This is a genomic window from Streptomyces sp. NPDC005820 (genome assembly GCF_040630255.1).
Classification (GTDB): Bacteria; Actinomycetota; Actinomycetes; order Streptomycetales; family Streptomycetaceae; genus Streptomyces.
Map to the genome: position 1 here is coordinate 1 of NZ_JBEXXE010000050.1, position 57,671 is coordinate 57,671.

A 57,671-nucleotide genomic window follows, 5' to 3' on the forward strand; every position below is an offset into this window, starting at 1 on the left:
CGCCGGGCCAGGAGTGCCAGGAGGCTGCGGGCGACCTGGGTGGCCCCGTGCACCGGCTTGACCAGCGCCCTGACCTTCCCGCCCCCGTCGAAGAAGGCGGTGGCGTCGGGTGCCAGCAGGGATGCCAGCCGCTCGGCGTCCTCGGCCACGCAGGCCCGCAGTACCGCGCGGGCCACCGCATCGTGCCGACGCGGACTGGTGGGCCGTGAGCGGCGGGTCCGCAGACTCCGGCGGGCGCGGTCGGCCAACTCGGCGCACTCCCGCTCCGGCTGTCCCACGATGTCGGCGACCGCACCCGGCGCCATCCCGAAGACGTCGCCGAGGACGAACGCCGCCCGCTCGGCGGGGGACAACGCATCCAGGGCCGTCAGCAGCACAGCGCTGATCTCCTGCTCCGACTGCTCCGACTGCCCGTACTGCCCGTACTGCCCCGCGGTGCGGGGCTCCCCTCGGTCGGGGACGGCGAGCCGGTCCAGGCAGATACCGCCCGTGGTCCTCGCCAGCCAGGCCCGCGGGTCGGTGATCTGCGCCCGTGCCGCCTCCGGCAGTCGGTACCAGCGCCGGTAGGTCTCGTCGATCACGCTCTCGGCGGCCACGCCGCTGCCGACCATCCAGTACGCGACGTCCAGCAGATGCCGCCGCTCCTCCACCAGGTCCGCGATCGGCACCGCGCCATCGGCATGATCCATACCGCATCCTCCCTCTCCTACGGCACCCCGCACTGCGCCTGGGGGGCCGTCCACCGTCCGCTGTACAGCCCTGACCGGACGGGCGCGGATGGTGTGACATCGCTCCCGGTCTCACCGAGTCGGGATCAGCGTCGCGCCGATCAGGAGCGACACCACGAGCGCCGTACCGGGCACGGGAAACCCCGTCGGCGTGGTGGCGAGGACTGCTGCGGCGGCGACCGGATGGAGCACGTCGAGCACGCGGGGAAGGCGCGCGGTCCGTCGGTGCAGCAGCCACACGCAGGTGAGGAAGAGGGCGACGGGCACCGTGTAGGCCGCCGCTGCCTGGTGATCCGTCAGGGTGCCGTGGCCGGTGGCATGGGAGACGTTGAGGACGAGACCGGCGCCCACGGCCGCCACGGACGCGAACACCACGTAGTGGCCGTAGCCCCACAGCATCGCCGTGGTCAGCCCGGCCAGCCGTTTGGGCACGTCCTGCGCGAAGTACAGCCACCACAGCGCGAACACGGTGACCAGTCCGCCGGAGGCGACCGCGAGGACGGTTCCGAGTGCCGCGCCGGCCTGTAGAGCGGTGCGGACGGCCAGGGTCGCCGCCATGATCGACTCCCCGAGCACGATCAGCGTGAAGAGCCCGTACCGCTCGGCTATGTGGTGCGGATGCCACGCCGTGCCGGGCGCCCGCTCGGCCCACACGGGCACGGCCAGCTCCCCCAGGGCGAGGACGACGAACGTGGCCCCGCCCCCGTCATGAGGCAGCGTCAGACGGGCCAGCCAGCCGGCCTCCAGGACCAGAATGCCCAGGGCGTAGCGCAGGGCGGAGCGGCGGTGCTCCCGGTCCGTGTGCGCGGCACGGAGCCACTGGGCGACCATGGCCAGCCTCATGACGACATAGCCCCAGGTGACGACGGTGAAATCCTGGTGCTCCAGCGCCTTCGCGATACCGGCGGCCATCATGAGCGCTCCGGCGATCTGGACCAGGGTGAACAGCCGGTACGGAACGTCGTCGGTGTCGTAGGCGGACGCGAACCAGGTGAAGTTCATCCAGGCCCACCAGATCGCGAAGAACACGAGCGCGTAGCCCAGCAGGCCATGGCCGAAACGGCCCTCGGCCAGTTCGTGCTCGAACGCCGAGGCGGCTTGCGCGACGGCTGCGACGAAACAGAGATCGAAGAACAGTTCCAGGGCCGTGGCGGTGCGGTGTTCCTCACCGGAGGGGCGGACGCGCATCGGGCGGTACCAGGCACTGGCTGCGTACGGTGACTGACTCATGGGGGTGCGATCCCTCCGGATGCGGCGACGCCGACGGGGTGGGCACGGGGCAGGTCATGACGGCGGGCCGGTACGGCGAGTGCCGTACCGGCCCGGATCCGCGTCGCTAGGCCGGGTTTCCCGGCGGAGGGTCGCCGCCGACGGTGCCGTCGGCCGGGGCAGCGCGACGAGAGGTTCGGTCCAGCGCGTCGGAGACGGACCGGATGCGCCCGTCGAGCTGCGCGAGCTCCTTGCGCAGCGTGGCGGCCCGGGTGGTGAGCGCGGTGGCCTGGGCGGTCAGAGCCCGTACCGTGTCGGCCACGGCGACCAGGGATTCAGGAGCGAACGCCGAGGTCATGTCAGGCGGCTTCCTGATCGGCCCGTACCGCGGAGATGTCGAGGATCAACGTCACCTTGTCGCCGACGAGGACACCGCCGGTCTCCAGCGTCGTGTTCCAGGTGAGCCCCCAGTCGGAACGGTTCAGCGTGGCCCTGCCCTCGAAACCGACCCGGTCGTTGCCGAGGGCGTCCTTGCCGGCTCCGCCCAGCTCGATGTCGAGGCCGACGGGCAGTTCGAGGTCCTTGATCTTGAGCAGGCCCGTCATGCGGAACGTGTCGTCACCGACGGGGAGGATCCCGGTGGAACGGAAGGTCATCAGGGGAAAGGTCGAGGAGTCGAAGAAGTCGGCGCTCCTGAGGTGGGCGTCCCGGTCGGCCATGCCGGTGTCCAGGCTCGCCGTCTGGACGCTCACATACGCCTCGGACCGGGCCGGCTGGGACCCGTCGAGCCGGAGGAGGCCCTCGAAGGAGTCGAACCTGCCGCGCACATGGGAGATCATCGCGTGCCGGACGGAGAAACCGATCATGCTGTGGACCGGGTCGATGGTGTAGACACCGGTGAGCTTCTCGTACGGGCTGTTTCCGGGAACTGTGGTCGGGTGCGGGCTCTGGAGCACGGCGGGACGCTTCCTACGAGTCGGGGACGAGAAGGACGGCCGAGGCGGGGGTGGCCCTTACGGGAGGGCCACCCCCGCGGACTCAGCCCTGCTGCTGCGCGAGCCAGTCGCTGAACCGGGTGCCGCCGATCCGGGCGTCGGGACCCGGAACGAGGGTGTCCTCCTTCAGATCGGCGCCGAAGTAGGGGGCGTGCGGGTCCGTCACCACCGTGCGGGGGTCGTTCTTGGCCGCGAGGCCCTTGCGGATGAGCTCGTCCAGCCGGAACGTGTCGGGACCGGCCACCTCGACCACGCCGTTGACGGGGGTGCCGACCGCCGTGCGGCCCACGGCCGCGGCCACGTCGTCGGAGCAGATGGGCTGGATCTTCACGGGGGCCGGACGGACCGTGTCACCCTCCGTCGCCGCGGCGGCGATGCTCTTCACGAACTCGAAGAACCGGGTGGCGTGGACGATGGAGTACGGGATCCCCGAGTCCTTGATCAGCTCCTCCTGCGCCTGCTTGGCACGGAAGTAGCCGCTCTCCTGGAGCCGCTCGGTGCCGACCACGGAGAGCGCGACATGGTGGGTCACACCGGCCTCCGCCTCCGCCTTGAGGATGTTCGTGGTGGAGGTCCGGAAGAACTCCATGACGTCGTCGTCCGCGAACGAGGGGGAGTTCGAGACGTCGATCACGACCGAGGCACGCTTCGTCACCAACTTCGAACCGATGAGCCCGGTACCACCGATCACTACGACCTTCATGATGGAAATTCCTCTCTCGGCAACGCTCTGCTTCGCCGACCCGCTGCTTCGCCGAGTCATTCGAGCCGGTCGATTTCGCCCGTACCAGGAAGACCGGACGGCCACCGGATCTGTGACAAGGGCGGGGAGACCACGGGAGAAGGCTCCGCCATCGATTCGGCATCCACGCGCGCATGGTGTGTCGGCGAGCGTGCGGTACCCGCAAGGGCGTCAGTGGCCGGAGAGCCAGTCGGTGAGGGTTCGGCGGCCCAGGTGAGCGGTCGTCCGGGGTGATCACCGGCTCGGGCCGGTGACGGCGGACGGCGGCGGCGATGGCGCGGCGCAGGGCGAGGCCGTACTCGATGACACCGTCGCATCCATGTTGTTCCATGCCCGTGATCCACGTCACTCCGGAAGCGGTGGATCAGACGGGTGAGCGGCGGACCGGCGGTCTTCCTCTCCTGGCGGGTGAGTCCACCACTCGGTGGTATCTCGGCCGAGTTCAGCGATGGTTGAGCACGGCGGTCCGCCGGACCGGCGGGGCGGCCGGGGTGAGGAGCGCCTCCAAGGAAGCGACGTCTCCCGTCCGCGCGGCCGAGACGAAGGCGTTCCGCAGCCGTCGGTGCTCCGCCACGTCCACGCTCTCCCGATGCTCGGCCAGGAGATGTCTACGGGCCCGGCTCACGATCTTCCGGACGTTCACCACGCTGAGTCGGAGCGTGTCGGCGATGTCGGGGTAGGCGTAGTCGAATGCCTCCCGCAGGACGTACGCGGCCCGCTCGGTGGGCGTCAGCTTCTGCAGCACGAGGAGCAGCGCCAGGTCCAGGGCCTCGGCCTGCTGGGCGCCCGCTTCGGGATCACCGCCGGTGTCGACGGGTTCGGGCAGCCAGGGGCCGATGTAGGTCTCGCGGCGGACCCGGGCGGACTGGGCCACGTTGATCGCCAGCCGGGTGGTGGCACTCGACAGGAAGGCCGCCGGGCTGATCACCGCCGAACGGTCGGTCCTCTGCCAGCGCAGCCACACCTCCTGGACCACATCCTCGGCCTCGGCCGTGCTTCCCAACAAGCGGTAGGCGATGCCGAAGAGGCGTGGCCGGAGTTCCACGAAGACAGAGACGGCCTCGTCCAGGGTGCCTTCCGTGGGGGACGACTCGGGATGCATGAGCCTGCTGTCTCCGTTCGTGCCGGGATGGATGGGGTGGAGCGGCGCGACCAGGCGGCTGGGACGTGACCGATGAAATCCACGGTGTTCCCGTCGCGTCTGCTTCATTGACCGTGGCCACCGCTGTTCTGTGACACGTTTGGTCGTGTCAGGGGGCGGCGCGCGAGAAGGCATCAACACCGTGTGCCACTATGCTGGCCCCACGGCACGGCCGACCTGGCCGACCCTGATGAAGGGCGGACCTGGCTCATCGACCGGCTGGAGCGGACCGGTGAGCCGGTGGACCTGGTCGGGCACGACTGCCCCGTGGGGTTGTACGGCCGCGATGGCCCCGTTGAGGGCACCCGCCGAGGTTCCGACGGTCATGTCCGGGACGAATCCGTGGCGCTCCAGGGCGTACCCGACACCGATGTGCGCCGCCTCGAGCACGCCACCGGGGCCGACCACCATGGACACGGGACGGGGAAGGGCGTGCAGACCCGCAGCCGTTGGGGTTTCACTGGACTGCTGCGTCAGTGGTGCGTGAGCAGCATGATGGCCGCGCCCATGGCCGTCGTTCCCTGCCAGAAGCGGTCGTAGAGCCTGCCGAGGTCGCGGGAGCCGCCCACACTGCCCGGGGCCCCGCGCAGTGTGGGCATGTCCCGGGTCAGCGACCGGAGAGCGTAGGCCAGCAGACAGAGCGTCAGTACGGCGGTGACGACGTCGGCGGTCCGCGCGTCCGTCACGCCGCCGTGCCGTACGGGCATCCACGCCATGGCTGCCATGCCGACCGCGTGTGGCGCCCTGTGCAGGAGGCCGTCCCGTCGGGGACCACGGGGGCCGAGGATCGCGGTCGACGGGAACCACAGTGCCGCGGCGGCGAAGAAGAACGTCGTCCGCCCCGGTGACGGCCCTTCGCCCATCCCGTACCACGGCATCATCGCCATGGCCGAAGCCATGACGGTGTGCAGCAGACTGTCGCCTCGGCCGCGCCATCCGGAGCCTTGTGTCAGCACGGCCTGCCGGAGCGCGTGGACGGCCGCGGCCGCGAACAGCGCTGTCAGCGTGCCGTGCACGACATCAGTGGCGCTCATGTCCAGGGGAGGGTCAGTCGGTGGGCCGTGGGGCGCGGAGATGGGCCCGCTCGGCCAGTTCCTTCTCCTCGACCAGTTCCACCATGGGCTTGCCCGGCGCGCACAGCATCGTCACGACGAACCGGGTGCGCGCGTCGGGCAGCGCGTTGCCGTCCTGGTAGTGGATCGCGTCGCCGCCCGGCTCCCAGAACGTCCCGCCCGCCCCGATGACGCGCTCGGGCTCACCCTCGAGCTCGAAACGGACGGCGCCCTCGAGGACATAGCCGAACGCCGGTCCCGGGTGGCGGTGAGGCGGGGTTCCCGGGTCTCCGGGCTCCCACTCGACACAGATGGTCATCGCCGACGCGCCCTCGGGGACGGTGAGGGGAGCGGTGTCCTGGAGCATCTTCGCCGCCGTCTTCCATCCTTCCGACGCGGTCCGCACTCCGGTGCCCTGCGCTGAGTCCTTGTCCGACATGCGTCGGCCTCCCTCGGATCTGCCCGGCCATGGCCGTCATGGCCCTCTTCAGTGCTGACCGGGCTGCGGGCAGATCTGTGACACTCGTGACCACGACAGTGTCACAACATTGGTACGAGCCCTGTCCTAGGTGGTGTGAGATCGACAGGAAGGGGCCCGGAATGCGAGCCGTTGTAGCAGGAGCCACCGGTCTGATCGGTTCCAGGACGGTCGCCCGGCTTCGGGATCACGGTGTGGAGGTTGTCCGCGTGTCCCGCCACGAGGCGTCGACGTCACGACCGGGAAGAGTCTCGACGAGGCCGTGCGCGGCGCCGACGTGGTGGTGGACGTCACCGACACGTCCTCCCGGGGGAGTTGGAGAACCTGGAGATCCATCGTGGGGCCGAACCTCCGCGGGCGGGCTGCTTCCGGGCGAAGGGGCTGCAGGAGGAGCAGGCGCGGCGCTCGCCCATGTCGCCGTGGGAGTACCGCTGTTCGGTGTTCCGGAGGTGGCCGGTCCCGAGGAGTACCGTCTCGACGACCTCACCGCGAAACTGCCGGCGGCGCGCGGTTGCCTGCGGGACGTGATCCCGAACACCCACCTGGGGCACGGGGCCTTCTCCGAATGGCTGGCGCGGTGATGACGTCCTCGACCCCCCACCGCCCCTCCGCCCACGCCCCGACGGGAACCAGCCATGAGTGAGCTCGACCAACTACCCGATCAGGACAGCGAGGAGACCGCCGAGTGGCAGGCGTCGCTCGACGCTGTCGTGCGGCACGCGGGGCCGGAACGGGCCGTGTACCTGCTGCGCCGTGTGCACGAGTTCGCGGCCAGGTCCGGTGTGTCCCTGCCCGGGCTCCTGGCCTCCGACTACATCAACACGATCCCGGTGTCGGCGCAGCCGGCCTTTCCCGGTGACCTCGCCATGGAGTCCAGGATCACCGCCCTGAACCGGTGGAACGCGGCGGCGATGGTGACCCGCGGCTCCCGTTTCGGGCTCGGCGGACACATATCGACGTACGCCTCCGCGGCCTGGCTGTACGAGATCGGGTTCCACCACTTCTTCCATGGCAAGGGCGGGACCGGCTCGGGCGATCAGCTGTACTTCCAGGGCCACGCCTCGCCGGGTATCTACGCCCGGGTGTTTCTGGAGGGGCGTCTGAGCGAGGCGCAGTTGGACGCCTTCCGGCGGGAGGCCGACGGCCACGGGCTGCCGTCCTACCCGCACCCCCGACGGCTGCCGTGGCTGTGGGAGTTCCCGACCGTGTCCATGGGCCTCGGCCCGCTGGCCGCCGTCTACCAGGCCCGGTTCAACCGGTATCTGCACGCCCGCGGCATCAAGGACACCTCGGGGTCGCGCGTGTGGGCCTTCCTCGGGGACGGCGAGACGGACGAGCCGGAATCGACGGCGGCGCTGGCGCTCGCCGCCCGTGAGCGCCTCGACAACCTCACCTTCGTCGTCAACTGCAACCTCCAGCGACTGGACGGTCCCGTACGGCCGAACTCCAAGATCGTGCAGGAGCTGGAGGCCAGGTTCCGCGGCGCGGGCTGGAACGTGGTCAAGTCCCTCTGGGGCGAGGCTTGGGACCCCCTCCTGAGCCGGGACACCACCGGCGCCCTGGTCCACCGGCTCGGTGAAGTGCCCGACGCCCAACTGCAGACGTACGCAGCCCGGGACGCCACCTACATCCGCGAACACTTCTTCACGGGCGACGCGCTCTCCGCCCTCGCCGCAGGGCTGAACGACAGCGAACTGACCGAGCTGTTCGAGAACTCCCGGGGCGGGCACGAACCACTCAAGGTCTACGCCGCCTACCGGGCCGCCGTCGAGCACCGGGGCGCACCGACGGTCGTCCTCGCCCAGACGGTGAAGGGGCACACGCTCGGCTCGGCCTTCGAGTCGCGCAACGCCAACCACCAGATGAAGAAGCTGACCATGGCGCAGTTCCGCGAGATGCGTGACCTGCTCGAACTCCCCATTCCTGACAGCGCGTTGAGCGGTGATCTGGTGCCGTACTGGCACCCGGGTGAGAACTCGGACGAGGTGCGCTACCTGCGTGAGCGGCGGGCGGCGCTGGGTGGTCCCGTCCCCGTGCGCCGGGTGGCGGCGAAGCCGCTGAAGCAGCCGTCGGCCCGCCCCTTCGAAGCCCTGGAGAAGGGCTTCGGCAACCAGGAGGTGGCCACCACCATGGCCCTGGTCCGCCTGGTGAAGGACCTCATGCGCGACCAGGAGACCGGACCGCGCTGGGTGCCGATCATCCCGGACGAGGCCCGCACCTTCGGCATGGAGTCGCTCTTCCCGACGGCCGGGATCTACTCCGCGGACGGCCAGACCTACGAACCGGTGGACGCGGACCAGCTGCTCTACTACCGAGAGGCCAGGAACGGCCAGTTGATCGACGAAGGCATCACCGAGGCCGGTTCCATGGCCGAGTTCACGGCCGCGGCGACCTCGTACGCCACTCATGGCGAGCCAATGATCCCGTTCTACATCTTCTACGCCATGTTCGGTTTCCAGCGCACGGGCGATCAGTTCTGGGCGCTCGCCGACCAGATGGGCCGCGGGTTCGTCATCGGTGCCACGGCCGGCCGTACGACCATGACGGGGGAGGGGCTCCAACACGCCGACGGGCACTCCCACTTGCTGGCCTCCACGAATCCCGCCGCCGTGTCCTACGACCCGGCGTTCGCGTACGAGATCGCGGTGATCGTGCGGGAGGGGCTGCGCCGTATGTACGGAGACCGGCCTGAGGACGTCTTCTACTACCTGACCGTCTACAACGAACCCAAGGAACAGCCGGCGATGCCCGCCGGGCCCGGCGTCGAGGAAGGCATCCTGCGGGGCATCTACCGGTACCGGCAGGCTGCCGAGCCCACCGGAACGGAGCCACGGATCCAGCTCCTGGCGTCCGGCACGGCCATCCACTGGGCCTTGAGCGCCCAGCAGTTGCTGCTGTCCCAGTGGGGCGTCCACGCCGACGTCTGGTCGGTGACCTCCTGGACGGAACTGCGCCGCGACGCGCTGGACGCCGACCGGGCGTTGCTGCGGGGTGAGGAACGCGTCCCCTATGTGACGGCGGCACTCGCGAACGCGGCCGGACCGGTGCTGGCGGTCAGCGACTGGATGCGGCAGGTACCCGACCAGATCAGTCAGTGGGTCGGTCACGACTACTCCTCCCTGGGCACGGACGGATTCGGCCTGTCGGACACCCGGGACGCCGTACGGCGCTACTTCCGCGTGGACGCCGAGTCGATCGTCATCGCCGCTCTGGACCGGCTGGCGCGCGTCGGCGTGGTGAGCTCGGAGGCGGTCGGGCAGGCACGCGAATGGTACGGATGGAGCGGGTGAGCGTCGGGAAGACGCCGTCGGCCGGTGCTCCCGGGCGGGACCGTCAGGACACCTATGAGATCAGTGCGGAGTTCTACGACGTTCTGCAGGCGGAGCGGGACGAGAGCCGGGTGCGCTCGCGCCATCGCGACGACGTGCGCAGGGCCTGGGTCGGTGTGCCGGACGCCGGCGCGGGCACCGGGCGGGTCACGCTGATGAGCCTCCTGGAGTCGCGGGTCCCCATGCACCCGCGGTGGGGAATTCATGACGCGGGTGACCGTCCACCGGCAGGCGCTCGACCAAGTGGGCTGCACGGGGTCGCGGACGGACGAGGCAGTGTGTCACAACGTCCTGCACATCTACCTGGTCGTCAGCCGGCCGGGCGTCGCCCCTGGGGTCGCCACCCCGCTGCTGGGTCGGGCCGACGCACTGTGCCCCTACGCGGGGACGGCCTGGCACGGCACGCCGACCACCGTCACGCTTGCCCCCTGACGCCACGGCCGGGGTGTCACAGATGCCGGCACTGCACGGTCGTACTGGATGGAGAGCCCAGTGATCGGAGTGGACCGTGGCTGCCACCGAACAACGTCTTGCCACCATGGTGCTGGTGATCGGCACCGGAGGTGCCGGCCTCCGTGCGGCGATCGAACTGGCCGAGGCCGGGATCGACGTCCTCGCCGTCGGCAAGCGCCCCAAGGAGGACGCCCGTACGGCACTGGCGGCCGGCGGCATCAACGCGGCACTGGCCGCCATGGACCCCCAGGACAGCCGGCAGCAGCACGCCGCCGACACCCTCAAGTGATCGAGAAGAGGATGCAGGACGTCGGGCGTCCACCCGGACATCGCCGACTACCAGGACATCGCGCACGCCTTCGACCTCAAGTCCGCCGCACTGGCGGCTCGGGCCGCCCTCGAATCGGCACTGGAACGCCGCGAAACGCGTGGTCCCCGACGACGGGCGTCACCCGCGAGACCATTCCGGGCGTCCCTGACGAGATTTCCCTCCTGATGGAGGAAGTCACGACCACGGGCAAGCTCGTCGAATAGAAGTCGAAGAGAAGGTGTCACAGAAAGAGTCCATGCCCGGTCTCTCTTGATACAGGCATCAGGGAAACCCGAAAGGAATGCCGTCATGAAGGTCGTAGTGATCGGTGGAACCGGGCTCATCGGCTCGAAGGTGGTCGCCGGGCTCGGCGCCCACGGGCACGAGGCGGTCGCCGCGTCGCCCAATACCGGCGTCAACACGCTGACGGGCGAGGGACTTGCCGAGGTTCTGCAGGGTGCGTCTGTGGTGGTCGACGTGTCGAACTCACCCTCGTTCGAGGACGAGGCCGTCATGGAGTTCTTCCGCACCTCGACGACCAATCTTCTGAAGGCGGAGACTGAGGCGGGCGTGGCGCACCACGTGGCGCTGTCCGTGGTCGGCACCGACCGCCTGCAGGGGAGCGGGTACTTCCGCGCCAAGCAGGTCCAGGAAGACCTGATCAAGGCGTCCGGCAACCCCTACTCCATCGTCCACGCCACCCAGTTCTTCGAGTTCGCGAAAGGGCTCGCCGACGGGGTCACCGAGGGTGACACCGTGCACCTGCCCGACGCCAAGATCCAGCCCATCGTCTCCGACGACGTGGCCGTCGCCGTCGCCCGCACGGCGGTCGGCGATCCTGTGAACGGCGTGGTGGAGGTCGGCGGCCCCGACGTGTTCCAGCTGGAGGAGTTCATCCGCATGGGGCTGACCGCCCTGAACGACCCGCGCAAGATCGTCACGGACCCGCAGGCGACGTACTGGGGTGCCCCCCTGAAGGACGACACGCTCCTGCCCGGCCCGGACGCCCACCGGGCCGAGACCAGGTTCGCCGACTGGCTCGCACAGCAGAGGTAACTTCCGAGGTGGCCCTCACCGAAAGGAGAGGGCCATCCACGCATGCAACGTCATGGAGACACGATGTCCGCATTGAGCGAGGACCGCGTCGACCTCGCTGCCACATTCGTATCGCTGACCGCCGAAGCCGCTGAGCTTCGTACCCGGGTCACGGAACTGCGCCGGGAACTCGCGGACCTCGGCGAGCGTATGAACGTCATCACCATCGCGCTGAACCGGCATGCGGCCTGCCGCTGATCTCCTCGGCCGGCCGACGCCGCCGCACTGTCGAAGGCGGGCGCCCGGGCCGCTCCGACGAGCTGCCGGTCCTGAACCGGACCGAGCCTTGACTCTGATCGGCCTGCCCCGCCCACACCCGCCGCAGCAGTCACCGCCGGTCACCCGTATCGGGTCGACAGCACCCTTTCCAGGTGTCCTAGGTCGCCGGGTACGGGCAGCCGAACCCCTCCCGCAGGACGTACGCGGCGCGTTGCCCAGGAGCCAGGGGGCACAGGACTCCCGGCGCTTCCAGGCGGACTGGACGACGTTGATGGCCGGCCGGACCGTGGTCGGCCTGAGCAGGGCCGACGGGTAGGAGACAGTCGCGCGGTCGGCCCCCTGCCACCGCAGCCACGTCTCCTGGATGACGTCCTCGGCCTCGTGCGCGTTTCCGACGATCTGCCCGGCAAGGCTGAGCAGCCCCGGCCTGGCCTGCACGAACACCCGGGTCGCGGCGTCCGGCGCGATGACGGATGTGACCGCCGCGCCGCGGCTCCGCACGGTTTTGGTCAGATGGGTTTCCATGTCCGGCTCCTCCGCTTCCGCGGGGCAGCAGCTCGAAGGGCGGCCGGCACCGATGTCGCGCCCGACGGCAGCCCCGCGCGCCCTCGGAAGGCCGTGGGGGACTGCGTGGTCGTGCCGTGGCAGGTCCGCGGCCGACCCGTCCGAACCGTCGTCCCGGGTGCCTCTCGATCCACCACGTGTGCTCGAAGCCGGAAGATCTCCGCCGTCGCAGCCGTTTACGATGGTCCCGGCTCGGCTCGGCCGCCCCACGGCCGCAGTGATCCGGCAACACACCGGCCCGCGCCGCCGGGAGGATCTTGACGTGGGAGGCTGCCATGACGAGCCGCGGTTCCGGAGTCGGTCTCGTCGACAGGCAGAGCGAGCGCCTGGCCCTCGACGACCTGCTGGCGGGCGCCAGGGACGGGCGCAGTGGTGTCCTGGTCCTGCGAGGTGAGGCGGGCATCGGGAAGACCGAGCTGCTGAAGTACCTGCTGGGGAGCGCCACCGGATGCCGTACCGTCAGCGCTGTCGGCGTCCAGTCCGAGATGGAGCTCTCCTACGCCGGCCTGCATCAGCTCTGCGCGCCGTTGCTGTCGGGACTCGACAACCTCCCGGAGCCCCAGCGTGACGCACTGCGCACGGCGTTCGGGCTGCACGGCGGGGCCGCGCCCGACCGGTTCCTGGTGGGTCTCGCCACGCTGAGCCTCCTCTCCGACGCCGGCGGCAGAGAGCCGCTGATCTGCGTCATCGACGACGCGCAGTGGCTGGACCGGGTCTCGGCACAGACGCTGGAGTTCGTCGCCCGCAGGCTGCTCGCGGAGTCGGTCGTGCTCGCCGTCGGCGTGCGCGAGCCGACCACCGACAAGATGTTCACCGGACTCCCCGAACTCACCGTGACCGGGCTGATCGAGGACGACTCCCGAAAGCTTCTCGCCTCGGTCGTCACCGGCCCGCTCGACCTCAGGGTGCGTGACCGCATCATCGCGGAGACCCGCGGCAACCCCCTCGCCCTGCTTGAACTGCCGCACATGCTCACCGCGTTGGATCCGGTCGGCCACCTGGGGCGCCTCAGCGCGGGGCCGGTGGCCAACCGGCTGGAGCAGGACTTCCTCCGCCGCGTCCAGGCGCTGCCGGCCCAGACGCAGCGCTTGCTGTGCCTCGCCGCTGCCGAGCCGGTCGGCGACGCGACGCTGCTCAGGCGGGCGGCCGAGCGGCTGGGCATCGCCGTGGACGCGGCCGTGGCGGACGCCGAGGCGTCGGGATTGATCACCCTCGGCGCCTGGGCGCGCTTCCGCCACCCGCTGGTGCGTTCGGCGGCCTATCGCGCGGCGGGCCCGGACGATCTGCGCGAGGTGCACAGAGCCCTGGCCGACATGACCGACGTCGGCCTCGACCCGGACCGTCGGGCGTGGCATCTGGCGCGGGCGACGGTGGGACCCGACGAGGCGGTGGCCGCCGAACTGGAGCGTTCGGCGGAGCGGGCGCAGGCACGTGGCGGAGTCGCCGCGGCGGCGGCCTTCCTCGACCGGTCCGCCCAGCTGACACCCGACCTCACGCGCCGCGGAGCCAGGGCGCTCGCCGCGGCACACGCCAAATACCAGGCCGGCGCATTCGACGCCGCGCGGGAACTGGCGGGCGCGGCCGAGCTGAGCCCCCTCGACGACCTCGGAGCCGCGCGGTCGACACTACTGCGCGGGCGGATCATGAGCGCCTCCAACAGCGCGGGCGCGGGCCTGCCGCTGCTGCTCGAAGCGGCCAGACGCCTGGAGCCCCTCGACGCCGGGCTCGCCCGTGAGACATACCGCGACGCGATCTACGCGGCCCTCACCGCCGGCCGTCTGCCGCACGGCGAGGGAATCCTCGACGTCGCCCAGGCCATTCTCGCGACGCCCACGCCCGCCGAGCCGACCCGCGACGATCTGCTTCTGGACGGTCAGGCATTGCTGACCACTGAGGGTTACGCCGCGGGTACGCCGATGCTGCTCCAGGCGCTGGCCGCGTTCCGAGCCGACGGGATCTCGCCGAAGGAAGGGCTCGGCTGGCTCCCGCTCGCGTGCCGCCTGGCCCACAGCACATGGGACTTCGAGAGCTGGTCCGTGCTCTCGGCACGGCTGGTCGACCTCGCACGCGAGACGGGAGCCCTGTCGGTGCTGCCGTCGGCACTGCTGCTCCGTCTGTCGAACCGGGTCTTCGCCGGTGATCTGGCCGGCGCAGGCTCTCTGGTCGCGGAGGCGACGGCGATCGGAGAGGCGACCGGCAGCAGCTTCTTCGCGCACTACAGCGCGCTGGTCGTCGAGCCCTGGAAGGGCAGGGAGGCTACGACCCGGCAGGCGATCGACGCGGTCACCCAGGACCTCCTGCTGCGTGGGGAAGGCAAGGTGGAGACGGCCACGCAGTGGGCTGCTGCGGTGCTCTACAACGGCCTCGGCAGGTACGCGGAGGCATATGCGGCCGCCTTGCGGGGCTGCGGGAATCCGCAGGAACTCGGTCTCTCCCTCCAGTCCACGGTCGAGCTGATCGAGGCTTCCGTACGACTGGGCAGGCCCGGGGACGCGGCCGCGGCGGTGGACAGGATCAGCGACATGGCACACGCCGCCGGTACCGAGTGGGCCCTCGGCACCGCGGCCGGCGTCCGTGCCCTGGTGAGCGAAGGACCGGTCGCCGATGCCCTGTACCGTGAGGCGATCGAGCGGCTCGGTGCCGCGGGTGTGCGCATGGACCTCGCCCGGAACCACCTGTTGTACGGGGAATGGCTGCGCCGCGAGAACCGCCGGGCCGACGCCCGTGCTCAACTGGGCATGGCGCACGACATGCTCAGCCACATCGGAGCCGGGGCATTCGCCGAACGTGCGCGCCGCGAACTCCAGGCGACGGGTGCGAGGGTCCGCAGACCTTCCGCCGCCACGCAGGCGTCCCTCACCCCACAGGAAGAACAGATCGCCCGCCTGGTCCGGGACGGACTCACGAATCCCGAGATCGGTGCCCAGTTGTTCATCAGCCCCCACACAGTGGAATGGCATCTGCGGAAGGTGTTCTCGAAACTCGGCATCACCTCCCGCAAGGAGATCCGCACCATACGCCTCGCAGGCGAGGCGGCTTCGGCCTGGGCGTGATCGCGGGACCGATCGGTTTGTACTGCTCGTGCTGGGGCAGAACGTGGAGTCGCTCCTGGCTCAGCGGTTCATGCGTCTCGACGAAGAGGCCGATGCGGACCCACCGGTCGGCGGACGCCCAGACGTCCGTCGGCCCAGTCGATCACTCGCATCGCTCAGCATCCGCTTCCCGTCGTTCCGCCCCAGATGCCGTCCACTCGTCCCACCCCGTCACACGATCTTCACCGAAGCCCTCGACGCCGGAGAACCCGCCTCCCACGAATGTGACGGTGAGCAGCTTTCGCCGCTCGGGGCCAGGCAGCAGCGAGGCGGCCCGGTCGAACACGGTCACCAGCCGGTCACGTATCGCCACGGCCTCCTCCACGAGCTTGAGACCGATGGCTGATAGGTCATGTACGGGCGCGGGTCGACGAGGCGGTGTAGAAGCCCGAGTAGCCGCCGCCGACGATCAGAATCTCTCGCATGACTGTCTCTGCTTGTTGTCCGTCACCATGTAGACCGAGCAGGCCGAGCCGATGTGACATGACAGGGAGGCTCAGGTCGTGGGGTTGGGTACCTGCTCGGCGCTCTCACCGTTTTCCGCCTCACCGGCGGCCACAGCGTTCACCGCTTTGTGGATCTCGACGGTGAGCGTGTGGACGAGTTCCGTGAGCTGCGTGTTGTGACGCAGTTCGAGCTCCTGCGCCTCGTAGTCGTGATCTGCCTTCTTGCGGGTGAACTCGGCCTGCCGGTTCTGGCCGATCATCACGAACGTGGACAGGAAGATGGCTTCGAGCGAGACGATCAGCGTGAGCGTCGGCCACGGACTCTTCTCCGCCCAGATCATCCACACCGCGAACACGACTACGTGGAGGTAGACGAACCACATCGATCCGGCGAACCGGGTGATCCAGTCGGCGATCCGCAGCTGGACGTCCTCGGCGCGCTCCTTCTGCACCTCGAGATAGACAGGGTGCCGACTCGGGCGGCCCCTATCGAAGCGACTCACCGGGACCGCCCAGGAGTTGGTGGACGGCTCCGTCCATGTCCAGATGGCACTCCTCGCTGCCGCTGGGCACCACCGCAAGCGTTCGTCGCAGAAAGGTCTCGAGGGCTCGTGCCGGGGCGGTCACGACCACCGCCTTCTGCTTCGGACACGGGCACAGCGCTATGTGCACCCTGTCCGCCCTCGGGGCCCGACAGGGCCAGACCTGGACGTCGCCGACGCCGGTGAGCTTCTCCAGCCCCTCCAGCAGGAGTTCGCGGCCGACCATCCAGCGCACGGTCGTGTCGGTGCACATGTGGAACGTCAGGGAGATCGCGTAGGGATCGGCTCTGTCGTAGGACAGGTCCAGCATCACAGGCCGGTCGACTCCTTCGGCGACGACCAGGCGGACCAGCATCCGGTACATCACCGGAGTGGCGCTCTCGGGTTCTCGCATCACATCACCGCTCGATAAATCGGTGGGATCAGGGGGGAGGATCGAAGGACACACGGTGTGCTGCGTCCTGGTGCCCGTTCGTGTGATTCAGTGACATCACGATTCTGCGAGGTCGCCGTGGGTGCGCACCATCAGTCAAATGACCCGCACGTCGCCGCACAGTCACGTGACTGATGTTTGTCCTCGCGGGCCGGTGCACGGTGAGCCCAGGCCTTCCCACCGTGCCGGGGGAAGGACGGCGCCAACGTACGGAGCACTCATGTCACTCGGCTCGCGCCTCGGACGGTTGCCCCGGACTCCCGCAGCGGACGCCGCTCGCCCTCCTGAGTTGGTGGGGCGTGCACGGCAACTCCGGGAGATCACAGCGCTGCTCGGGCAGAGCCCGGCCGCGGGCCGTGCCCTGTTGCTTGTAGAGGACCAGCCGGTCCACCGGGGCACCGTCACCCGCGCCCAGCGCCACGGTCAGGGCCTCGTGGTGCGCCGGGTCGAGCCCGTCGCACCCGTGCAGCAACGGCTCCAGTACGTGGTGCAGTCCGGCGAAGCTCTGGTCCGCCAGGAACTCGACCCCGTCGGAGCGCAGGACCAGCGCGCCGGCCGCCGTGGCCGCCGTCGCCGCGCCGTCCAGAAGCACCGACTTGCCGACACCCGGCTCCCCGGACAGCACCAGCACCCCACCGTGCCCGAGCACCTGGTCGACGTACGACCGAAGCAGCTCCAGCTCCCGGTCGCGTCCCACCAGCCCCTCGGTCGTGCCGCGCGGCGCCGACCCATGACCGGCCACAGTGGCCCCTTTCCTGAACTGACGTGGCGGACTCTCGCCCCCGGGTCGTGGTTCAGTCGGCGGCAGGCCGCGGGGCGCGCAGGTGGGCCCGCTTCTCCAGTTCCTCCTCCTCGACCAGCGTGAGCATCGGCCGGCCGGGCGCGCACAGCATGATGACGACGTACTTGGCCGGCGTGTCCGGCAGGGCGTTGCCGTTCTGGTAGTGGATCACGTCACCGCCCGGCTCCCAGAACGTCTCACCGGCCTTGATCACCCGCTCGGGCTCGCCCTCGAGTTCCCACCGTACGGCGCCTTCGGTGACGTAGCCGAAACACGGCCCCGAGTGCCGGTGCGGCGGTGTTCCGGGGTGTCCCGGAGGCCACTCGACCACCACTGTCATCGCCGAAGCACCCTCCGGTACGAAGGGCGGCTTGATGTCCGCCAGCATTCTGGGCCCGGTCCCGTCCTGGCCGCCGTGCTCATGGATCCCGCTCATGGATTCGTTGTCCAACACCGTGTCATTCCTCCGGTCGATGCGACTTGGTTCGCCTAGAAGACAGCGCGCGAACCGCATCTGTGACACACCGAGCGGCATTGACCGGACACAGTCGAATGACTCATGCAACCCGCCACCGGATCGCGGAAGCTGAGCCAGAGGTCGCCGGCCGCCTCCGTACACGGAATCACAACGTTAGGAACCACACCATGTCTCACGGTCCTCTCAGTCCGCAGCGCGGTTCGACGGTGTGGGCGGTGCCGCATGAGCGAAAAGAACGGCGGCCTGACCGTCGGCGTCGATCTGGGCGGCACGATGATCGCCGCAGGGGCGGTCGACCCCGGCGGGCAGGTCGTCTCCCGGGTGCGCGTCTCCACCCCGCACGACCCGGAACGGATCGCCGGAGCGATCGCCGAGGCGGTGCGGCAGATGAACCGGGACGACGTCCGGGCGGTCGGCGTCGGAGCCGCCGGATACGTGGACGCGGACCTCTCGACGGTGCGCTTCGCGCCCAACCCGGGCTGGCACGACAAGGAGATCCGGGACATCGTCCAGGAGGCCACCGGGCTTCCGGTGGTCGTCGAGAACGACGCGAACGCCGCCGCATGGGGCGAGTTCATCCACGGGGCCGGTGCCGGACACGACGACATGCTGATGGTCATGGCGGGCACAGGTCTGGGCGGCGGCATCATCAGCAGGGGCCGGCTCTTCCGCGGCCGTTTCGGTATGGCCGGCGAGATCGGCCACTACCGGGCAGTCCCCGACGGCCTTCCCTGTCCCTGCGGCCAGTTCGGTTGCATGGAGCAGTACGCGAGCGGAGCGGCACACACCCGCCGGGCACGTGCGATGGCCGCCGCCGATCCGGCACGTGCCGAGGTGGTGCTCGCGCTCGGCGACGGCACCCTCGACGGCCTCGACGGGCGCCATGTGACGGAGGCCGCTCTCACCGGCGACCCCTTCTCCCTCGAGGTGTTCGCACAGTCGGGCCGCCGGCTGGGCTAGGCACTCGCCGACCTCGCCTCGATCCTCGACCCGTCCGTCCTCGTCATCGGTGGCGGCCTCGGCGACACCGGCGAGCTGATCCGGCGTCCGGCCGAGCTCTCCTACCGTCGCGCTCTCGGCGGCGGCGAGCACCGCGTCCACGCCGAGGTCCGTACCGCCACCGTCGGATCGGACGCCGGCCCCATCGGCGCGGCGAACCTCGCCCGTCTCCACGAACTGCTCTCAGCCCCGGCGGCCCGCGTCTGAGCGGCGGCCCGCCCGCAGACCGGTGCCCGGTCACCAGCGCAGTCGTCCATCCGATCCACGTCCGCTACGACCGCTACGTCCGCCAGGCCGTCAGCTCCCGCCCAGGCCGTCAGCTCCCGCCCAGGCCGGTGCGCACCCGGTCCTGTGAAGGAGTCCTTGTCCATGACCGCGAACGCCTCTTCCGCGGGGCGGGCCCACTCAAGGGCCGCGCTCCGCCCGACCAACCTCCGGCGCGTCACCCACATCTCGGCGGCCGCGTCGATCGGCGGCTTCCTGTTCGGCTACGACAGTGCCGTCATCAACGGCGCCGTCACCGGGATCCGGCATCGGTTCGATGTCACCTCCAGCGAGACGGGCACCATCGTCGCCTCCGCCCTGCTCGGTTCCGCCTTCGGAGCGGCCGTCGCCGGACGTCTCGCCGACCGCGTCGGCCGTCGGCGTGTGATGCACCTCGCCGCGGCCCTCTTCGCGATCAGCGCGCTCGGCTCGTCCATGCCCTTCTCCGTCTGGGACCTGGGCGCATGGCGCATCGTCGGCGGTATGGCGATCGGCCTCGCCTCGCTGATCGGGCCCACCTACATCGCCGAGGTCGCGCCACCCGACCATCGCGGGCGGCTGGCCTCGTTCCAGCAGGCGGCCATGGTGCTCGGCATCACCGCCTCCCAGCTCGTCAACTGGGGCATCCCCCAAGGGGCCGACGGCAAGAGCGAGAATCCGCTGGGTGCCCTGCATGCCTGGCAGTGGATGCTGATGGCCGCGGTCGTACCGGCGCTCACCTACCTGTTCCTCACCCTGCGCATCCCGGAGTCACCGCACTTCCTCGTCGCGAGGGGGCGTGAGGTCCAGGCCCTCGCCGTGGTGCGCGACCTCCAGGGCACTTACGCGGGCTTGCAGAAGAGGATCGCCGAGATCCGGCACGCTCTCAAGACTGATCACAAGCCGCGGGTACGCGATCTGCTCGACGCCCGTTTCGGGCTGCTGCCGATCGTGTGGGTCGGCATCGGGCTGGCCGTCTTCCAGCAGCTCGTCGGCATCAACGTCATCTTCTCCTACTCGTCGCTGCTGTGGCAGTCGGTGGGCATCGACCAGGCCAACTCCCTTCTGATCAGCCTGTCCACGTCGATCGTCAACATCGTCGGAACGGTCGTGGCGGTGCTGCTGATCGACCGGGTCGGCCGCAGGCCGCTCGCGCTGACCGGTTCGGCCGGCATGGCCGTGTCGCTGGCCTTCGCGTCCTGGGCCTTCTCGTACAAGACGGGCACCGGCGGCAGTCTCTCCATCCCGGACGCCCAGGGTGCCGTGGCGCTGGTCGCCGCCCACACCTTCGTGTTCTTCTTCGCGGTCTCCTGGGGTGTGGTGCTCTGGGTGATGGTCGGCGAGATGTTCCCGCTGCGGATCCGCGCCGCCGCGATGTCGGTGGCGACCGCCGCGAACGGGATCGCCAACTGGGCCGTCACCGAGAGCTTCCCCCGGATGTCGGACTGGAACCTGTCGTCCACCTATGCCGTCTACGCGGGTTTCGCCGTGCTCTCGTTCGTCTTCGTCGCCGTCCGGGTGCGCGAGACCAATGGCAGGAAGCTGGAGGAGATGGGATGACAGCGCCACGTGCCGCGGCCTGCCGAGGTGCCGACATCGAGACCTTCTTCCCCGCTCCGGGCGACCTGGTGACCGCCCGGCGGGCGCTCATGATCTGCGGTCGGTGCCCGGTGCGGATCCCGTGTCGCCGGTACGCGCTCGACCACCGGGAGCGCCATGGGATCTGGGGCGGCCTGACCGAGGAGACCCGCGAGACGCTCATCCGCATCGGGCCGCCGCAGGCCCTGGCTGCCGAGTCGGACGAATCCGACGCCGAAGACCTCGTCCTTGGGGTGCAGACGAAGGTTGAGTCGTTCTACTGATGGTGTGATCGCCTCCAAGGTGTAAAGGGCCGCGGCTAGGATGCGGTGCGACGTGACTCCCTGCACGGAGGAAGCCGCACATGCCCAGCTCAGCAGCAGCACACGCGCGATGATCGGCCGGGACGAGGAGCTGCGAATCCTGCGCGGGCTGCTGGCGGAGGCGGCGGACGGACACGGCGGTGCGCTGTTGATCCACGGCACCGCCGGCGTCGGCAAGTCGGCTCTGCTGCGCCTGGTCGGCGCAGAGGGCACCGTGGGCGGCTTCAAGGTGCTGAGCGCGACCGGTGTCGAGACCGAGCTGTGGCTGCCGTTCGCGGCGCTGCAACTGCTGCTGCGACCAGCCGCCGACGGCATCGGGAGGCTGCCGTCCCCGCACCGCACCGCGCTCGTCGACGCCTTCAGCGCCAACCAGACCGAGCCTCATGTCTTCCGGGTCGCGCTCGCCGTGCTCGAACTGCTCGCCGACGAGACCGACCGGCAACCGCTCCTGCTGCTCGTCGACGACCTGCAGTGGATCGATTCCCCGAGCCGGGACGTCCTGAGATTCGTCGCCCGACGCACCCGCGACCTCCCGGTACTGATCGTGGCGGCGTCCCGGGTTCACTCGCCCGACTCCTATGCCCCGAGCGCGCAACCGGACCTCCATCTGCAACCGCTCGGCCGGTCTGCCGCCGCCGAACTGCTCGACGCGGGTGTACCGGACCTGTCGCCGCCACTACGGGCCCTCATCCTGGAGCGCGCCGCGGGCAACCCACTGGCCCTGGTCGAGTTGCCCAAGACGGTGCAGGACATCACGCCGCAGCTGGACGACCTGCCCCTGACCCAACGGCTGGAGGACGCGTTCGCCGCGCGGACGGACACGGCGAGCCCACAGTGCCGAACGCTCCTGCTGGCCCTGGCCGCCGAGCCCAACGCGCCACTGAACCGGCTGCTGGAGGTGTCGAGCCGGCTGACGGACACGACGGTTTCCGTGGAAGCGGTGCAGGAGGCGATCGACGCGGGCCTGGTCAGTCTGGCCGGCCGCAGCCTCGAGTTCCGTCATCCCCTGATGCGCTCGGCGATCTACACCCGCGCCACGGTCGCCGACCGGCTGGCCACCCACCGCGCCGTCGCCGCGGCCATGGCCGACACCCCCGAGCGTCGGCTCCTGCACCTCGCGGCCGCGACGCTCGGCCCGGACGAGGGACTCGCCGCCCGGCTGGAACGCTTCGCCGACGCGGCGCTGGCCCGGGGCAAGGTGGCCTCGGCCATACCGGCCCTGAGCCAGGCGGCCGAGCTCGTCCAGGACGCGCGTCGCAGGACCGAAATCCTGGTCCGGGCGGCAGAGTCGGCCAGCGACATCAACGACCGGGTCCACACCCAGCTGTTGCTGGACCGGGCCGACATGAGCGAACTCGGCCCGCTGGAGCAGGCCCGCCTCATGGTCGTGTCCGACAAGGCGGCGTTCGAACCCGACGAGCCGCAGCGCCGGATCGAGGACATGGTGACCACCGCGGCCGGCGCGTTCGACGCGGGCGGCGTGCAGGTCGCCGAGAACCTGCTGTGGCGGGCGGCCGCCCGGTGCTTCTTCCAGGACGGCGACGCGCGGGTGCGCACGCTGGCCGCGGCCGAGCTGGACCGGTGGAATCCCGATCCGGACGCTCCCGTCGTGCTGACGGTACGGGCGTACACCGAACCGTTCCGGTCCGGCGCCGGGGTGATCGCACGCCTCGCCGGCCTTCGGCCGGACCGTGAGGACGGCCGGATCATGCACTTCCTCGGCAGCGGCGCGATGGTCCTGGGCGACGCGACCCTCGCCGCCCGGTACCTGTCGTCGGCGGCCTCGGTCTGGCGGTCGCAGGGCAGGCTCGGGCTGCTCGCCCGGTCCCTCGCGGGCAGCTGGCCGCGGGTGTACCTCGGCCAGCTCGACCGTGCCCGCGAGGAGTCCGGCGAGGGTCTCGCCCTGGCCGAGGAGACCGGGGAGTGGATCGTCTGGCTGGGGGTGAAAGCGACAGGAAGTCTGGTGGCGGCGCTGCGCGGGGAGACCGAGGACGCGGCGCGAATGCTCGGCGAGCTGCGCGCCCACCGGCTGTTCCCCGGCATGCCGTTCGCCGCCGTCATGGCCCAGCAGGTCGAGGGCCTGCTCGCGCTCTTCGACGGCCGCACGACCGAGGCATACGATGCACTCGCGCGCGCGTTCGATCCGGCGGACCCGCATTACCACTCGGTCAGCCGCTGGCTGCTCGCACCGGACCTGGCCGACGCCGCCGTGGCCGCGGGAACCGTGCAGCAGGCCCGGGAACTCCTGCACGGACTCCCCGAGCTGGCCGCCCGGCTCCCCTCGGAAATGATGGTGGTGGCCCACGCCTACACCGAGGCGGTGCTGGCGCCGGACGACACGGCGCGGGAGCACTACAACGCGGCACTGGCCGCCTTGCCCGCCGGCTGGGTCCTGGCACGGGCCCGGCTGCATCTGCACCACGGCCGCCGGCTGCGACGGCAGCGGCACTACGTCGACGCCCGGAGTCCGTTGCGCAGCGCCCGCGACGAGTTCGACCGGATAGGCGCGCGGCCCTGGTCCGAGATGGCTCGCGAGCAGTTGCGCGCCGCCGGAGAGTCGAGCGGCCGGCGGCACGCGAACACCAGCGACCGGCTGTCGGCCCAGGAGATGCAGATCGCGGTGCTCGCGTCGCAGGGACTGAGCAACCGGGAGATCGGCCAGCGCCTGTTCATCTCGCACCGCACCGTCGGAGCTCACCTGTACCGCATCTATCCCCGCCTCGGCATCACCAGCCGGGGCAGGCTCGCCGCCGCGCTCGCGGCTCTCCAGGACGGACACCCGGAGAGCGGCCCGCCAGGCGCCGACGCCGGTTGACGACGCGTCCCTACGCCCAAGGGGGACCAGGGGGCGTACTCGCCGGAATGCCCCAGGTCCCGGCCGTCCTGGCTAAGGAGGGGTGCGGTAGGGCTTTCCCCGAAGGGCGTCAGATGTCCCGGAAGATCTCGATCTGCGCCCCGACCGAGTTCAGCCGCTCGGCGAGATCCTCGTAACCGCGGTTGATGACGTACACGTTCCGCAGGACGGACGTGCCCTCCGCCGCCATCATCGCCAGCAGGACGACCACGGCCGGGCGCAGGGCCGGCGGGCACATCATCTCGGCGGCGCGCCAGCGGGTGGGGCCCTCCACCAGGACCCGGTGCGGGTCGAGGAGCTGGAGGCGGCCGCCGAGGCGGTTGAGGTCGGTGAGGTAGATCGCGCGGTTGTCGTAGACCCAGTCGTGGATGAGGGTCTTGCCCGAGGCGACGGCCGCGATGGCCGCGAAGAACGGCACGTTGTCGATGTTCAGGCCGGGGAACGGCATCGGGTGGATCTTGTCGATCGGCGCCTCCAGCTTGGAGGGCCGCACGGTGAGGTCCACCAGCCGGGTGCGGCCGTTGTCGGCGGTGTACTCGGGCGTGCGGTCGTGGTCGAGGCCCATCTCCTCCAGGACCGCCAGCTCGATCTCCAGGAACTCGATGGGGACGCGGCGCACGGTCAGCTCCGACTCCGTCACCACGGCGGCGGCCAGCAGGCTCATCGCCTCGACCGGGTCCTCGGAGGGGGAGTAGTCGACGTCGGCGTCGATGTCCGGGACGCCGTGCACGGTGAGGGTGGTGGTGCCGATGCCCTCGACCCGTACGCCCAGCGCCTCCAGGAAGAAGCACAGGTCCTGGACCATGTAGTTGGAGGAGGCGTTGCGGATGACGGTCACCCCGTCGTGCCGGGCGGCGGCCAGCAGCGCGTTCTCGGTGACCGTGTCCCCGCGCTCGGTCAGCACGATCGGCCGGTCGGGGCGTACGGCGCGGTCGACGACGGCGTGGTACTGCCCCTCCGTCGCCGCGATGTCCAGCCCGAACCGGCGCAGCGCGATCATGTGCGGCTCGATGGTCCGCGTGCCCAGGTCGCAGCCGCCGGCGTAGGGCAGTTTGAAGGCGTCCATGCGGTGCAGCAGCGGGCCGAAGAACATGATGATCGACCGGGTGCGTACGGCGGCGTCCGCGTCGATCGCCGCCATGTCCAGCTCGGCGGGCGGCACGATCTCCAGGTCGACGCCGCCGTTGATCCAGCGGGTGCGCACACCGATGGAGTTCAGCACCTCGAGCAGACGGTAGACCTCCTCGATCCGGGCCACCCGGCGCAGCACCGTGCGCCCCCGGTTGAGGAGGGAGGCGCACAGCAGGGCGACACAGGCGTTCTTGCTGGTCTTGACGTCGATGGCGCCGGACAGCCGACGGCCGCCCACGACCCGCAGATGCATCGGTCCCGCATAGCCCAACGAGACGATCTCGCTGTCCAGCGCTTCACCGATTCGAGCGATCATCTCAAGGCTGATGTTCTGGTTGCCGCGCTCGATCCGATTGACGGCGCTCTGACTGGTGTTGAGCGCCTCGGCCAGCTGTGCCTGTGTCCAGCCACGGTGCTGCCGGGCATCACGGATGAGCTTGCCGATGCGTACGAGGTAGTCGTCTGCCATGAGGCTGAGGTTATCTCAGATATGAGATGGCGCCTGTTGGGGGGTCCGTTCGGGTGACTCCCCGTCAACGGCGCCTCAGCGGTCGGCCCGCGTCCTGCGCCACATCCTGATCTCGGTCGGCGGGAGGTGCTCGGCGAAGCGGCCGTCGGCCGACTCCCGGAGGATCGCCGCCCGCAGGTCCCGCTCGAAGTCCGCCAGCCGGGCGCCGAACAGGTGGGGCGCCGAGTCGGACCGGGAGAACGCCCACGCCACGAGGTCGTCGGAGGTCCGGACCGCGACCTGTCCGGCCGGTACGGCGTGCCGCCCCGCGTGCTCGAAACCGGCCCCGGCGAAGACGGCGTCCTCCCCGCCCGGGGTGCCGTCGACGAGCACGCCCTGTCCCGCCCGGCGGACCGGACCCAGATACCGCCGCACCAGCTCACCGATCGGCGCCTACGGGGGAGCGGGCAGCGGCACCGTGGCCGGGGGCGGGTCATGTAGGTCGGCGATGTGGACGAGCGTGCCGCCCGGCTCCAGTATCCCGCGCACGGCGGCGGCGACCTTCTCGCGCTCGGTCCAGTGGAAGGACTGCGCGAACGCCACGACCCGGAACCCGCCCAGCCCGGCCGGCAGGTCCTCGGCCCGGGCGGCCACCCAGCGCGCGCGTTGTCCACCCCGTCCCGGGCGGCCCGCCGCGCGGCCTCGGCCAGCATGTCCTCGTCCGGGTCGAGCCCGATCGCCTCGGCGAAGAACCGCGCCAGCGGGAGTGTCACGATCCCGGGCCCGCACCCCACGTCGAGCAGCCGCCCCCGCCCGTCCAGCCCGAGCGCCCCGGCCAGTGCCTCTGCGAACCCCGGGGCGTACGGCAGCCGCCCCCGCTCGTAGTGGACCGCGCTCCCCCGGAACGGCGTCCTGTCCCACCGCCACCCTTCGGGCATGCCGACCCCCCTCGTCACGAGAGAGCCCAGGGGTGTGACGAGCCCGGGCATGACCATCCAGCCCCCATGTACTAGAGTTATCTCGACATCGAGATATCTGCCGAGGCGCACCGCAGCCGCACGGATCACCGGTCCGGTAGTAAGGGTTACCTAACTTAGCCTGACCTTAGCGGATCGGCCAAGCCTGCGTGGCGGCAGGATGCGGTGGTACGCGCACATCAATGAAGGAGACCGTCGTGTCGGCGAACAGCTTCGACGCCCGCAGCACGCTGCAGGTGGGCGACGAGTCGTACGAGATCTTCCGCCTGGACAAGGTGGAGGGCTCGGCCCGACTCCCCTACAGCCTCAAGGTCCTGCTGGAGAACCTGCTCCGCACGGAGGACGGCGCGAACATCACCGCCGACCACATCCGCGCCCTCGGCACCTGGGACTCACAGGCCCAGCCCAGCCAGGAGATCCAGTTCACGCCGGCCCGCGTCATCATGCAGGACTTCACCGGTGTGCCCTGTGTGGTCGACCTCGCCACCATGCGTGAGGCCGTCGCGGCGCTCGGCGGCGACCCGGCGAAGATCAACCCGCTCTCCCCGGCCGAGATGGTCATCGACCACTCCGTCATCGCCGACAAGTTCGGCACCAACGACGCCTTCCAGCAGAACGTCGAGCTGGAGTACGGCCGCAACAAGGAGCGCTACCAGTTCCTGCGCTGGGGCCAGACCGCGTTCGACGACTTCAAGGTCGTCCCGCCGGGCACCGGCATCGTCCACCAGGTGAACATCGAGCACCTGGCGCGCACGGTCATGGTCCGTAACGGCCAGGCCTACCCCGACACCCTGGTCGGCACCGACTCGCACACCACCATGGTCAACGGCCTCGGCGTCCTCGGCTGGGGCGTCGGCGGCATCGAGGCCGAGGCCGCGATGCTCGGCCAGCCGGTCTCCATGCTCATCCCGCGCGTCGTCGGCTTCAAGCTCACCGGCGAGCTGCCCACCGGCACCACCGCCACCGACCTGGTGCTCACCATCACCGAGATGCTGCGCAAGCACGGCGTCGTCGGCAAGTTCGTCGAGTTCTACGGCGAGGGCGTGGCCGCCACGAGCCTCGCCAACCGCGCCACCATCGGCAACATGTCCCCGGAGTTCGGCTCCACCGCCGCGATCTTCCCGATCGACGACGAGACCCTGAACTACCTCAAGCTCACCGGCCGCTCCGCGCAGCAGGTCGCGCTCGTCGAGGCGTACGCCAAGGAGCAGGGCCTCTGGCTGGACCCGAAGGCCGAGCCGGACTTCTCCGAGAAGCTCGAGCTGGACCTGTCCACCGTCGTCCCCTCGATCGCCGGCCCGAAGCGCCCGCAGGACCGCATCGTCCTCGCGAACGCCGCCGAGCAGTTCAAGAGCGACGTACGCAACTACGTCGCCACCGCCGACGAGGCGGGCGAGGAGTCCTTCCCGGCCTCCGACGCCCCGGCCGCCAGCAACGGCGTGCCCACCAACCCGGTCACCGTCACCGCCCCCGACGGCTCGACCTACGAGATCGACCACGGCGCCGTCACCGTCGCCGCGATCACCTCCTGCACCAACACCTCCAACCCGTACGTCATGGTCGCCGCCGCGCTGGTGGCCAAGAAGGCGGTGGAGAAGGGCCTGACCCGCAAGCCCTGGGTCAAGACCACCCTCGCCCCGGGCTCCAAGGTCGTCACCGACTACTTCGACAAGGCGGGCCTGACCCCGTACCTCGACAAGGTCGGCTTCAACCTCGTCGGCTACGGCTGCACCACCTGCATCGGCAACTCCGGCCCGCTGCCGGAGGAGGTCTCCAAGGCCGTCAACGACCACGACCTCGCGGTCACCTCGGTCCTCTCCGGCAACCGCAACTTCGAGGGCCGGATCAACCCCGACGTCAAGATGAACTACCTGGCCTCCCCGCCGCTGGTCGTCGCGTACGCCATCGCGGGCTCCATGAAGGTGGACATCACCAAGGACGCCCTGGGCGCCGACCAGGACGGCAACCCGGTCTTCCTCAAGGACATCTGGCCCTCCGAGGCCGAGGTCAACGACGTCGTGGCCAACGCCATCGGCGAGGACATGTTCTCCAAGTCCTACCAGGACGTCTTCGCCGGCGACGCCCAGTGGCAGGCGCTGTCGATCCCGACCGGCAACACCTTCGAGTGGGACCCGCAGTCGACGTACGTCCGCAAGCCCCCGTACTTCGAGGGCATGACGATGGAGACCACCCCGGTCTCCGACATCACGGGCGCCCGCGTCCTCGCCAAGCTGGGCGACTCGGTCACCACCGACCACATCTCGCCGGCCGGCGCCATCAAGGCCGACACCCCGGCCGGCAAGTACCTCACCGAGCACGGTGTGGAGCGTCGTGACTTCAACTCCTACGGCTCCCGCCGAGGCAACCACGAGGTCATGATCCGCGGCACCTTCGCCAACATCCGCCTGCGCAACCAGATCGCGCCGGGCACCGAGGGCGGCTACACCCGCGACTTCACCCAGGTCGACGCGCCGGTCTCCTTCATCTACGACGCGTCGCAGAACTACCAGGCCGCCGGCACCCCGCTGGTCATCCTGGGCGGCAAGGAGTACGGCTCCGGCTCCTCCCGCGACTGGGCCGCCAAGGGCACCGCGCTGCTCGGCGTCAAGGCCGTCATCACCGAGTCGTACGAGCGCATCCACCGCTCGAACCTCATCGGCATGGGCGTCCTGCCGCTGCAGTTCCCGGCCGGCCAGAACGCCGACTCGCTCGGCCTGACCGGCGAGGAGACCTTCTCCATCACCGGCGTGACCGAGCTGAACGACGGCACCACCCCGAGCACGGTGAAGGTCAGCACCGACACCGGCGTCGAGTTCGACGCGGTCGTCCGCATCGACACCCCCGGCGAGGCGGACTACTACCGCAACGGCGGCATCATGCAGTACGTGCTGCGCAACCTGATCCGCAAGTAAGCGGTACGGCACGCAGGTCGAGGGCCGCATCCCCGGTGACGGGGGTGCGGCCCGCTGCGTTCCTACACCCAGCCGCGCTGCGCCGCCCGCATCCCGAGCTGGAACCGGCTGGCCGCCCCCAGCCGTTCCTGGAGTTCGCTCACCCGCCGCCGCAGCGTCCGCAGACTCACCCCCAGATGGCGGGCCACCGCCTCGTCCTTCATCCCGGCCGCCAGCAGCCGCGCCAACGTCCGCTCCCCCTCGCTGAGTTCGCTGTCCTCGACCGGCCGGCCCAGCGGCGTCGCCTGCTGCCAGGCCATCTCGAACAGTTTCTGCAACGCCTCGGTCACCGCCGAATGCCAGATCACCACGGCGCAGTACCCACCGGCCGCCGACGAGGTCAGCGGGAGCATCGCCCGGCACCCGTCGACCACCAGCAACTTCATCGGCACCACGGGCAACACCCGGGCCCGTTCCCCGAGTTCCGCCATCCGCCAGGCGCGCGAGAGCACCTTCGGGTCCTCCAGGGCCGTCGCCGCGTACACCCCGCGGGAGACGATCCCGCGACGCAGCAGATCGGCCTGGAGGTCCACCTGAGGGGCGGGCGGGGCGAGGTACGGCGGTGTGTCGAACAGGCACACCTCGTGCTCGGCGCGCGCGTACAGCTCCTCCAGGCGGGCCGCGATGGCTCCCTCGCCGGAGGCGACCTCGACCAGCCGGGACGGTTCCTCGCGCAGCAGCCCGGCCTCGTACGCGGTGGCCATCTCCTCGGCGGTGGCGGCGATCAGCTCGGACTCCGTCTCGCGCCGCCGGATCAGCGCGCGGATCGCCACCCGGGGGTCGACCGCCCTCAACCCGCCCATGGAGTCCGGTGGTTGGAGCAGCCCGAGCACGAGCAGCCGCTCGCAGGCCTCGCGCACCCGCCTCGGGGACGCCCCGGTCAGCAGCGCCCAGCCGGCCGCGCCGGCGTCCGGCTGGTGAAGGATCGCCCGGTACACCGTCTCCTCGAACGCGGAAACCCCCACCGCGGCCCAGGGGCTCGCGGCGGGGGTCGGTCCCGCTCCCGCCGTGTCATATGCCATGTTCCCCATGGCCCGGCACGGTAGAGGATCTCTGTTAAGAACGCCGCACGGGACTGCGCGGCCCGCAGGGACCGCGCGGGGCTACCTCAGGCCGAAGGCCCGCACCACGGTCTGCTCGACCGCCGAGCCGTCCGCCGTGGCGGCCCGTACCCGCAGCGACACGTACCGCGCGCCCTTCGGGTGCCCGATCTCGGCCCTGGCACCGCGGACCCGGACCTCCTTCCAGGTCGCGCCGTCGTCGTAGGACACCCAGGCCCGCAGCTCACGGGCCCGCACACCGCCCGCCTGGTCCCGCACGGACAGCCCCAGCGCGGTCGTCCGCCCGGCCGGGACCCGGTTGAGCAGATCGAGGCCCTTGACGTCGTACCCGACCGAGAGCAGCGGCAGCGCGGTCGCCCGGTCCGTGTGCGCCGAGAGGAAGGTCCACTCGGTGTGGCTGCTCGTCGAGTACGCCGCCCAGCCGGCCGTCCGCCGGGTGTCCAGCACGAAGCGGTACGGCGTGGCGGCGGCCGGCACGTCGAAGGAGCCGGATCCGCCGGACGTCGCGTTCCCGACCGGCTGCCCGTCCGCGTACAAGGTGCCCCTCGCGGTGTCCTGCACGCCGTCCACGGAGCCGTAGTGCCCGGGTGTCGAGTCGCTCGACTCCGGTACGGCGAGGGTGAGTCTGTCGCCGTTGCGGGCGGAGACGCCGTACTGCGCGACGGCCGCCGGGCGGACCACCTGGCGCAGCCAGTCCTCGGCGGGCAGCTTCCCCGCCGTGCCGTAGGTCTCCACGGAGTCCCACAGCGGCTTGTTCGCCTGACCGTCGGGGTACACCGCGTGCCAGATGCGGGTGTCCGCCGAGACGTTGTAGTACTCGGTGCGCTCTGTGCCGAGGGGCAGGTCGTTCGTGGTCTCGATGTCGGCCGCCTGCCACGGCCGGTACCGGTACACGGTGTCCTTGGAGATCGCGCCCGCCGTCCCGCCGTAGTAACGCACCTTCTGGCGAACGGTGTTGGAGCCGTCCAGGCGGTAGGTCTGGTTCTCCGCTATCCCGCCGCTCTGCGGGAACATCACGCTGTAGACGTACGGGCTGACCGCGGTTCCGTCCAGGCTCAGCGTCACCTTCCGGCCGGTCCCCAGCTGCGCGGCGAGCCGCGCTCCCTCCTCACCGGTGGCGATCAGCAGCGGGATCGTCGCGCTCTTCACGGAGGCGATCCAGTAGCCGGGTGTCTTCCGGTACGCGATGACGTAACCGGCCCCGGCGGCCGTCGCGTTGGCGAGCGCCGCGTCCGGTGTCTCGCCGGCCGCCAGTCCGACCACCGCGGCCTTGCCCCGGACGTCGATCCCGGCGAAGTCGGCCGCGGTGCCGGCCCCGGCGTCCACCGCCCGGACGGTGTGGTGACCGTCGATCCGCACGGGGAAGCCGGTGGAGGTCTGCGCGTAGTCGAGCGCCGGCGCGTACGGGTCCGGACCGTTGACCCGCACCGTCAACTCCTTGGCGTACAGGCGGAACTTGGCGGAGAACTCGAAGGTGCCCTCGGTGACCTTCTCGGTCGGCGTCACATAGAGATGATCGGTCCAGAATCCCTGACTGTACGTCAGCCCGAAGGCGGTGCCGGGCCCTTCGCGGTGCCAGTTGGTGCTGAAGCCCTGGAACTCCGCGTTCTCCCTGGTCCGCGGCTGGATCTCGACCGCCTTGCGGGCGTCGAGGGCGACCTCCGTGTCCTCGCCGACCTTGATCTCCGGGTCGCCGACCACCGACGTGCCCACGGCCAGGCGTCCCGCGTCCAGCTCCGGGATCCAGGCGGCGACGGAGTACGTCCCGGCCGGCACCCGGAAGGTGTAGCCGCTGCCGATGAACCCGTAGGTGTCCGGGTAGGCGCCGTTCAGCTCCTGCAGCATGAAGATCGACGCGCCGGTGGACGGCTTGCCGCCCCGGTTCGTGAGCGAGACCTTCAGGGCGTAGGTCTTCTGCTGCTTCTCGAAGCCGACCCCCGTGGTGACCGTCACCCCGCCGGCGCTCGCCGTGACATGCCCCGAGTACCGGCCCGCGGCCTGCGCGGCCGGGTCCACGGTGACCGCCACGGTGGCGGTGCCCCGGGCCGGCACGGTCACGGTCCCCGCACCGGGAACGGCCGCGGCCAGCGTGGAGGAGAGCTTCAACTCCACCGCCTTGTCAGTGGTGTTGGTGTACGTGATGTCCTTGCCGCTCGCCGTGCCGTCACCGTCCTCGTACGACCCGAAGCTCAGCGTCGGCGTGGCGAAGACGCCCTGCCCGACGGCCCGTACGGCGTCCACGCGCCCGTCACCCTGCTCGAACACGGAGTCGCCCGGGTGCGTCTTCGCGGTACTGGCGAGATCCGCCTTGATCTGCTGCCCCGTCCAGTCGGGATGCGCCTGCGCGACCAGGGCCGCCGCGCCCGCGACATGCGGGGTCGCCATCGACGTCCCGCTCGCGGTCGTGTAGGAGGCGTCGACCGGCGTGCCCATGGAGGTGCCGGCGGCGCGGGCCGCCGTGATGGCCGCGCCCGGCGCGGTGATCTCCGGCTTGACCGCGGAGTCGCCGAGGCGTGGGCCACGGCTGGAGAACGAGGCGAGTGCGTCCGACCGGTCGACCGCGCCGACCGTCAGCGCCGAGTCGGCGATGCCCGGGGTGCCGAGGGTCCCGTCGGCGGGCCCGGAGTTGCCGGCCGCGATGACGAAGAGGGTGCCGGTGGCCGCGGACAGCTCGTCGACGGTCTCGCTCAGCAGGTCGGAGGGGCCCGAGGCGTCCCCGCCCAGCGACATGGAGACGATCTTCGCACCGGAGTGCGCCGCCCAGTCCATACCGGCGAGGAGCCAGGAGTCCTGGCCGTGGCCCGTGCCGTCCAGCACCTTGCCGACGAGCAGCTCGGCGCCGGGTGCCACCCCCTTGCGCCGCCCGTCCGAGGCCGCGCCCGAGCCGACGACCGTCGACGCGACATGCGTACCGTGGCCGTGACCGTCCTGCACCGTCTCGCCCGGCACGAAGCTCTCGGACTCCGCGATCTTCCCCGCGAGGTCCGGGTGACCGGTGTCCACCCCCGTGTCGAGGACCGCGACCTTCACACCGGTGCCGTCGTAGCCGGACTTCCACACCTCGGGCGCGCCGATCTGCGGCACGCTCACATCGAGGGACACCTCGACCCGGCCGTCCAGCCAGATCTTCCCGATGCCGTCACCGAGCACCTTCGCGGCCCGCGCGGTGGGTTCGGTGCCCAGCGGCGGGGCGACGTCCGCCCAGAAGGCGGTCGACTTGCGGGCGCTGAGCGCGGCCCCGTCGATCCCCGGTAACGCCAGCGTCCGGCGCGCCCCGTCGGGGACCTCGGCGCCCTTGTCGTACGTGGCGATCAGCGGGACGGTCCCGGTCAGCGCGTCGGAGTACCCCTGTTTCACCAGCCGGGTGACGTTGAACAGCGCCGGGTCGAGACGGCCCGCCTTGATCAGCGGGATCGCGTCCACCGGCAGGACGCTGACCTCGCCGTCGCGCTCGCTGGACAGAAAGGTGGCCGCCTCGCGTCCCGCGCCCCGCCGGACCTCGACGGCGTTCTTGCCGTCCGGGCCGGCGGTGAGCGTCACCGTGTCGCCGGTGACGAGGGTGACGGTCTGTGACGCGGGCGTACCTGTCCCGGCCGTGGCGGACACGCTCGTGGCGTCCCGCCCGGTGACCGGGGAGCCGGGACCGGCCGCCGCGGGCGCGATGGCCCCCGCGAGCAGTCCGGCCGCACCTGCCACGGCCCCGAGGGCGTGGAGTCTTCGCATGGGTGGACGTCCTCCCCTGAACGCGGAAAAACGCTTCCGCCCGGTGAGCGGAAGCCAGTGATCAGGGTGAACGCCGGGCCGAAAGCGGCTCAAGGGATTCAGCTGGCCGGTGCGTGCCAATGCCCCCTTCGGTCAAGGGAGTTGGTCGGTCGGATGACCGGGCGGACGGCCGCCGGCCGGGCCGGCGCGCACGGCCGCGCACCGTTTCGCACGGCTCCGGCTCAGTCGGAACACAGCCTTCCCTCAGCCAACCGGGACACGATCGGGACATGACTGGCATCTCCGGTAACCGAGGCGGACGGGTCCGCGTCCTGATCGTCGACGACGAACCGGCGCTCACCGAAGTGCTGTCCGTGGCCGTCACCGAGGCCGGCTGGCGCCCCTACCCGGTGCCCGACGGACACAGCGCGCTGCGCGAGGCCCGCCGCTGCGCCCCGCACGCCGTCGTCCTCGACGGCATGCTGCCCGACCTGGACGGCATCCAGGTCCTGCGCCGGCTGCGCTACGAGAACCCCGGGCTGCCCGTCCTCATGCTCACCGCCCGTGACGCCGTCGAACACCGCCTCGACGGACTCGAGAACGGCGCCGACGACTACGTCACCAAGCCCTTCTCCCTCCAGGAGGTCGTGCTGCGGCTGCGCGGACTGCTGCGCCGCTCCGGCGCCGAACGCGTCCGCGGCGAGGACTCCGTCCGCGTCCTCGGGGATCTGACGGTCGCCGCCGACTCCAGAGAGGTGCACCGCGGCGGCGCCGCCGTCGCCCTCACCGCCAAGGAGTTCGACCTGCTCAGCCTGCTGATGGAGCACCCCCGGCAGGTGCTGAGCAAGGCGCAGATCCTCGACCGGGTCTGGAGCAGCTGCTTCGACGGCGGCGGCAACCTCGTCGAGGTGTACATCTCCAGCCTGCGCCGCAAGATCGACCGGGGCCGCGCGCCCATGATCCACACCGTGCGCGGGCTGGGGTACGCCATCAGGCCGGTGGAGGACGGAAGATGAACGCCCACCGGTTCGGGGGCCGTTCCCTGCGCACCCGGCTGCTCCTCTTCATCACCGCCGTACTGATCGTCGTCTGCGCCGCGATGGCCCTCACCACCGTCTTCGCCCAACGTGCCTACCTGCTGGGCAACCTGGACGACCGGGTCACCAACGCGGCCGAGCGCAGCCTCGGCGGGGCCTCCCTCCACCCCGACCTCGCGAGCGATCTGACCTTCCTCCACGAGAGCGGCCACCCGGCCGGCATGCTCGCCGCCCGACTGGACGCCGACGGAAACGTCCTCGCGGCGGCGACGGTCGGCCAGGACGCCCCGCCCCAGCGCCTCAGCGACGCCCAGACGGCGGCGCTGTCGGGCGTCGACACCGACGGCTCGTTCCACACCCGGACCGTCCCCGGCCTCGGCACCTACCGCATCACCGCCGTCGAGAACCACGGCGTCCGCGTCCTCACCGGCCTCCCGATGGACGACGTCCAGCACATGATCGGCGGCCTGGTCGTCATCGAGGCCGTCGTCGCCGCGGCGGGCCTGACCACCGCCGGTGTCGTCTGCGCGGTCGTCATCCGGCGCCAGCTGCGCCCCCTCGGCCGGGTCGCCGCCACCGCCGTCGAGGTCTCGCACGCGCCGCTGTGCCGGGGCGAGGTCACCGCGCTCACCCGGGTCCCCGAACGCGACACCGACCCCGGCAGCGAGGCCGGCCAGGTCGGCGCCGCCCTCAACCGCATGATCGACCACGTCGAGTCCTCGCTCGCCGAACGCCAGCGCGGCGAGGAGCGGGTGCGCCGCAGCGAGGAACGCATGCGCCGCTTCCTCGCCGACGCCAGCCATGAACTGCGCACCCCGCTCGCCTCCATCGCCGGCTACGCGGAACTCATGAACCGCGGCACCGACCGCATCGAACCCGGCCTGGCCTGGCGCCGGGTGACCGCCGAGTCGGCCCGGATGACCGGCCTGGTCGAGGACCTCCTCCTGCTCGCCCGCCTCGACGAGGGCCGGCCGCTGCAGTCCGCCGAGGTCGACCTCGCCGCCCTGGTCGCCGAGGCGGTGTGGGACGCGCGGGCCGCGGGCGGGGGCCACGACTGGCAGCTGGAACTCTCCCTGGACGCCTCGCCGCTGGTCCTCGGCGACGAGGCCCGCCTGCACCAGGTGGTGGCCAACCTGCTGGCCAACGCCCGGGTGCACACCCCGGCCGGCACCCGGGTGCTGGCGACCGTGGAGGCCCGGGACGGCCTCGCCACCCTCCGCGTCCGCGACGACGGCCCCGGCATCCCGCCGGACCTGCTCCCCACCGTCTTCGAACGCTTCACCCGCGCCGACGCCTCCCGCGCCCGCGCCACCGCGGGCACCGGCTCGGGGCTCGGCCTCGCCATCGTCGCCGCGATCACCGCGGCCCACGGCGGCCGGATCGGCGTCCACAGCGAACCCGGCCGCACCGAGTTCACCGTCGAACTCCCCCTGACCGGCGACCTGGGCGCCGACACCCTGACCTGGAGTTCGCGGGCGTCGCTGCTGTGAGGCAGGTACGTCTGTATTCTGGTCGGCCGACTTTCGAACAGCGGCAGAAAAGGTGTCCTCCCCCATGCGGAACACGGGCGACTTCATCGCGGACCTGTACGGGCTCGGCCCCGGCCCCTGGACGATGACCCCCGTCACCCGTGGCGCGCTGGGCCAGATCTGGAAGCTGTCCGGGAACGGCTCCCACTGGGCCGTGAAGGAACTCATCTTCGCGCGCGAGGAACCCGTCGTCGAGGGGGAGGCCACCCTGCGCGACACCGCCGCGGGCCTCGGCGTCTCCGCGCCCCGCCTGATGCCCGCCCGCACCGGGTCCCATGCCGCGCGGCTCCCCGACGACCGGGGCGGTTCCTGGCTGAAGCTGTACGACTGGGTCGACGGCACCCCGGCCGACCCCGCCGACCCGGCGCTGCTCGACTGGTGCGGCCGGACCCTCGCCCTGCTGCACCGGGCGGGGGAGAGCGCGACCGACCTGCCCGTCGACTGGTACGAGGAGTGCTACCCGGAGGCCGACTGGGCGGACCTGCACGACAGGGTCCGCCGGGCCGCCCCGCCCTGGGCCGAGGCGCTGAGCCGGTGCGTCGCCGGCTCCCTCCCGGAGCTGACCCGCTTCGTCTCCCGGTCCGACCCCGCCGACCTGGTCGTCTCCCACCGCGACGTACAACCCCAGAACGTCCTGCTCACCGAGGCCGGCCCGGTCCTCCTCGACTGGGACAACGCCGGTCCGGTCGAGGCCCGCCGCGAGCTCGCCCATGTCGTGTTCGTGTGGTCGGGCGGCAACCACTTCCGCCCCGAGGCGGCCCGCCGGCTGTTCCGCGCCTACCGCGAGGCCGACGGCCCCGCCGTCCTCGACGACCTGAACTCCTTCTCGATGCTCTTCGCGACGGCCCTGAACTACGTCCACATCCAGGCCGCGAGCGCGCTCGACCCGGACGTCACCCCCGCCCAACGCGCGTTCGCCAGCGGCCAGACCACCACGGCCCTGAACACCCTCCCCGACCCGTCCGCGGTGACCCGCCTGCTGACCGAACTCAAGCCCGAACACTGACAGACCGTTTACAAGTCGGCCGTACGGCGCTACCTTCCGCCACAGGTGAGGTGGGAGCGCTCCCATATACGAGCCCCCGACGGACCGGAACCCGCCGGAGGTCCGAGGAGGGACCGCTCCCGCCTCGCGTACCCGCACCCCGCGCCACCACCCCCACCTGCACGGTCCGTACACGGAAGGACGGACTCGCCATGTCTGTCATGATCACGACAAAAGTGCAGCCCAGGGCCCGGTTACGCTCCCGGGCCCTCCTCCTCGTCCTCCTGGCCCTGCTGGCCACCGTCCCCGCCATCGGTCTGATCGTCACGACCGGCGGCCCGGCCGAGGCCCACGGGACCCCCATGAAACCCGGCAGCCGCACCTTCCTGTGCTGGCAGGACGCGCTGACCGACACCGGTGAGATCAAACCGGTCAACCCGGCCTGCAAGAACGCCCAGCAGGTCAGCGGCACCACGCCGTTCTACAACTGGTTCTCCGTGCTGCGCTCCGACGGCGCCGGCCGCACCCGCGGCTTCGTCCCCGACGGGCAGCTGTGCAGCGGCGGCAACACCAACTTCACCGGCTTCAACGCCGCCCGCGCCGACTGGCCGCTGACCCATCTCACCTCGGGCGCGACCGTCGACTTCTCCTACAACGCCTGGGCCGCGCACCCGGGCTGGTTCTACGTCTACGTCACCAAGGACGGCTTCGACCCGACCAAGACCCTCACCTGGGACGACATGGAGTCCCAGCCCTTCCTCTCCGTCGACCACCCGCCGCTCAACGGCTCCCCGGGCACGGTCGAGGCCAACTACTCCTGGACCGGGCAGCTCCCGGCGAACAAGTCCGGCCGCCACATCATCTACATGGTCTGGCAGCGCTCCGACAGCCAGGAGACCTTCTACTCCTGCTCCGACGTCGTCTTCGACGGCGGCAACGGCGAGGTGACCGGCATCCACGAGCCGGGCAACCCCAACGAGCCCGTCCCCGGCACCTGCACCGCCACCCGCCGCACCACCAACAGCTGGAACGGCGGCTACCAGTCCGAGGTGACCGTCACCAACTCCGGCGACGTCCCCATGCTCGGCTGGATGGTCGACTGGACCCTGCCCACCGGCCAGACGGTGAACAGCCTCTGGAACGGCAACGCCACCTACAACGGCCAGGCGGTGATGGTCCACAACGCCGACTGGAACGGCTCCCTGAGTCCGGGCCAGAGCACGACCTTCGGATACGTCGTCTCCGGCTCGGGAGGTGACAGCGCCACCAGCTTGCCCTGCCGGGTGGGCTGACCGGACCGGCACCGGGCGGACCCGGCGGGCGTGGGAGCGCCCACCGGGTCCGCGCCCGTCGGTCTATCCCCCCAACACCCCGGCCAGCCACAGCAGTTGCCGTCGGACCTGCTCCGCCTCGCCGCCCTCGTGCCCGTTGAACGGGTACGCGTGGATCTCCCGGCGCGGATCCGCGCCGGCGCTCAGCTCGCCGTACCGGTTGAAGGCCGCGTACACCCCGCTCGGCGGGCACACGGTGTCGCGCAGCCCGGTGCCGAAGTGGGCCGGGGCCTGGGCGCGGCGGGCGAAGGAGACGCCCTCCACGTAGGAGAGGGTGCGGTGGGCGGCCTGTTCGGCGCCGCGGTGCACCGCGAGGTACGCGGCGATCTCGCCGTAGGGACCGGCGTCGGTGAGATCCAGGGCGCGGCGGATCCCGCACAGCAGCGGGGCCGTGACCAGCACGGCGGCGAGGTCGGGCAGCAGACCCGCCACGGCCAGGGCGAGACCGCCCCCCTGGCTGTTGCCGACGGCCGCGATCCGGCCGGCGTCCACACCGGGCAGCGCGCGCAGGGCCGTGACCGCCCGGACGGCGTCCGTGATCAGCCGCCGGTAGTGGTAGTCCCGCGGGGCCCGCAGACCGCGGACGGCCGGGCCCGGGCCGCCGGGCGCCTGGGCGTGCGGATCGGGGGTGGCGCCGCCGTTGCCGTACTGGTCGCCCTGGCCGCGGTTGTCCATCAGCAGATGCGCGTACCCGGCGTTCACCCAGGTCAGCCGTTCGTGGGGGAGGCCACGGCCGCGGCCGTAGCCGGCGTACTCGACGACGGCGGGCAGCGGTTCACGGACCCCGGCCGGGCGGGAGTACCAGGCGCGGACCGGGTCGCCGGCGAAGCCGCGGAAGGTCACGTCCCAGGTCTCCGTCAGCCGCAGACCGGTCCCGACCGGGTCTGCCGACACCAACGCGTCGTACTGCGCGGCGTCCTTGAGGGTGTTCTGCCAGAACTCGTCGAAGTCGGCGGGCTCCTCGGGCAGGAACCGGTGGGTCTCCAGCTCGCTCGGCGGCAGGTCGAACGCGGGCACGAGGGCACCTCGCAGGAATCGGTCCGGACGGGGAAAGTTGCGGAGGCGTACAGGGCTGCGCCTCGAGGTTCTACCCCGTGCGCGGGTGGTCCCATGCCCGTCATCCGCCTCGGGCGTCTCGTGCCGCACCCATTGACAGCGCTTTCTGAGTGCCCCTAAGTTGCCGCGAAGTTACCGGTAAGAGCTCGAAAGTTTCGGTACCGCGTTCCCGTCACGGGAGGCCCGAGCATGAGCACCTCCACCACACCGGCCCCACCGCCAGGCACCCGGGAAGCGTCCCGGGCGCCCACCCGTCCCGACCCTCCGCCCCGGCGTCCCGGGTGGCGCAGAGCGCTGCGCCGGGACTGGCGGCTGTATTCGCTGGCCGTGCTGCCCCTGCTGTTCTTCCTGGTCTTCCGTTATCTGCCGATGATCGGCAACGTCATCGCGTTCCGCCGCTTCGAGCCGGGCGGCTCGATCCTGGGGGAGCAGTGGGTGGGGCTGCGCTATGTGCGCATGTTCCTGTCCGACCCCACCTTCTGGCAGGTCTTCCGCAACACCCTGTGGCTGGGCGCGCTGACGCTCCTCTTCTGCTTCCCGGTCCCGATCGTGCTGGCGCTGCTGCTCAACGAGGTCCGCCGACGCTCGCTGAAACGGTTCGTGCAGTCGGTGTCGTATCTGCCGCACTTCCTGTCGATCGTGATCGTCGCCGGGATCACCCTCCAGATGCTCGCCGTGGAAGGCCCGGTCAACCACGCCCTCGGCTGGTTCGGCCACGACCCGATCCGGTTCGTCCAGGAACCCGGCTGGTTCCGCACGATCTACGTCGGCTCGGAGATCTGGCAGACCGCCGGCTGGGGCACGATCCTCTACCTCGCCGCGCTCACCACGATCGACGAGGACCTCTACGAGGCGGCCCGCATCGACGGCGCGAACCGCTGGCAGCAGATCTGGCACGTCACCCTGCCCGGCATCCGCCCCACCATGATCACCCTGCTGATCCTCAACATCGGCACGTTCATGGCGGTCGGCTTCGAGAAGATCCTGCTGCTGTACAACGCGCTGACCTATCCGACGGCCGACGTGGTCTCCACCTACCTCTACCGCGCCGGCGTCGAGTCCAACAGCTTCAGCTACGCCGCCGCGATCGGCCTGTTCGAGGCGGTCATCGGGCTGGTGCTGGTCACCTCCGCGAACCAGCTGTCGCGCCGCACGGTGGGGACGAGCCTGTGGTGAGGCCGAGGCGGCGGGAGAGCCGCTCCTACCGGGTCTTCCAGGGCGTCAACGGGGTGGTCCTGACGCTGGTCGTCCTGGTGACCCTGTACCCGTTCGTCAACATCGTCGCCCGCTCCTTCAGCGGGGAGCGCCAGATCCGCGCCGGTGCAGTGACCCTGTGGCCCAAGGGGTTCAACCTCACCACGTACGACATCGTCTTCCACGACACGACGTTCTGGCGCAACTACGGCAACACCCTGCTCTACACGGTCGTGTCGACGGCCGTCGCCATGGCGCTGACGACCTGTTACGCCTACGTCCTGTCGAAGAAGCACCTCAAGGGACGCGGCGTCCTGGTCGGCGTCGCGGTGTTCACCATGTTCTTCAGCGGCGGTCTCATCCCCAACTACGTCCTGGTCACCAGCCTCGGCCTGAAGAACTCCGTGTGGGCGATCGCCCTGCCCAACGCGATCAGCGTCTTCAACCTGCTGGTGATGAAGGCCTTCTTCGAGGGGCTGCCCAGCGAGCTGGAGGAGGCCGCCGAGATCGACGGGCTGACCACGTACGGCATCCTGCTGCGGATCGTGCTGCCGCTGTCCAAGGCGGTCATCGCGACGATGGTCCTCTTCTACTCGGTGTCCTTCTGGAACTCCTGGTTCTCGGCCTATCTCTACATGGACCGCACCGAGCTCATGCCGGTCACCGTCTATCTGCGCAACATGATCGCGGGCGCCACCAACGGCGGCAACGCGGGCGCCGCCACCGAGCAGCTCAGCCAGGTCGGCGCGAACATCCAGGCGGTCACGATCGTGCTCACCTCGCTGCCCATCCTCTGCGTGTACCCGTTCGTCCAGCGCTACTTCGTCTCCGGCGTGATGCTCGGCGCCGTCAAGGGCTGAGCGCCCAACTAGGGAGTAACCGTGAAGAACGCAGGTCACCTGTCACGGCGTCAGATCCTGGCCGCCGCAGGGTTCGCCGGCCTCGCCGGTCTCACCGGCTGCGGCAGCGGCGACGACGGAGGGGACTCCAAGGACCTCTCCAAGAAGCGGGACGGCGCGATGCAGGAGTACCGCGCCGGCGAGCAGTTCAAGGCCGCGAAACCGCTGTCGTTCTCGGTGCTGCACAACAACAACCCCACCTACCCGCTGAAGAACGACTGGCTGTTCTGGAAGGAACTCACCCGCCGCACCGGCGTCACCCTGAAGCCGATCGCGGTCCCGCTGGCCGACTACGAGAAGAAGCGCAGCGTCCTCATCGGCGCGGGCGACGCCCCGTTCCTGATCCCCAAGACGTACCACCCCTCCGAGGTCGCCTTCGTCTCCTCGGGCGCGATCCTCCCTGTCAGCGAGTACGTGCATCTGATGCCCAACTTCCGTGACAAGGTGCGCAAATGGAAGCTGGAGCCGGAACTCGACTCCATCCGCCAGGCCGACGGCGAGTACTACCTCCTGCCCGGACTGCACGAGAAGGTCAAGTCGGGCTACTCGCTGTCGCTGCGCACCGACGTCCTGGAGAAGCTGGGGCTGGCCCTGCCCACCACCTGGGACGAGGTGTACGAGGTCTTCCGGGCGATCCGCGCCGAGTACCCCGACCGCTATCCGCTCTCCGACCGCTGGAGCATCAACACCCCCTACCCGGCGGCCGCGTTGACGAGCTACCTGGGCCAGGCGCACGGCGTCAGGGCGGGCTGGACGTACGACAACATCAGCTGGGACGCGAAGAGGGACGCCTTCGTCTTCACCGGCGCCTCGGACGGCTACCGCCAGATGGTCGAGTATCTGGGCAAGCTGGTCGCCGAGAAGCTGATCGACCCCGAGAGCTTCACCCAGACCGACGACGACGCGGTGCAGAAACTGCTCGGCGAGAAGTCCTTCGCGATCAGCGCCAATCCCCAGGAGCTGGTCCAGAACTACCGCTACAACCTGGAGAAGCAGGTCAAGGGCGCGAAGATCGAGATGGTGCCGGTGCCGCTCGGCCCGGCCGGCCCGGTGGTGATCGGCGGAGCCCGGCTGGAGAACGGCGTCATGATCTCCAGCAAGGCCCTCAAGAGCGACACCTTCGTCGCCATGATCCAGTTCGTGGACTGGCTCTGGTACTCAGACGAGGGCCAGCGCTTCGCCAAGTGGGGCGTCCAGGGCACGACGTACACCTCCTCGGGCGACACCTACGAACTGAAGCCCGGCATCAGCCTGATGGGCTCCGACCCGGACGCGCCGAAGGACCTCCAGAAGGACTACGGCTTCTTCAACGGCGTCTTCACCTACGGCGGCAGCTGGGCCCTGGTCTCCTCCTCCTTCGGCCCCGACGAGAAGAAGTTCCAGGACGCCATGGCCCAGCGCGCCCAACTCCCCATCGGCCCCGCCCATCCACTGCAGTCCGTGGAACAGGAGCAGGCCACCCTCTGGGACACCCCGCTGCGCGACCACGTCGTCCAGAACACCCTCAAGTTCGCCCTCGGCAAGCGCCCGCTGTCCGAATGGGGCGCCTACGTCACCGAGTTGAAGGCGAAGAACATGGACCGGCTCGTCGACCTGCACAACAAGGCACGCGACCGCTTCGCGAAGGAGAACGGGTGATCCGCGTCCCCGCCGCACCGGCCGGCCGGCTCTCCGACTCCTGGCGGACCTGCGTCGGCACCGGCCGTGTCGAACTCGCCCTGCGCCGCGACTACCAGGACTCCCTCGCCCTCCTCCAGCGCGACATCGGCTTCCGGCACATCCGCGGCCACGGCCTGCTCAGCGACGGCATGGGCGTCTACCGCCCCTACGAGCACCGGTGCGCCCGCCTCGTCCACCACTCCTTCACCTACGTCGACCAGGTGATCGACGCCTATCTGGCGCTGGGCATCCGTCCCTTCCTCGAACTCGGCTTCATGCCACAGGAGTTGGCGTCCGGCGACCAGACTGTCTTCTGGTGGCGGGGCAACGTCACCCCGCCCCGCTCGCACCGCGAGTGGGCAGACCTGGTCCGCGCGACCCTGCGCCACCTCGTGGACCGCTACGGCGTCGACGAGGTGCGCACCTGGCCGATCGAGGTGTGGAACGAGCCCAACCTCACCGACTTCTGGCAGGGCGCGGACGAACAGGCGTACCACCGGCTGTACGAGGTGACCGCGCACACCGTGAAGGAGGTGGACGCCGGGCTCCAGGTCGGCGGCCCCGCGATCTCCCCGGGCGCCGACGACTGGCTGGACCGGTTCGCCGAGTTCGCCGCCCACCGCGAGGTGCCCGTCGACTTCGTCTCCAAGCACGCCTACACCTCCGGCCCCGCCCGGCACGTGCCGTTCGGCGTCCACCAGACCCTGGCCCCGGCGACCGACCTGCTCGACCAGTTCGCCACCCCGCGGGACCGCCTCAAGGGCACCCGGTTGGCCGAACTCCCGGTGCACATCACGGAGTTCAACTCCTCCTACCGCCCCGACAACCCCGTCCACGACACGGCCTTCCACGCCGCCTATCTGGCCCCCGTGCTGGCCCGGGGCGGAGAGTTCGTCGACTCGTTCTCCTACTGGACGTTCAGCGACATGTTCGAGGAGGAAGGGGTCCCCACCGCCCTCTTCCACGGCGGCTTCGGGCTGCTCACCCACCGGCAGGTCCGCAAGCCCGTCTACCACCTGTACGCCTTCATGGCCCGGATGGGCGCCGATCTGCTCGCCCGGGGCGACGACCATCTCGTCACCCGCCACGAGGACGGCCGGGTCACCGTCCTCGCCTGGGCGCCGGTCGATCCGACCGGGGAGACGGAGGGGCCCGAGGGACACGTGCTGCGGCTGTCTCTGCCGGTGTCGGTGGGCGGGGACGGGGGCGGCGAAGGCGAGGTATTCGTTCGCCGGTCGACCGTAGACGATGAACGGGGTAACGCATACACGGCCTGGCGGCACATGGGCAGCCCCCGCTCGCCGCGCCGCGACCAGCTGGACGTCCTGCACGAGGCCGCCGAGCCCGCCCGCACCCACCGCCGCCTCCCCGTCCGGGACGGCCGCACCGACCTGGACCTGACCCTGGCCCGGCACGAGATCACCCTCGTCGAACTGACCCCGGTCATCGACGAGACCCCACCGTGGTGGGACGAGAGGCGACTGCTCGGCCGGGAGCCGGCATGAGCGCGACGGCGACCGACTTCGGCGCCGGAGTCCTCTCCCGTGCCGCCGCCCTGGTCCACACCCTGCTCACCGTCGAGGCCCTGTTCCTCGCGGCGACCGCCCCCGGTCTCGTCGGCCTGCTCCTCCTCGGCCCCGACCCCGCCAACCTGCCCCTCGCGGCGCTCTGTCTGCTGCCGCTCGGGCCGGCCGCCTCCGCCGCGCTGTACGCCCTCCACCACCGCAGCCGCGACCTCACCGATCTGCACCCGGCCCGCGTCTACGGCCGGGGCTGGCGCCTCAACGCGGTCCCCGCCCTGAAGCTCTGGACGCCCCTGCTGGCCTGGCTGACGGTGATCGCCTTCACCCTCACCCACTTCTCCGCCACCGGCCTGCCCCGCTGGTGGGCGGCCCTGCTCGCGCTGATCGGCGTGGCCTGCCTGCTCTGGGGCGCCCACGCCCTGCTCCTCACCTCGCTGTTCACGTTCCGCGCCCGGGACACCGCCCGCCTCGCCGCCTACTTCACGGTCCGGCACGGGAAGGCCACCCTGGCCGTCGCCTCCCTGCTCGTCCTCGCCGCCGGTCTGACCGCCCTGCTGACCGAGGCCCTGCCCGCCCTGCTCGCCGCCCCGCTGCTGCTCTCCCTGCTGCACGCCGGCCGCCCGGTGATCGCCGAGACCGAGGAGGACTTCACCGTATGAGCCAGCCCGGCCAGACCCCTCCGAGACTCCCGCGCACCCCCAAGATCCCCTACGGCGGCGACTACAACCCCGAGCAGTGGCCGGAGCAGGTCTGGGACGAGGACCACCGACTCTTCACCCGGGCCGGCATCGACACCCTCACCGTCGGCGTCTTCACCTGGTCCCTCACCCAACCCGCCGAGGACCGCTACGACTTCACCGTCCTCGACGGCATCCTCGACCGTGCCGCCGCCGAGGGCCGCCAGGTCTGCCTCGCCACCGGCACCGCCGCCCTTCCGCCCTGGCTGGCCAAGGCCCACCCCGAGGTCAACCGCACCGACTTCGAGGGCCGCCGGCACCGCTACGGCCAGCGCCACAACTTCTGCCCCAGCTCACCCGCGTACCGCAGGCTCGCCACCGCCCTGGCCGACCGCCTCGCCGAACGGTACGCGCACCACCCGGCGTTGCTGGCCTGGCACATCAACAACGAGTACGGCGGCGCCTGTTACTGCGAACGGTGCGCCGAGGCATTCCGGGGCTGGCTGCGCGACCGGCACGGCACCCTGGACGCCCTCAACGACGCCTGGTGGACCACCTTCTGGTCGCACCGGTACACCGACTGGGACCAGATCGAGCCGCCCAGCGCCCTCACCGAGCACTGGCGGGGCCCCGACCACACCGCCTTCCAGGGCATCACCCTCGACTACCAGCGGTTCATGACCGATGCCCTGCTCGGCTGCTTCACCGCCGAGAAGGAGGCGATCCGCGCCCACGACCCGGACACCCCCGTCACCACCAACCTCATGGGCGCCTACCGTCCGCTGGACTACCACCGCTGGGCGTCCCACCTCGACTTCGCCTCCTGGGACAACTATCCGCCGCTGGACGCCCCGCCCACCCGCGCGGCCCTCGCCCACGACCTGATGCGCGGCCTCAAGGACGGCACCCCCTTCTGGCTGATGGAGCAGACCCCGTCCACCACGGCCTGCCGTGACGTCAACCCCCTGCGCCGGCCGGGCGAGTTGCGGCTGGCGACCTTCCAGGCGATCGCCCACGGCGCCGACGCGGCCCTCTACTTCCAGATGCGCGCCTCCCGCGGGGCCTGCGAGAAGTACCACGGCGCGGTCATCGGCCACGCGGGCCGCGACGACACCCGTGTCTTCGGCGAAGTGGCCGACATAGGCCGGGAGTTGGAGGCGATCGGGGCCGCCACCCTGGGCGCCCGGACCCCCGCCCGCACCGCCCTCCTCTTCGACTGGGACAGCTGGTGGGCCCTGGAGATCTCCGACGGCCCCTCCCGCCTGGTCCGCTACCTGGACGTCGTGCACTCCTACTACCGGGCGGCCCGCGAGGCCGGCGCCGACGTGGACGTCGTGCCCGTCACCGCCGACCTCACCCCCTACGACGTCGTCCTCGCCCCCGTCCTGCACCTGATCAAGGGAGACCTGGCCGAGCGGCTGGAGGAGCTGGCCCGGCGCGGCGGCACCGTCCTCGCCACCTTCCTCACCGCCCGCTCCGACGCACACGACCGCGCCTTCCTCACCGACGTCCCCGGCCCCCTGGCCCCGCTCCTGGGCATCCGGGTCGACGAGTGGGACGCCCGCCCCGAGGACGTCGTCCAGCCCGTCGACCTCGAGGGCACGCTGCACGAGGCGCGGCTGGTCTTCGAACTGGTGCGGCTGCGCGGCGCCGAAGCCGTCGGCACCTACGGCGCGGACTTCTACGAGGGCACCCCGGCGGTGACCCGGCACGCCTTCGGCGCGGGCGAGGGCTGGTACGTGGCCACGGCCCTCGACCAGCCCGGCGTGGACCGGGTGGTCCGCTCCGTCCTCTCCCGGCACGGCCTGATCGGACCGTACATCGCATACAGCGGACTGGAGACCGCATACCGTACGGCGCCGGACGGCACCCGTCTGCTGTTCCTCCTCAACCACACCACCCGCCCGGTCCGCCCCAGCGCCCACGCCGCCGCCACCGACCTCCTCACGGGCAAACCGATGGCGAAGGGCGAGCCGCTCCCGCTCGACCCGCTCGGCGTGGCCGTCCTGCGGCTTCAGTAGATGATCCGCCCGTGCGCGTCCGGCACCCCGGACTTGCGCAGGAAGTAGCTGTTGAGCTGGTCCCGCCACTCCCGGGCACCGCGCACCTGCTCCTCGAACAGCTCCGCCACCCGCCCGTGCCGGGCCGGTTCCACCAGGCCGTCGAGGCCCGCCCACACCCGGCGGGCCTCCTCGGCCTCCTCGACCCCCTCGAACCGGGTGTCGTAGATGTGCTGGATCACGGTCTTCCCGCTCCTGAGCACATGCCCGTACGGCACATGGTGGAAGAACAGCAGCAACTCGTCGGGACAGCTCGCGACGGACTCGTACACCTCGGCCCACGCCTTGGCGTACTGGGCCGCGTACCCCGTCCCGGTCGCCGCGCTGCGGTCGACGCCGACACCGTCGCGGTCCGCGAAGTGGTAGGTGCCCCACGGGCTGTACTCGTAGCCGTCGACACTCGGACCGTAGTGATGCCCCGGCTGCACCATGAAGCCGACGCCCAGCGGGGCCGTGTACTTCTCGTACGTCCGCCAGGAGCCGTCCAGCACCGCGTGCAGCCCCTCGACCAGCCCCTCCGGCGCGCCCGGGAACGTCAGGCCGATCCACTCGTCGAGGACGCGGTCCGGGTCGGCGTCGGGCCGCCAGGCCAGCCGGCCGAACGTGTAGAGGTTCGCCTGGGCCAGCGGATGCCCCGTCCAGAACGGATCGTCGCCCACGTTCGACACGGCGACGAGATCACGCGCCGACTCGCCCACGCTCGGTCCGGTCCCGCCCTCCGGCCGGAACCGCAGCAGCTCGCTCCACATCGGCCCGAGCCAGCACACGTGGCGCTGCTGTCCGGTGTACTCCTGCGTGGCCTGCACCTCCACCGCCAACCGCGTGTGCGGCAGCGCCCCGAGCACCGGTGAGACCGGCTCGCGCACCTGGAAGTCCATCGGCCCGTGCTTGACCTGGAGCACCGCGTTGCCGGCGAACTCCCCGTCCAGCGGGGCGAAATGGTCGTACGCCGCCCGGGCCCGGTCCGTCGTGCGGTCGCGCCAGTCCTGCCGGTGGTCGTAGACGAAGGCCCGCCAGTGCACCGTGCCGCCGTACGGGGCGAGCGCGCCGGCCAGCAGGTTCGCTCCGTCCGCGTGACTGCGCCCGTAGGTGAACGGCCCCGGTTGGCCCTCCGAGTCGGCCTTCACGACGAACCCGCCGAAGTCGGGGATCGCCTCGAACACCCCGCGTACGGCCCCCGCCCACCACTCCCGCACCGCCTCCTGAAGCGGATCGGCGGTGGACAGCCCGCCGAGCACGACCGGAGCGGCGAAGGTCACCGACAGATGCGTCCGGATGCCGTACGGCCGCAACTCGGCGGCGATCGCCGCGACGTCACCGATCCGGTCGGTCAGCAGCCGTGCCTCGACGGCGTGCACATTGACGTTGTTGACGCACACGGCGTTGATCCCGCAGGCGGCGAGCAGCCTCGCGTACGCCCGGACGCGCGCGAAGTCCTCCCGCGCCCGCCCGTCCCGCCAGAACAGCGAACCGCCCGCGTAGCCGCGCTCCACCTGGCCCATGACCGGGTGCACGGCCACGTTGTCCCAGTGGTCGAGCATCCGCAGGGTCGTCGCCGGACGGTGGGTCTCGCGGGGGAAGGCGCCCGAGAACGCCTTCTCGCCGAGCCGTACGACCTGGAACAGCCCGTACAGCAGCCCGCGTTCGCCGCCGGCGATGACCGTCGTCGTGCCGCCGTCGCGGTCGATCGTGAACTCCTCCTCGCCGACCCCGGGTTCGCTGCCGGTCACCTCCAACAGCAGGTCGTACGCGCCGTCGTGGACGACCTCCCCGCCGAACCGCACGCAGGCGTCGGACACTTCACGGCGCACGGTGTCGACCAGGCGGCCGGAGCCCCGGATCAGGGTGCGCCGCGCCCCCAGCGGCCGAAAGGCCTCCGGGGGCAGCCAGCAGGGATCGATCCCGTTCAAGACAGCAACTCCACCTCGGACAGACGGACTTCGCCGTCGAACACCAAGCGGTACCTCGCGTACCTACCCGGCGACCCCACACCGAACGCCCGCGTCTGCCGGTCCCAGGCGAAGCTCTGCCCGCTGCGGCGGTCCAGGGTCTTCCACGTCGTCCCGTCGGCGGAGCCCTCCAGCCGCCAGCCCGTGGGCGCCTTCGCCCGCTCGGCGGAGGTCAGCGTGTACTGCACGGCCTTCGCGGCGCCACCCCCGGTCGGCAGCCCGACGGCGTCGGACACCGTCGCGGCCGTGTCGGAGGTGTTGTCGGCCAGGGCGCCGGAGCCGGTGAGCACATCGGTGCGGGGCGAGGGCACCTTGTCGTCACGGGTGACCGACACGGGTGCCGCGTCCTTCCCGCTGCCCCAGGACGAGGGGCGCGCACCCATGGCGAACTCCAGGGTGGCGCCCTGGGCGAGCAGCGAGTGGGGCAGTGAAGTCGACGTCCAGGTACGGCCGTTGACCTTCAGGCCCTGCACGTACACGTTCCGCGCGCTGTTCTTCGGGGCCTTCACGACCAGGTCCCTGCCGTTCTCCAGGTGCACGGTCGCCTTCGTGAACAGCGGAGAGCCGACGGCGTACTCGCCACCGCCCATCACCAGCGGGTAGAAGCCGAGCGCGGAGAACAGGTACCAGGCCGACTGCTCGCCGTTGTCCTCGTCGCCGTGGTAGCCCTGCCCGATCGAGCTCCCGGTGTAGAGCCGCGCCAGCACCTCGCGGACCTTCGCCTGGGCCTTCCAGGGCTGTCCGGCCGCGTCGTACATGTAGAGCGTGTGGTGGGCGACCTGGTTGGAGTGCCCGTACATGCCCATCCGGACGTCCCGGGCCTCCGTCATCTCGTGGATGACCCCGCCGTAGGAGCCCGCGAACTCGGGCGAGGCGGTCTCGGGGGTCGCGAAGTACGTGTCGAGCTTCTGCGCCAGGCCGGCCCGGCCGCCGTACAGGTTGGCGAGGCCCCGGCTGTCCTGCGGTGCGGTGAAGGCTTAGCCCCAGCCGTTGGTCTCGGTGTAGTCGTAGCCCCACACACGCGGGTCGTACTGCGACGACTCGACGCGCCAGTCGCCGTCCTCGTCCCGGCCCTGGAAGAAGCCCGCCCGGGTGTCGAACAGGTTCACGTACCCCTGGGCGCGGTTGAGGAAGTACGCCGACTCCTCCGCGTACCGCTTCTCGCCGGTCTTCCGGTACAGGGCCTGGCCCATGCGGGCGATGCCGTAGTCGTTGAGGTAGCCCTCCAGCGCCCAGGACAGGCCCTCGTGGGTCGCCGTGCTCGTGTAGCCGAGGAAGGGGGAGGTCGCCATGCCCTTGCGGCCCACGCCCGAGGACGGCGGTACGACGGTCGCGTTCTTCAGGGCCGCCTCGTAGGCCGCCTTCGCGTCGAAGCGGACGCCCTTGACATAGGCGTCGGCGAAGGCGACGTCCGAGGAGGTGCCGGTCATCAGGTCGGCGTATCCGGGGGAGGACCAGCGCGAGGTCCAGCCGCCGTCCTTGTACTGCTGTACGAAACCGTCGGTCAGCACCCCGGCCTGAGTGGGCGTCAGAAGCGCGTACGCCGGCCAGGTCGTCCGATAGGTGTCCCAGAAGCCGTTGTTGACGTACACCTTGCCGTCCACGATCTTCGCGCCGGTGTGCGTCGGGGTGTCCTGGCTCTCCATCGGGGAGAACGGCGAGGCGTACCGGTACGTCGAACCGACCTTCTCGAACCCGGAGTTGGGATACAGGTACAGCCGGTAGAGGCTGGAGTAGAGGGTCGTCCGCCGGTCCGGGGTGGCCCCCTCGACCTCGACCTTGCCGAGGAGCGCGTCCCACTGCTGCTGCGCCCGCCGCTTCACCGTGTCGAAGCCGGTGCCGGGCGGGATCTCCTGGCGCAGGTTGTCCTTCGCCTGGTCGAGGCTGATCAGCGAGGTCGCCAGCTTCAGGGTGACCGTCCGGTCGGCGCCCGCGTCGAACCGCAGATAGCCCTTCACCCCGCTCGACGCCCCGTCCGTGACCGGCGCGTCGAACTCGCCGTACACGAACAGCCGGGTCGCGCCCGTCGACAGGCCGGACTTCACGTCCGAGTAGCCGGTGACGACCCCGGAGGACCGGTCGAGCGTCAGTCCCGCCTGGTCGGTGACGTTGTCGAACAGGACGCTCGCGTCGGAGCCCGGGTAGGTGAAGCGCAGGACGGCCGCGTGGTCGGTGGGCGCCATCTCCGCCGTGACACCGTTCTCGAAGCGGACCCCGTAGTAGTACGGCCGCGCGGTCTCCTCGGAGTGCCGGAAGGCCAGCGCCCGGGCCGTGCGCCCGGTGTCCGGGACGCCCGCCGCGGCCGACGGCATCACCTGGAAGGTCTGCCGGTCACCCATCCACGGGCTGGGCTCATGGCTCGCGCTGAACGCCTGGATCGTGGGCAGATTGTCCGCGTTGTTCCCGCGTGCGTAGTCGTACAGCCAGCTCAGCGAGGAGGCGTTCGTCACCGGGGTCCAGAAGTTGAACCCGTGCGGCACGGCCGTCGCCGGGAAGGTGTTGCCCCGCGAGAAGCTCCCGCTGGAGTTCGTCCCGCGCGTGGTCACCGCGTAGTCCGACAGATGCGCCTGCACCGGCTCCGGCGCCACCGCGCGCAGCGCGAGGTCGTCCACCCAGCCCCGGAACCGCGCGGGGCCGCCGGGGGAGTCGTACGCCACCAGGATCCGGTCGACCGTCTTCCCGGCGGCCACCGAGCCGATCGCCGACTCCACGTCGTTCCACTGGTTGACGTACAGCCCCTTCGCCGCGCCCTGCCCGCGCGGCGACAGCGGGAAGCCGTGCTGGTCCACGGCCCCGAGCCCGCTGAGATACGTCCCGTCGGTGAACGCCAGGTCCACCGAGACGTTCGTCGCCGCGTAGTCCCGCTCACCGTCGGCGAGCTGCGGGAAGATCCGGTACGCCAGCCGGGTCCGGGCGCCGACCCGGACGTTCACGTCGAAGACCTTGTTGTACGAGTACGCCCGGCCGGAGGCGGTGTGGCGCCCGGCGTACCGCAGCGCCCGCGTCCCCGTGAAGCCGGCGCGCGCCTTCGCGGTCGGGGAGCCGCTCGGGCCGCGGTCGACGACGGTGAGCATGTCCGGCGGCACCGGCCCGTCGCTCCCGCCCGTCGCGAGCCGCAGATCGGCGAGCTGGAGGATGTCGGCGCCGTGGTTCTTCGTGATGTCCAGCCGGAAGTGCCGGTACTCGGCCGGGGCCGCGAGGGTGTACGTCCTCGTCTGGAAACGCTCGGTGAAGTCCTCGCCGGAACGGCTGTCGAGGACCGTCCAGCCGGTGCCGTCCGCCGAACCGCTCAGGGTCCAGTCGGCCGGGTCGCGTTCGGCGACGTCGTTGGCGGAGGTGAGCGCGTACGTGGTCACCGCCGCCGGGGCGTCCAGGTCGAACTCGGCCCAGCCGGTGGCCGAGAACGTCAGCCACTTGGTGCTCGACTCGCCGTCGGCCAGGTTCTCCTTCATCTCGCCGCCCCCGGTGTTCTCGGCGCTCGCCCGGACCTGTGTGACCCGGTCGGTCACCTCACCGGGCAACTCCGTGGCATGGCCGCCGTCGACCCCCGAGGCCCGCTCCGGCGTGCTGGTCCAGTCCGGGGCTGGCTGGCCGGCCTCGAACGAGGACGCGAACGCCCGGGCGGGAGGCGGGAGGTGCGCCGACCGGGCGACCGCCGTCCCCGGAGCGCCGACCGTCATGACGAGGGCGGCCGTGATCGCCACCGCGCGTAACCGTCCGAACCACTGCATGCGTGAGCATCCTCCCCGCCCGGACCAGGGCACTCGGACAACGTTGTCCTGTGTGGTGCGCAGCCCTCAGTAGGGGGCCAAGTGAGGGGTGATGTCAAGGATGTTGATTGCGCCGGACGGGGCACATGTCGTGGATTTTTCCGGCAGAGCGGCCGGGGATGCTTCATATTTCCGGGAGGTCTCAACTCGGAAAAGACCCATGGCCGACCGTGCCCTCGATCTTGCTCCGCCGGAGGGGAGTGGACTATACCTGTCGGCGATTCACGCGACCCGCAACGACTCTGCCCGACCTGAGAAGGCGAGGACTTGAGGATGGGATCCAGCTCCGCGCACCACGGTGCCGTGAACGGCGAATCGGCGGGTTTCGGCCGCCGCGATCTGATCAGGCGGTCCGCCGCACTCGGCCTGGTCTCCGTCCCCGTGATCGGCTTTCTGTCCGCGTGCGCCAGCAGCGGCGCCGGCGACGAGGACAAGGCCAAGGCCGGAAAGAAGACGGCCAAGAACCCCCTCGCGGTCAATGAGACCGCCCCGATGGAATTTGTGCTGTTCGACGGAGGTTTCGGCAAGGAGTACGCCGAGGACGCCGTGAAGATCTACGAGCAGGGCTTTCCGAAGGCGAAGGTGAAGTTCTCGGCCACCCAGAAGATCCAGTCCACGCTCCAGCCCCGCTTCAACCAGGGCACCCCGCCCGACCTCATCGACAACTCCGGCGCCGAGCAGATGGACATGGGCGTCCTGGTCGGCAAGAGGCAGCTCGCCGACCTCACCCCGCTGCTGGACGCCCCGTCGTACGACGACCCGGACAAGAAGGTCCGCGACACCCTGCGCCCCGGCATCGTCGAGATGGGCCAGTTCGACGGCGACCCGGTCTGGATCATGTACTACGCCTACACGGTCTACGGCGTCTGGTACTCCCAGAAGGCCCTCGACTCGCTGGACGCCGCCTATCCCGAGACCTGGGACGAGATGCTCGCGGTCTGCGCGAAGGCCAAGAAGAAGGGCATGGCCGGGTGGACGTACGCGGGCAAATACCCGTACTACCTCCCGTTCTCGCTCTACCCGATGATCGGCAAGGTCGGCGGCCGCGAAGTCCTCGACGCCATCGACAACCTGGAGCCGGGCGCCTGGAAACACCCCGCCGTCAAGGCCTGTTTCGAGGCGTACTACGAGCTCTACAAGAAGGGCTACGTCCTCAAGGGCACCCCGGGCCTGGACCACATCCAGTCACAGACCGCCTGGGCCGAGGGCAAGGCCCTGTTCATCCCCAACGGCTCCTGGGTGGAGAACGAGTCGGCCAAGGTCATCCCCGCCGACTTCGACCTCGCCGTCTCCGCGCCCACCGGCATCGACTCCTCCGACAAGATGCCCTTCGGCACCATCTGGGCCTCCGGCGGCGAGCCCTTCGTCGTCCCGGCGAAGGCCAGGAACGGCTCCGGCGGCATGGAACAGTTGCGCATCATGCTCGGCGAGGCCTCCTCCAAGAACTTCACCGCCAAGGTCAAGTCGCTCACCGCGTACAACGGCGGCACCGACGGCATCACCCTCACCCCCGGCCTGAAGTCCGGTGTCGCCGCGCTGGAGAAGGCCGGCGACAACGTGCTGAACCCGCGGATGCAGGACTGGTACGTCCAGTTGCAGAAGGAGCAGATCGGCGTCGGCGGTCTCGGCGAGATGATGGCCGGACGGCTCACTCCCGTGGAGGCCATCGACAAGATCCAGGGATATGCCGACGCCGCCGCCAAGGACACCTCGATCAAGCACTACAAGCACCAGTAGGTGGCGATGCAGCACGGCAAATACCGGTTCATCGTGGGGTTTCTGGCGCTCCCCCTCGGACTGTACGCGCTCTTCGTGATCTGGCCATTCATCCAGTCCATCTACTACTCGTTCACGGACTGGACCGGTCTGAGTCCCGAATTCAGGATGGTCGGCCTCGGCAATTACCGCAGGATGCTGGACGACCAGATCTTCTGGAAGTCCCTGTGGCACAGTCTGCTGTTCGCACTCCTCGTGCCCCTGGTGACGCTCGGACTCGCGCTGTTCCTGTCCTTCATGATCAATGCCGGAGGCCGGAAAAGAAGGGGCGGCCGGAAAGGAAGAGGCGGCCGGAGAGGAAAAGAGGGTCCGGCAGTCTCCGGAGTCCGGGGCTCCGCCTTCTACAAGATCGTGTATTTCTTCCCGCAGGTGCTGTCCATCGCGATCGTCGCGCTGCTGTTCGCCTTCGCCTACAACCCGGACAGCGGGGCGATCAATTCGTTCCTGCGGGGCATCGGGCTGGGCGGTGTCCAGCCGCTCTGGCTCGGCGATCCGGATCTCGCGCTGTGGTGTGTGATGGCGGTCCTCGTCTGGTCCACGGTCGGCTTCTTCGTGGTCCTGTTCTCGGCGGGCATGGCCTCCATCCCCGCCGACCTGTACGAGGCCGCCCTCCTCGACGGCGCGAACCGGGCCGACACCTTCTTCCGGGTGACCCTGCCGCTGCTCTGGGACACCGTGCAGTCGGGCTGGGTCTACCTGGGCATCCTCGCCCTGGGCGCCGAGTCGTTCGCGGTCGTGCAGATCATGACGACCGGTCCCGGCGGCCCCGACTACTCGACCACCGTCATGGTCCTGTACGTGTACCAGAAGGCGTTCCGTGACGGTCAGGCCGCCTACGCCACCACCATCGGCGTCGCCCTGCTCGTCGTGACGCTGGCCTTCGCCGCCGTCGTGATGCGGCTCGGGCGGCGCGAGCGGCTGGAGTACTGACCATGACGACGACCGAACCGCCCGCTCCCGTCCCGGTGACCGTCACGAAGACGCACGGTCCGGCCGGCCGCGAGGACACGGCACCGAAGTCCGAGGGCCGGGTCCTGAACGTCTTCTCGCACGGCGTACTCGTCCTGTGGGCCGTGATGGTCGTGCTGCCGCTGCTGTGGGCGGTGATGACCTCCTTCAAGGACGACCGGTCCATCTTCGGCTCGCCCTGGGCGCTGCCCCGCACCCTGCACTTCGACAACTGGTCGCGGGCGTGGACCGAGGCCAACATGAGCGACTACTTCCTGAACACCGTTCTGGTGGTGGGCGGTTCGCTCGTCGGCACCCTGGTCCTCGGCTCCATGGCGGCCTATGTCCTCGCCCGCTTCGACTTCCCCGGCAACCGGTTCATCTACTACCTGTTCATCGGGGGCATGAGCTTCCCCGTCATGCTGGCGCTGGTCCCGCTGTTCTACGTGGTGAACAACATGGGGCTGCTCAACACCCTGCACGGCCTGATCCTGGTCTACATCGCGTACTCGCTGCCGTTCACGGTGTTCTTCCTGACGGCGTTCTTCCGCACGCTGCCGACCTCGGTGGCGGAGGCCGCGTTCGTCGACGGCGCCTCGCACACCCGGATCTTCCTCCAGATCATGCTGCCGATGGCGAAACCCGGCCTGATCAGCGTGGGCATCTTCAACTTCCTCGGCCAGTGGAACCAGTACATGCTGCCCACGGTCCTCAACACCGACCCCGACAAACGGGTCCTCACCCAGGGGCTCGTCCAACTGGCCGTCAGCCAGGGCTACAAGGGCGACTGGTCGGGACTCTTCGCCGGCCTGGTCATGGCCATGCTCCCGGTGCTCGCGGCGTACGTCGTCTTCCAGCGGCAGGTCGTCGCGGGGTTGACAGCAGGGGCCCTGAAGTAAACCCGGCGCCTTCATGCGGCGTACA

40 protein-coding genes and 9 pseudogenes are annotated in these 57,671 nt (G+C 70.5%); 26 read left to right on the forward strand and 23 right to left on the reverse strand.

Features of this window, described 5'->3' with window-relative positions; translation table 11 throughout:
• The 10 genes and pseudogenes from ABZ464_RS42210 to ABZ464_RS42255 form a co-directional block, all read right to left on the reverse strand.
• On the reverse strand, nucleotides 1–689 hold a 689-nt coding region (locus ABZ464_RS42210; protein ID WP_359287217.1), incomplete at its 3' end, for a sigma factor.
• 111 nt (nucleotides 690–800) lie between these two features.
• Nucleotides 801–1,958 (reverse strand): low temperature requirement protein A, encoded by a 1,158-nt coding sequence (locus tag ABZ464_RS42215; RefSeq protein WP_359287218.1) that lies wholly within the window; start codon nucleotides 1,956–1,958, stop codon nucleotides 801–803.
• A 106-nt stretch (nucleotides 1,959–2,064) separates the two neighbouring features.
• Nucleotides 2,065–2,295, reverse strand: a complete 231-nt coding sequence (locus ABZ464_RS42220) for a hypothetical protein (protein WP_359287219.1) — start codon at nucleotides 2,293–2,295, stop codon at nucleotides 2,065–2,067.
• Between the two features lies 1 nt (nucleotide 2,296).
• A complete protein-coding gene (locus ABZ464_RS42225; protein WP_359287220.1) occupies nucleotides 2,297–2,893 on the reverse strand; it encodes a YceI family protein in 597 nt (198 codons plus the stop codon).
• An 82-nt stretch (nucleotides 2,894–2,975) separates the two neighbouring features.
• Nucleotides 2,976–3,635, reverse strand: a complete 660-nt coding sequence (locus tag ABZ464_RS42230; protein WP_359287221.1) for an SDR family oxidoreductase — start codon at nucleotides 3,633–3,635, stop codon at nucleotides 2,976–2,978.
• Between the two features lie 256 nt (nucleotides 3,636–3,891).
• Nucleotides 3,892–3,987 (reverse strand): annotated as a pseudogene (locus tag ABZ464_RS42235) (PIG-L family deacetylase); the annotation flags it as partial.
• Between the two features lie 168 nt (nucleotides 3,988–4,155).
• A pseudogene (locus tag ABZ464_RS42240) lies at nucleotides 4,156–4,776 on the reverse strand (sigma-70 family RNA polymerase sigma factor); the annotation flags it as partial.
• Between the two features lie 189 nt (nucleotides 4,777–4,965).
• Nucleotides 4,966–5,226 carry a patatin-like phospholipase family protein gene (locus tag ABZ464_RS42245; protein WP_359287272.1) on the reverse strand — a complete coding sequence of 87 codons (261 nt, stop codon included), beginning with the start codon at nucleotides 5,224–5,226 and terminating at the stop codon, nucleotides 4,966–4,968.
• A 62-nt stretch (nucleotides 5,227–5,288) separates the two neighbouring features.
• On the reverse strand, nucleotides 5,289–5,849 hold the full coding sequence (locus ABZ464_RS42250; RefSeq protein WP_359287222.1) for a DUF5134 domain-containing protein: 561 nt from the start codon (nucleotides 5,847–5,849) through the stop codon (nucleotides 5,289–5,291).
• Between the two features lie 13 nt (nucleotides 5,850–5,862).
• Nucleotides 5,863–6,234, reverse strand: a complete 372-nt coding sequence (locus ABZ464_RS42255; protein WP_359287273.1) for a cupin domain-containing protein — start codon at nucleotides 6,232–6,234, stop codon at nucleotides 5,863–5,865.
• 233 nt (nucleotides 6,235–6,467) lie between these two features.
• On the opposite strand from ABZ464_RS42255, the pseudogene ABZ464_RS42260 reads away from it, so the two are divergent.
• The 7 genes and pseudogenes from ABZ464_RS42260 to ABZ464_RS42290 form a co-directional block, all read left to right on the forward strand.
• Nucleotides 6,468–6,560 (forward strand): annotated as a pseudogene (locus ABZ464_RS42260) (NAD-dependent epimerase/dehydratase family protein); the annotation flags it as partial.
• Between the two features lie 204 nt (nucleotides 6,561–6,764).
• Nucleotides 6,765–6,926 carry a hypothetical protein gene (locus tag ABZ464_RS42265; protein WP_359287277.1) on the forward strand — a complete coding sequence of 54 codons (162 nt, stop codon included), beginning with the start codon at nucleotides 6,765–6,767 and terminating at the stop codon, nucleotides 6,924–6,926.
• A gap of 54 nt (nucleotides 6,927–6,980) precedes the next feature.
• The gene (gene aceE / locus ABZ464_RS42270) at nucleotides 6,981–9,635 is read left to right on the forward strand and encodes a pyruvate dehydrogenase (acetyl-transferring), homodimeric type (RefSeq protein ID WP_359287223.1); all 2,655 of its coding nucleotides are present in this window, start codon (nucleotides 6,981–6,983) and stop codon (nucleotides 9,633–9,635) included.
• Between the two features lie 243 nt (nucleotides 9,636–9,878).
• On the forward strand, nucleotides 9,879–10,106 hold the full coding sequence (locus tag ABZ464_RS42275) for a hypothetical protein (protein ID WP_359287224.1): 228 nt from the start codon (nucleotides 9,879–9,881) through the stop codon (nucleotides 10,104–10,106).
• Nucleotides 10,107–10,212: 106 nt separating this feature from the next.
• Nucleotides 10,213–10,413, forward strand: a pseudogene (locus tag ABZ464_RS42280) (FAD-binding protein); the annotation flags it as partial.
• Nucleotides 10,414–10,746: 333 nt separating this feature from the next.
• Nucleotides 10,747–11,493, forward strand: a complete 747-nt coding sequence (locus tag ABZ464_RS42285; protein ID WP_359287225.1) for an SDR family oxidoreductase — start codon at nucleotides 10,747–10,749, stop codon at nucleotides 11,491–11,493.
• Nucleotides 11,494–11,565: 72 nt separating this feature from the next.
• Nucleotides 11,566–11,730, forward strand: coding sequence for a hypothetical protein (locus tag ABZ464_RS42290; RefSeq protein WP_359287278.1), 165 nt, complete (start codon nucleotides 11,566–11,568; stop codon nucleotides 11,728–11,730).
• 282 nt (nucleotides 11,731–12,012) lie between these two features.
• On the opposite strand, the pseudogene ABZ464_RS42295 reads toward ABZ464_RS42290, so the two are convergent.
• Nucleotides 12,013–12,276, reverse strand: a pseudogene (locus ABZ464_RS42295) (sigma factor); the annotation flags it as partial.
• A gap of 314 nt (nucleotides 12,277–12,590) precedes the next feature.
• Here ABZ464_RS42295 and ABZ464_RS42300 point away from each other — a divergent pair.
• Nucleotides 12,591–15,368: an AAA family ATPase gene (locus tag ABZ464_RS42300; RefSeq protein ID WP_359287226.1), complete on the forward strand. Its 2,778-nt coding sequence runs from the start codon at nucleotides 12,591–12,593 to the stop codon at nucleotides 15,366–15,368.
• 220 nt (nucleotides 15,369–15,588) lie between these two features.
• On the opposite strand, the pseudogene ABZ464_RS42305 reads toward ABZ464_RS42300, so the two are convergent.
• The 5 genes and pseudogenes from ABZ464_RS42305 to ABZ464_RS42325 form a co-directional block, all read right to left on the reverse strand.
• A pseudogene (locus ABZ464_RS42305) lies at nucleotides 15,589–15,832 on the reverse strand (hypothetical protein); the annotation flags it as partial.
• 71 nt (nucleotides 15,833–15,903) lie between these two features.
• The gene (locus ABZ464_RS42310) at nucleotides 15,904–16,305 is read right to left on the reverse strand and encodes a DUF1003 domain-containing protein (protein WP_359287227.1); all 402 of its coding nucleotides are present in this window, start codon (nucleotides 16,303–16,305) and stop codon (nucleotides 15,904–15,906) included.
• A 34-nt stretch (nucleotides 16,306–16,339) separates the two neighbouring features.
• Nucleotides 16,340–16,789 (reverse strand): SsgA family sporulation/cell division regulator, encoded by a 450-nt coding sequence (locus ABZ464_RS42315; protein WP_359287228.1) that lies wholly within the window; start codon nucleotides 16,787–16,789, stop codon nucleotides 16,340–16,342.
• 262 nt (nucleotides 16,790–17,051) lie between these two features.
• The gene (locus ABZ464_RS42320; protein ID WP_359287229.1) at nucleotides 17,052–17,570 is read right to left on the reverse strand and encodes an ATP-binding protein; all 519 of its coding nucleotides are present in this window, start codon (nucleotides 17,568–17,570) and stop codon (nucleotides 17,052–17,054) included.
• Between the two features lie 52 nt (nucleotides 17,571–17,622).
• Complete coding sequence (locus tag ABZ464_RS42325) at nucleotides 17,623–17,997, reverse strand: cupin domain-containing protein (protein WP_359287274.1); 375 nt, start codon at nucleotides 17,995–17,997, stop codon at nucleotides 17,623–17,625.
• Between the two features lie 312 nt (nucleotides 17,998–18,309).
• Between ABZ464_RS42325 and ABZ464_RS42330 the strand changes: the two are divergent.
• From ABZ464_RS42330 to ABZ464_RS42345, 4 genes and pseudogenes are all read left to right on the forward strand, one after another.
• Nucleotides 18,310–19,293 (forward strand): annotated as a pseudogene (locus tag ABZ464_RS42330) (ROK family glucokinase).
• A gap of 162 nt (nucleotides 19,294–19,455) precedes the next feature.
• Nucleotides 19,456–20,889 (forward strand): sugar porter family MFS transporter, encoded by a 1,434-nt coding sequence (locus tag ABZ464_RS42335; protein ID WP_359287230.1) that lies wholly within the window; start codon nucleotides 19,456–19,458, stop codon nucleotides 20,887–20,889.
• A complete protein-coding gene (locus ABZ464_RS42340; RefSeq protein ID WP_359287231.1) occupies nucleotides 20,886–21,191 on the forward strand; it encodes a WhiB family transcriptional regulator in 306 nt (101 codons plus the stop codon). The genes ABZ464_RS42335 and ABZ464_RS42340 overlap by 4 nt, the downstream gene beginning before the upstream one ends.
• Before the next feature lie 52 nt (nucleotides 21,192–21,243).
• Nucleotides 21,244–24,045, forward strand: a complete 2,802-nt coding sequence (locus ABZ464_RS42345) for an AAA family ATPase (protein WP_359287232.1) — start codon at nucleotides 21,244–21,246, stop codon at nucleotides 24,043–24,045.
• A gap of 109 nt (nucleotides 24,046–24,154) precedes the next feature.
• Here ABZ464_RS42345 and ABZ464_RS42350 read toward each other — a convergent pair whose 3' ends face one another.
• Nucleotides 24,155–25,684, reverse strand: coding sequence for a UDP-N-acetylglucosamine 1-carboxyvinyltransferase (locus ABZ464_RS42350; RefSeq protein WP_359287233.1), 1,530 nt, complete (start codon nucleotides 25,682–25,684; stop codon nucleotides 24,155–24,157).
• Nucleotides 25,685–25,759: 75 nt separating this feature from the next.
• A pseudogene (locus tag ABZ464_RS42355) lies at nucleotides 25,760–26,601 on the reverse strand (class I SAM-dependent methyltransferase).
• A 221-nt stretch (nucleotides 26,602–26,822) separates the two neighbouring features.
• Between ABZ464_RS42355 and acnA the strand changes: the two are divergent.
• Entirely contained in the window at nucleotides 26,823–29,552 is a 2,730-nt protein-coding gene (gene acnA / locus ABZ464_RS42360; protein ID WP_359287234.1) for an aconitate hydratase AcnA, read from the forward strand.
• A gap of 62 nt (nucleotides 29,553–29,614) precedes the next feature.
• On the opposite strand, the gene ABZ464_RS42365 is transcribed toward acnA, so the two are convergent.
• A complete protein-coding gene (locus ABZ464_RS42365; RefSeq protein ID WP_359287235.1) occupies nucleotides 29,615–30,622 on the reverse strand; it encodes a helix-turn-helix transcriptional regulator in 1,008 nt (335 codons plus the stop codon).
• Nucleotides 30,623–30,694: 72 nt separating this feature from the next.
• Complete coding sequence (locus ABZ464_RS42370; RefSeq protein ID WP_359287236.1) at nucleotides 30,695–34,375, reverse strand: S8 family serine peptidase; 3,681 nt, start codon at nucleotides 34,373–34,375, stop codon at nucleotides 30,695–30,697.
• Nucleotides 34,376–34,644: 269 nt separating this feature from the next.
• Here ABZ464_RS42370 and ABZ464_RS42375 point away from each other — a divergent pair, with 269 nt between their 5' ends.
• The 4 genes from ABZ464_RS42375 (at nucleotide 34,645) to ABZ464_RS42390 (ending at nucleotide 39,197) form a co-directional block, all read left to right on the forward strand.
• Complete coding sequence (locus ABZ464_RS42375) at nucleotides 34,645–35,370, forward strand: response regulator transcription factor (RefSeq protein WP_359287237.1); 726 nt, start codon at nucleotides 34,645–34,647, stop codon at nucleotides 35,368–35,370.
• Nucleotides 35,367–36,881 (forward strand): ATP-binding protein, encoded by a 1,515-nt coding sequence (locus tag ABZ464_RS42380; protein WP_359287238.1) that lies wholly within the window; start codon nucleotides 35,367–35,369, stop codon nucleotides 36,879–36,881. The genes ABZ464_RS42375 and ABZ464_RS42380 overlap by 4 nt, the downstream gene beginning before the upstream one ends.
• A 64-nt stretch (nucleotides 36,882–36,945) precedes the next feature.
• Nucleotides 36,946–37,926 carry an aminoglycoside phosphotransferase family protein gene (locus ABZ464_RS42385; RefSeq protein ID WP_359287239.1) on the forward strand — a complete coding sequence of 327 codons (981 nt, stop codon included), beginning with the start codon at nucleotides 36,946–36,948 and terminating at the stop codon, nucleotides 37,924–37,926.
• A 200-nt stretch (nucleotides 37,927–38,126) separates the two neighbouring features.
• Nucleotides 38,127–39,197, forward strand: coding sequence for a lytic polysaccharide monooxygenase (locus ABZ464_RS42390; RefSeq protein WP_359287240.1), 1,071 nt, complete (start codon nucleotides 38,127–38,129; stop codon nucleotides 39,195–39,197).
• Between the two features lie 63 nt (nucleotides 39,198–39,260).
• Here the strand turns inward: ABZ464_RS42390 and ABZ464_RS42395 are convergent, their stop codons facing one another.
• Entirely contained in the window at nucleotides 39,261–40,253 is a 993-nt protein-coding gene (locus tag ABZ464_RS42395) for an acetylxylan esterase (protein WP_359287241.1), read from the reverse strand.
• 228 nt (nucleotides 40,254–40,481) lie between these two features.
• Here ABZ464_RS42395 and ABZ464_RS42400 point away from each other — a divergent pair, with 228 nt between their 5' ends.
• From ABZ464_RS42400 to ABZ464_RS42425, 6 genes are read left to right on the forward strand one after another with little or no spacing between them, the layout of a single operon-like run.
• On the forward strand, nucleotides 40,482–41,468 hold the full coding sequence (locus ABZ464_RS42400) for an ABC transporter permease subunit (protein ID WP_359287242.1): 987 nt from the start codon (nucleotides 40,482–40,484) through the stop codon (nucleotides 41,466–41,468).
• A complete protein-coding gene (locus ABZ464_RS42405) occupies nucleotides 41,462–42,346 on the forward strand; it encodes a carbohydrate ABC transporter permease (RefSeq protein ID WP_359287243.1) in 885 nt (294 codons plus the stop codon). Before ABZ464_RS42400 ends, ABZ464_RS42405 begins: the two co-directional genes overlap by 7 nt.
• 21 nt (nucleotides 42,347–42,367) lie before the next feature.
• The gene (locus tag ABZ464_RS42410) at nucleotides 42,368–44,023 is read left to right on the forward strand and encodes an extracellular solute-binding protein (protein WP_359287244.1); all 1,656 of its coding nucleotides are present in this window, start codon (nucleotides 42,368–42,370) and stop codon (nucleotides 44,021–44,023) included.
• Nucleotides 44,020–45,549 (forward strand): xylan 1,4-beta-xylosidase, encoded by a 1,530-nt coding sequence (locus ABZ464_RS42415; RefSeq protein WP_359287245.1) that lies wholly within the window; start codon nucleotides 44,020–44,022, stop codon nucleotides 45,547–45,549. Before ABZ464_RS42410 ends, ABZ464_RS42415 begins: the two co-directional genes overlap by 4 nt.
• The gene (locus tag ABZ464_RS42420; RefSeq protein ID WP_359287246.1) at nucleotides 45,546–46,226 is read left to right on the forward strand and encodes a hypothetical protein; all 681 of its coding nucleotides are present in this window, start codon (nucleotides 45,546–45,548) and stop codon (nucleotides 46,224–46,226) included. Before ABZ464_RS42415 ends, ABZ464_RS42420 begins: the two co-directional genes overlap by 4 nt.
• Complete coding sequence (locus ABZ464_RS42425) at nucleotides 46,223–48,265, forward strand: beta-galactosidase (protein WP_359287247.1); 2,043 nt, start codon at nucleotides 46,223–46,225, stop codon at nucleotides 48,263–48,265. Before ABZ464_RS42420 ends, ABZ464_RS42425 begins: the two co-directional genes overlap by 4 nt.
• On the opposite strand, the gene ABZ464_RS42430 is transcribed toward ABZ464_RS42425, so the two are convergent.
• Together ABZ464_RS42430 and ABZ464_RS42435 are read right to left on the reverse strand one after the other, a co-directional pair.
• Nucleotides 48,259–50,214, reverse strand: coding sequence for an alpha-glucuronidase (locus ABZ464_RS42430; RefSeq protein WP_359287248.1), 1,956 nt, complete (start codon nucleotides 50,212–50,214; stop codon nucleotides 48,259–48,261). The two genes, ABZ464_RS42425 and ABZ464_RS42430, sit on opposite strands and share 7 nt — an antisense overlap.
• A pseudogene (locus tag ABZ464_RS42435) lies at nucleotides 50,211–53,933 on the reverse strand (GH92 family glycosyl hydrolase). The gene ABZ464_RS42430 and the pseudogene ABZ464_RS42435 overlap by 4 nt, the downstream one beginning before the upstream one ends.
• Nucleotides 53,934–54,296: 363 nt before the next feature.
• On the opposite strand from ABZ464_RS42435, the gene ngcE reads away from it, so the two are divergent.
• Genes ngcE through ABZ464_RS42450 form a run of 3 tightly spaced genes read left to right on the forward strand, consistent with a single transcriptional unit; the run spans nucleotide 54,297 to nucleotide 57,646 of the window.
• Nucleotides 54,297–55,760: an N-acetylglucosamine/diacetylchitobiose ABC transporter substrate-binding protein gene (ngcE, locus tag ABZ464_RS42440; protein ID WP_359287249.1), complete on the forward strand. Its 1,464-nt coding sequence runs from the start codon at nucleotides 54,297–54,299 to the stop codon at nucleotides 55,758–55,760.
• Between the two features lie 6 nt (nucleotides 55,761–55,766).
• Nucleotides 55,767–56,729, forward strand: a complete 963-nt coding sequence (locus ABZ464_RS42445; protein ID WP_359287250.1) for a sugar ABC transporter permease — start codon at nucleotides 55,767–55,769, stop codon at nucleotides 56,727–56,729.
• 2 nt (nucleotides 56,730–56,731) lie between these two features.
• On the forward strand, nucleotides 56,732–57,646 hold the full coding sequence (locus ABZ464_RS42450) for a carbohydrate ABC transporter permease (protein WP_359287251.1): 915 nt from the start codon (nucleotides 56,732–56,734) through the stop codon (nucleotides 57,644–57,646).
• The last annotated feature ends 25 nt before the right edge of the window (nucleotides 57,647–57,671 follow it).

Excerpts from the sequence above, each read along its gene's own strand:
- ABZ464_RS42215 (WP_359287218.1), bottom strand. The coding sequence starts at position 1,958 with ATGAGTCAGTCACCGTACGCAGCCAGTGCCTGGTACCGCCCGATGCGC.
- ABZ464_RS42220 (WP_359287219.1), bottom strand. The coding sequence starts at position 2,295 with ATGACCTCGGCGTTCGCTCCTGAATCCCTGGTCGCCGTGGCCGACACG.
- ABZ464_RS42230 (WP_359287221.1), bottom strand. The coding sequence starts at position 3,635 with ATGAAGGTCGTAGTGATCGGTGGTACCGGGCTCATCGGTTCGAAGTTG.
- ABZ464_RS42245 (WP_359287272.1), bottom strand. The coding sequence starts at position 5,226 with ATGGTGGTCGGCCCCGGTGGCGTGCTCGAGGCGGCGCACATCGGTGTC.
- ABZ464_RS42250 (WP_359287222.1), bottom strand. The coding sequence starts at position 5,849 with ATGAGCGCCACTGATGTCGTGCACGGCACGCTGACAGCGCTGTTCGCG.
- ABZ464_RS42255 (WP_359287273.1), bottom strand. The coding sequence starts at position 6,234 with ATGCTCCAGGACACCGCTCCCCTCACCGTCCCCGAGGGCGCGTCGGCG.
- aceE (WP_359287223.1), top strand. The coding sequence starts at position 6,981 with ATGAGTGAGCTCGACCAACTACCCGATCAGGACAGCGAGGAGACCGCC.
- ABZ464_RS42275 (WP_359287224.1), top strand. The coding sequence starts at position 9,879 with ATGACGCGGGTGACCGTCCACCGGCAGGCGCTCGACCAAGTGGGCTGC.
- ABZ464_RS42285 (WP_359287225.1), top strand. The coding sequence starts at position 10,747 with ATGAAGGTCGTAGTGATCGGTGGAACCGGGCTCATCGGCTCGAAGGTG.
- ABZ464_RS42300 (WP_359287226.1), top strand. The coding sequence starts at position 12,591 with ATGACGAGCCGCGGTTCCGGAGTCGGTCTCGTCGACAGGCAGAGCGAG.
- ABZ464_RS42315 (WP_359287228.1), bottom strand. The coding sequence starts at position 16,789 with ATGCGAGAACCCGAGAGCGCCACTCCGGTGATGTACCGGATGCTGGTC.
- ABZ464_RS42325 (WP_359287274.1), bottom strand. The coding sequence starts at position 17,997 with ATGCTGGCGGACATCAAGCCGCCCTTCGTACCGGAGGGTGCTTCGGCG.
- ABZ464_RS42335 (WP_359287230.1), top strand. The coding sequence starts at position 19,456 with ATGACCGCGAACGCCTCTTCCGCGGGGCGGGCCCACTCAAGGGCCGCG.
- ABZ464_RS42340 (WP_359287231.1), top strand. The coding sequence starts at position 20,886 with ATGACAGCGCCACGTGCCGCGGCCTGCCGAGGTGCCGACATCGAGACC.
- ABZ464_RS42350 (WP_359287233.1), bottom strand. The coding sequence starts at position 25,684 with ATGGCAGACGACTACCTCGTACGCATCGGCAAGCTCATCCGTGATGCC.
- acnA (WP_359287234.1), top strand. The coding sequence starts at position 26,823 with ATGAAGGAGACCGTCGTGTCGGCGAACAGCTTCGACGCCCGCAGCACG.
- ABZ464_RS42365 (WP_359287235.1), bottom strand. The coding sequence starts at position 30,622 with ATGGGGAACATGGCATATGACACGGCGGGAGCGGGACCGACCCCCGCC.
- ABZ464_RS42370 (WP_359287236.1), bottom strand. The coding sequence starts at position 34,375 with ATGCGAAGACTCCACGCCCTCGGGGCCGTGGCAGGTGCGGCCGGACTG.
- ABZ464_RS42375 (WP_359287237.1), top strand. The coding sequence starts at position 34,645 with ATGACTGGCATCTCCGGTAACCGAGGCGGACGGGTCCGCGTCCTGATC.
- ABZ464_RS42380 (WP_359287238.1), top strand. The coding sequence starts at position 35,367 with ATGAACGCCCACCGGTTCGGGGGCCGTTCCCTGCGCACCCGGCTGCTC.
- ABZ464_RS42385 (WP_359287239.1), top strand. The coding sequence starts at position 36,946 with ATGCGGAACACGGGCGACTTCATCGCGGACCTGTACGGGCTCGGCCCC.
- ABZ464_RS42390 (WP_359287240.1), top strand. The coding sequence starts at position 38,127 with ATGATCACGACAAAAGTGCAGCCCAGGGCCCGGTTACGCTCCCGGGCC.
- ABZ464_RS42400 (WP_359287242.1), top strand. The coding sequence starts at position 40,482 with ATGAGCACCTCCACCACACCGGCCCCACCGCCAGGCACCCGGGAAGCG.
- ABZ464_RS42420 (WP_359287246.1), top strand. The coding sequence starts at position 45,546 with ATGAGCGCGACGGCGACCGACTTCGGCGCCGGAGTCCTCTCCCGTGCC.
- ABZ464_RS42425 (WP_359287247.1), top strand. The coding sequence starts at position 46,223 with ATGAGCCAGCCCGGCCAGACCCCTCCGAGACTCCCGCGCACCCCCAAG.
- ngcE (WP_359287249.1), top strand. The coding sequence starts at position 54,297 with ATGGGATCCAGCTCCGCGCACCACGGTGCCGTGAACGGCGAATCGGCG.
- ABZ464_RS42445 (WP_359287250.1), top strand. The coding sequence starts at position 55,767 with ATGCAGCACGGCAAATACCGGTTCATCGTGGGGTTTCTGGCGCTCCCC.
- ABZ464_RS42450 (WP_359287251.1), top strand. The coding sequence starts at position 56,732 with ATGACGACGACCGAACCGCCCGCTCCCGTCCCGGTGACCGTCACGAAG.